This is a genomic window from Ferrovibrio sp. (assembly GCF_036381655.1).
Classification (GTDB): Bacteria; Pseudomonadota; Alphaproteobacteria; order Ferrovibrionales; family Ferrovibrionaceae; genus Ferrovibrio.
This window is the reverse complement of record NZ_DASVCJ010000050.1, coordinates 1-53,561: the sequence shown is the minus strand read 5'-3', so window position 1 is coordinate 53,561 and position 53,561 is coordinate 1. Positions and strand designations below refer to the sequence as shown.

Here is a 53,561-nt window from a genome sequence, read left to right as displayed (position 1 = left end):
TCGCCCTCCGCCGACAGAGCCTCCAGGCTGTGCTCGAAATCCCAGAAACCCGCCTGCCCCTTCATGTCAGCCCCCCTCCATCCGCAAGGACAAGCGAATCATAAATCTGGCAGCCACGCCAGTTTCCGGAGGTGTCCACCTGCACTACCCGCAGATTATTCGTCGTGCCCGACTGCCCGAACGGGATGCCGGCGACGACGACAATCTGGTCCGCCCGCCTGGCGAAGCCCTCGCTGACGACCGCCTCGGCAGCGCGCGCGACCATTTCCTCGTAGGAATGGATGTCTTCCGACAGCACGCTATGGGCGCCCCATAGCAGGCAGAGCCGCCGCGAAACGGCCTCGTCCGGGGTGATCGCCAAAATCGGCACCGCGGGCCGTTTGCGCGCGATGCGCAGGGCGGTGGGTCCGCTCGAGGTGAAGGCGACGATCACCGGCGCATGGATGGCATCGGCAAGGTCGGCCGCCGCCGCGGCGACGGCATGCGGCGCCGTCATGTCCTCGTCCGGCTGCGCGGCGCGGGTGATCGAATCGTAGAGCCGGTGCTGTTCGGTGCTGCGGATGATACGGTCCATCATCTCGACCGCCTGGCGCGGATAACGGCCGGTGGCCGATTCGGCCGACAGCATCACCGCATCGGCGCCGTCATAGATCGCCGTGGCCACATCGGAGGCTTCGGCGCGGGTCGGCGCCGGCGCGGCCACCATGGAGTCGAGCATCTGCGTCGCCACGATCACCGGCTTCACCGATCGCCGGCAGGCCTGGATGATGTCCTTCTGGCGCCAGGGCACATCCTCCTGCGGAATCTCCACGCCGAGATCGCCGCGCGCCACCATGACCGCATCGGACAGCCGGACGATGTCGTCCAGGTGATCCAGCGCCGATGGCTTTTCGATCTTCGCCACCAGCCCGGCGCGGCCGTCGATCAGCCCGCGCGCCTCGATCAGATCCCCCGGTTTCTGCACGAAGGACAATGCGATCCAGTCCACGCCAAGCTGCAGACCGAAGGCAAGGTCGGCGCGGTCCTTCGGCGTCAGCGGCGAGAGATTCAGCATCGCGCCGGGGAGATTGACGCCCTTGCGGTTCGACAGAATCCCGCCGGTGATCACGCGGGCCCCGAATTCCCCGTCCGACAGATCGGTGACGCAGACACGGATGCGGCCATCGTCGATCAGCATTTCCAGCCCCGGCGCCAGCGCGGCAAAGATTTCCGGATGCGGCAAGGGGATGGCGTCCTTGTCCCCGTCGGCGCCAGACAGGACGAAACGGATCGTATCGCCGGCGGCGAGCGGAATCTGGCCGTCCCTGATCGTACCGACACGCAGTTTCGGCCCCTGCAGATCCAGCAGGATGCCGATCGGGCGGCCGCTTTCCTGCTCCAGCGCACGGATCGCGGCATGCACCCTGGCATGATCTTCATGCGTGCCGTGGCTGAAATTCAGCCGGAAGGTATCGACGCCGGCGTCGAACAGCGCCTTGAGCATCTCGGGCGCCGCGCTGGCCGGCCCAACCGTGGCAACGATTTTGGCATATCGATGCCGGCGCATGGCAATCAGCTCCGCAACGGCCTAGACGTTAGAACTCTGGATGGCGTCGATGACCGCATCGGTGACCTCCTTCGTCGTCGCGGTTCCGCCGACATCCGGCGTGAGGATGCCGGCGCCGGTCACCCGCTCGATTGCGCGCATCAGCCGTGCCGCGGCTTCGGCCTCACCAAGATGCTCCAGCAGCTGCACGGCTGTCCAGAAGGAGGCGATCGGATTGGCGATGCCCTTGCCGGTGATGTCGAAAGCCGAACCGTGAATCGGCTCGAACATCGACGGAAAGCGCCGCTCGGGGTCGATATTCGCCGTCGGCGCCACGCCGAGGCTGCCGGCCAGGGCGCCGGCGAGATCGGACAGGATATCGGCATGCAGATTGGTGGCCACGACCGTGTCGATGCTCTGGGGCTTGAGCGTCATGCGCACCGTCATGGCATCGACCAGCATCTTGTCCCAGGTCACGTCGGGAAATTCCGCCGCCACCTCGGCGGCGATCTCGTCCCACATCACCATCCCATAGCGCTGGGCATTCGATTTCGTCACCACGGTCAGCAGCTTGCGCGGACGCGACTGCGCCAGCCGGAAGGCATAGCGCATGATGCGGGTGACGCCGACGCGGGTGAAGATGGCCACTTCGGTGCCGACTTCTTCGGGCAGGCCGCGATGGGCGCGGCCGCCATTGCCGGAATATTCGCCCTCGGAATTCTCGCGCACGATCACCCAGTCGAGATCGCCCGGTCCGGCATTGCGCAGCGGCGATGTGACGCCAGGCAGAATCTTGGTCGGCCGTACATTGGCGTATTGATCGAAGCCCTGGCAGATCGGCAGCCGCAGGCCCCACAGCGTGATGTGGTCCGGCACGTCCGGCGCGCCGACGGCGCCGAAATAGATCGCATCGAAGGAGCGCAGCTGATCCAGCCCGTCGGCCGGCATCATGACGCCATGCTTCTTGTAGTAATCCGAACCCCAATCGAAATTGCGGAAATGGAAGGCCACGTCGCCCATGCGCTTTTGCAGGCTCTGAAGGACGCTGACGCCAGCCGCGATCACCTCGGGGCCGATGCCGTCGGCTGGGATGGTGGCAATCGAATATTCACGCATGGACTTCTCCGTGTAAGGCGATCGGGGACTGCTAGGCTCGTTCCGATGCGAGGGCATGCCGGCGGGCGGTGCCGTGCGGCAATCGGTCGGTTTGCGGCTTTTGCTGCCGGTCTTCGAGATAGGACCAGAACCGCTCGGCCTGCGCATCCTGGCGCGTGCGTGGCCGGAACAGCCGGATTTGCATCGGAATGTCCCAGCTCTCGTCGCCGGCGCGGACCAGCTTGCCGGCGGCCATGTCGTCGCGGGTCAAGCTGTAGGGCGACCAGGTCATGCCGCGGCCGTCGGCAGCAAACATCCGCAAGACATGCGACAGGTGCGAGGCGAAAACCGGCTTCAGCCAGGCCGGACGGCCACCATGGGCGCGGGCCGCGGTGATGATGCGGCCCATGCCCGATTCCTCGCTGAAGGCGAGGTAGGCGGTCGGCTCGTCCGGGCGGCCCGGCAATCTATGGCGCGGCTGGCCCAGGTCGTCCGGCGCGGAAATCGGTACCAGCATATCGTCGCCCAGATGGATCGAAATGTAGTCCTGACTATTCAGCCGGTGGGCGGCGGCGGGGTGATGGTGGCAGAGCAGGAAGTGCGCTTCTCCCTGCAGCATGCGCCGCTCGCAGCCCTGCATGTTGTCGGCCATGAGGCGCACGGTGGTCGAGCCAAGCACCGGCTCGATCTCGCGCAGCCAGTGCGGAAAGAAACTCAGCGACAGCGCATGCGTGGAAATGAAGCGCAGCGACGATGCGGCGCTGCCGGCGTCAAGCGCTTCCTGACGGCCCTGCTGCAGCCGCCGCAGCACTTCTTCGGCCACAAGGCGGAATTTCTCGCCCGCCGGCGTCAGCCGCAGGCGGTGGGTGTCGCGGTCGAAAAGCGGCGTGCCGATCCAGTTTTCCAATGCGCGCACCCGCCGGCTGAAAGCGGGCTGGGTGACATTGCGGATTTCCGCAGCGCGCGAAAAATTCAGGCACTCGACCAGTGCCTTGAAGTCTTCCAGCCAGGAAATCTCCATACTCGCTCCCTATGCCGATCCGGCATAAGCCGCTAAATCCCGCGCAAGCAGGCTGATAGCCCTCAGAGCGCCGGCGCGCGGCAGATTTTGGCCGATGACGGCGTTGTCGATGATCCGGCAGCATCCTGCAGAAGACAAGGGGTAATCACATGAGCGACGCGCGTTATGCGTTCTTTGCATCGAACGATGCGAAAATTGCATTCGCGGATGCCGGATCATGTCGATAGCGTGGACAAGGGCGGCAGCAGCCTGGCGCGGGCGATATGGCGCGCACAATCAATAATTGGAGGAAACGGAATGCTGAAGAAATCCCTCGTTGCGGCGGGCCTTTTCGCCGCCACCATGGCCGTTGCAGGTGCGGCGCAGGCCGCCTATCCGGAAAAGCCGATCACCTACATCATCGCCTTCAATGCCGGCGGCGAATCCGATATCAGCGCGCGTTTCCAGCAGCCCTTCTTCAAACAGCTCACCGGCCAGCAGGCGATCATCAAGTATCAGGCCGGCGCCGGCGGCGCGCAGGCCTGGTCCCAGCTCAACGGGATGGACGGCGACGGTTACACGATCATGGGCACCAACCTGCCCCATATCGTGCTGCAGCCGCTGCAGAAGGATGTCGGATATAAGACCCAGGACATCACCAACGTCTATTTCTTCCACTATACGCCGGACGCGATCTTCGTTCCCAAGGACAGCAAGTTCAAATCCCTCAAGGATCTGGTCGATTTCGCCAAGAAGAACCCCGGCATGCTGACTTTCGGCGGTTCGGGCAGCTTCAGTTCGAATCAACTGGCGCAGCAGCGCTTCAGCGACATGGCCGGCATCAAGACGACCTATGTGCCGTTCTCGGGCTCCGGGCCGGCGATAACGGCCGTGCTCGGCGGTCAGGTTTCGGCGGGCTTCAATTATTCGACCACCTTCCTCAATCAGCCCGATGCCGTGCGTATGCTGGCGGTCGCTTCGGAAAAGCGCCTGCCGACCAACCCCAATACGCCGACCTTCAAGGAACTCGGCTATGATCTCGTCGGCGGCGCCTATCGCGGCATCGGCGTGCCGAAATCCACGCCGGAGGATATCCGCAAGCAGGTTTCCGATCTGATCGGCAAGATCAATCACAATCCCGAATTCATCAAGAAGATGGAAGATGCCGGCTTCGTGCTGACCAACATCCCCTACGAGAAGATGGGTCAATTCATGGCCCAGAAGCAGTCGGAATACACCGCGCTGGCCAAGCAGCTCGGCATCGTCAAGTAAAAGTCCCGGCGGACGGCAGGATACGACTGTCATGGAGATATTGGCCACCTTCGGGCAGGCGTTGACGCCGTTCAATCTGGCTCTCGCGTTGGGCGGGGTCGTGCTGGGCACCATCATCGGTGCCCTGCCCGGCCTCTCCGCCGCGATGGCAATCGCGGTCCTGGTACCGTTCACCTTCACGATGGCGCCGGCTTCGGCATTGATCGCCCTGGGCGCGATCTATACCGGAGCGATCTACGGGGGAGCCTTTTCCGCCATCCTGGTCAATACGCCGGGAACGCCGTCATCGATTGCGACCACCTTCGATGGTTTTCCCATGGCCAAGCGGGGCGACGGCAATCTCGCCGTCACGCTCGCCACCGTGGCCTCCGTGGTCGGCGGCCTGGTCGGCGTATTTACCCTGCTGCTGCTGGCGCCGCCGCTGGCCAAGGTTGCGCTCGCTTTCGGGCCGCCGGAATATTTCTGGCTGGCGATCCTTGGCCTGACGCTCATCTCTGCCCTGTCGACCGGCAACATGCTGAAGGGCCTGATCGGCGGCTGCATCGGCTTGCTTCTGGCCATGGTCGGCGTCGCCGTGGTCGGCGGCGACATCCGCTTCACCATGAATACCCAGGTGCTGCTCGGCGGCATCAGCCTCATTCCGGCGCTGATCGGGCTGTATTGCATTCCGGTCCTGATCGATCTCGTGGCGACGCCCGATCCGCATCTGCGGGTGGAACCGGAGCGCGGCGGTTACCGTCTGGGCGAGGCCGTCCGCCTGATGTGGCGCAGCAAGGTCAACACCCTGCGCAGCTCGGTCATCGGTACGGTGATCGGCATTTTGCCGGGCGCCGGCGGGTCGATCGCCTGCCTGGTGTCCTATGCCGAAGCGCGGCGCAGCTCCAAACATCCGGAACGCTTCGGCCAGGGCGAGCCGGACGGCGTGATCGCCACCGAGACGGCCAATAACGCCACCGTCGGCGGCGGCTTCATCCCGACGCTGGTGCTCGGCATTCCGGGCACGCCGCCGGATGCGATCATCCTCGGCGCGCTGCTGGTGCAGGGCATCCGGGTCGGCCCGAGCCTGTTCGCCCAGCAATCCTCGATCGTCTATACCTTCATCAGCGGGCTGCTGATCGCAACCTTGCTGATGTTGCCGGCCGGGCTGCTGCTCGGCCGCTACGCGTATCAATCCATCGTGGCGACGCCGAAGGCCATTCTGGTTCCGGTCGTCGCCTTCATGACCGTGATCGGCAGCTTCACCATCGCCAACAACCCCGATGACGTGATGGTGATGGCGATACTTGGCGCCATCGGCTGGGTGCTCAACCGGGTCGGCTTCTCACCGTCGCCGATCGTGCTCGGCCTGGTGCTTGGGCAGATTGCCGAGCAGGGCTTCGTGCAGGCCTATCTGATCGGAACGGCGCAATCCAATCTTCTGGGTATGTATTTCGGCCGTCCGATCAGCCTGGCGATTGCCGTTTTTGCCGCTCTGACGCTGTTCTACCCGCTGCTTGCCGCCTGGTGGCGGAATCGGAAGTCGCCGGCCAGCCTGCAGGCGCCGGCGCCGGTGCCGGCGGCAGCACCGAAACCGCGCGACACTATGGGGATCATCGCCGGTATCCTGCTTGTCGCCGTGGGGCTCGGGGTTCTATGGGACTCGCAGAGCCTGTCGGCCCTGGGCGCGGTATTCCCGCGCACGATCGCGGTGCTGATGATCCTGTGCTGCGCCCTGCTGATCGGTCGGAACCTGCTGCGCAAGCCTGGAATGAAGGCCGGCGAAACCGCCAACCCCGAGTCGACGCCGCGGCGCCTCCTGCTGGTCGCCACCATGGTCGGCTGGGCCATTCTGATGCCGAAGCTCGGTCTTTTCGTCTCCAGCCTGCTCGGCTTCGTGGCGCTGTTGTGCATAGCCGAATATGATCGCTGGTCGGTGAAACGCGGCGCCATCTATGGCGCGGTCGCCCTCGGCACGGTCGCCGTATTCTACTTCCTGCTGAGGGACGTTCTGCTGATCTCGCTGCCCAAGGGCCTGCTGTTCTGACCGGCCCCGGTCTTCAACCGCCGTTATATCGAGGAGTTGTCATGTCCAGTCACCGCATTGCCGTCATCCCCGGCGATGGCATCGGCAAGGAGGTCGTTCCGGAGGGAATCCGCGTCCTCGAAGCCGCCGGCCGGCGTTTCGGCATCTCCTTCACCTGGGATCAGTTCGACTGGAGCTGCGACTATTACCTCAAGCATGGCCGGATGATGCCGGAGGACTGGAAGCGGCAGATCGGCGGCCATGATGCGATCTTCTTCGGCGCCGTCGGCTGGCCGGAGAAGGTGCCGGACCATGTTTCGCTTTGGGGCCTGCTTATCCCCTGGCGGCGCGAATTCGACCAATATGTCAACCTCCGTCCGGTGCGGCTGATGCCGGGCATTCCATCGCCGCTGGCCAATCGCAAACCGGGCGACATCGATTTCTATGTCGTGCGGGAAAATACCGAAGGCGAGTATTCCTCGATCGGCGGCAAGATGTTTCCCGGCACCGACCGGGAATTCGTCATCCAGGAAACGGTTCTGACCCGTACCGGCACCGACCGCATCCTCAAATTCGCCTTCGATCTGGCACGCAGCCGGCCGAAAAAGCATCTGACTGCCGCAACCAAATCGAACGGCATCTCGATCACCATGCCGTACTGGGACGACCGCCTGGCCGAAATGGGCAAGGCTTATCCGGATGTGCGGGTCGACAAGTATCACATCGATATCCTGACCGCGCATTTCGTCCAGCATCCGGACTGGTTCGACGTGGTGGTCGGCTCGAACCTGTTCGGCGATATTCTGTCCGATCTCGGCCCGGCCTGCACCGGCACCATCGGCATCGCGCCATCGGCCAATCTCAATCCGGAAGGCAAATTCCCGTCGCTGTTCGAGCCGGTGCACGGCTCGGCCCCCGATATTGCCGGCAAAGGCATTGCCAATCCGATCGGCCAGATCTGGTGCGGCGCCATGATGCTGGAGCATCTTGGACACAAGGCGGCGGCGGATGCAGTGATGGCGGCAATCGAACAGGCGCTGATGGAGCCGCGTGCGCGCACGCGCGACATCGGTGGCTCCGCCAATACTGCAGATTGCGGCAAGTTCATCGCCGATCTTGTCGCCGGGTGAGGCTGCTGGCCAGGTGAGACTGCGGCGAAATCCGGGCTCCTGCGCCTTATTCTCCAGGGGATGGGGTGTAACGGGCAGGGACGCTATTTTCTGCCGTTGTCACCCGCCATCTCCTGCTGGATGGCCCGCGATAAGGCGAACAGCCTTTGCTCGATGAGCCGCGGCTGCTCGCAGATGGCCGGCAGAAGTCTCTGGCGGTCGTCGAAAATCCGGGCGTCCCAATCCAACTGCTGCTGCAGATCGGCGCGTTGCGCCGCCACCGCCGGATCGGTTGAGTTGGCATCCAGATCGCCCAGCCTGTCCCAGCCATCCTGGATGCGCTTTGCCAGGGCCTCTTGCCGGTGATTGAAATTCTTGATCCCGCGAATGATCGATCGGCGCTCGGCGCTCATCGTATCGAACAGGCCGGAGAAGACCTGGGTCATGATCTTGCTGCGCTCGTCATCCCGGTATCCGATGGCGAAACGGTGGATTTCATCGAGCGCCTGGTCCTGCGGCACCCGGCGCGGCGCAACCTGTTCGACAACCTTGGCGACAGCCGGAATCTCGTGCCAGGAATTCTCGAATGCATTTGGGTCCGGGCCGGCCCACATCGAGCCGACCGATATCTCGGCGCGCAGCGGTTGTTCGCATGGCCAGTCGCCCGCTTGCCCGGCCGCGCCCGGAGGCGGATCGCTCTGGCCCGGCAATCCGGCACCCATCGATTTGTCCGCGGCAATGCCGATTGCAAGAATGGCGGCAAGGCCAAGCAGATATCCGTGTCGTTGCATCGCTGATCTCCTCATGCCGCACCGCCGGCGCGGACGCGGGCGATTACGCCGCGCGATGGGTCATAGGCGATGATGGCGCCTGTGATGAAGACGGCAAGAAAGCCGATCACTGCAGCGGCCGAGATCGTGTCGAAGCGGCCATAGAGCAGGAAACGGTTCAATTCGACCGCGTAAGTGAATGGATTGAGGTTGCAGATGTCCCGCAGCAGGGGGCTGGCCTCCTCGACCTTCCAGAGCGGATAGAGCGCGGAGGAGGCGAAGAACATCGGGAAAATGACGAAATTCATCACGCCGGCGAAATTCTCGAGCTGGCGGATCACCGAGGATAGCAGCAGCCCCAGCGACCCCAGCATCAGGCCGGACAGGATCAAGGCCGGCAGCACGGTCAGATAGCCGAGCAGCGGCGGGCTGATCCCGTACAGGCGGGCGATCAGCAGGAAGACATAAACCTGCGCCAGCGACAGCAGCGTGCCAGCCGATAGTTTCGACAGCAGCAGGAACCAGCGGGGCATCGGGCTGGTCAACAGCACCCGCATGCTGCCCATCTCGCGGTCGTATACCATCGACAGCGAGCTTTGCATGCCGTTGAAAAGCTGGATCATGGCGATCAGGCCGGGAACGATATATTCATCATACAGGATATAGGTCTCGTAGGGCGGGATGATGGAAACGCCGAGAACCGAGCGGAAACCGGCGGCGAAGACGAACAGCCAGATCAGCGGCCGCACCAGGGCCGCGATGAAGCGGCTGCGCTGATGGAAAAAGCGCAGGCTTTCTCGCCAGAGGATGCCGTAGAAGCAGCGATACCAAGCCTGCACAGTCATGCGGCTGCCTCGGTGATATGGCGGAATGCCTCGTTCAGGCCGCTGGCTCCGATGCTGGCGACGATATCCTTTGCGCGGCCCTGCCGCAGGATGCGGCCCCGATGCAGGATGATCGTCAGGTCGTCGGGCCGTACTTCGTCGATCAAATGGGTTGCCCATAGCACGGTCAGCCCGCGGTCGCGGACCAGTCCGCGCACATCGGCGAGAATATCGGCCCTCCTGCGGACATCGAGGCCGACGGTCGCTTCGTCGCAAAGCAGCAGGCTCGGCCGGTGGATCAAGGCGCGCACGATTTCGACGCGCCGCGACTCGCCGCCGGAGAAACCGCGTATCTTGCGGTCGGCATCCTTGATCAGGCCTACCCGTGTCAGCTCTTCCTCGATCCGCTGTCGCGCAATTCTCCGCGACAGGCCGTGCAGCGCGGCATGATAAAGCAGGTTCTGGCGCGCCGTCAGGTCGGGATCGACGGCGCGCTGCTGGAAGACTGCGCCGATCCGCGCCAGAGCCTGCGAACTCTCCTTGCGCAGATCGTGGCCGAAGACATGGATGCTGCCCTGCTGGGCGGCGTAAAGGCGCGTGATCAGCGAGAATAAAGTGGTCTTGCCGGCGCCATTCTGCCCGAGCAGGACGGCGAATCCGTGCGCCGGTATCGAAACGGCGATGTCGTCCAAAATCGCCCGCCCGGCGATCCGATGGCTCAACCTCCTGACATCCAGGGCAGACGGTTCCGGCTTCAGCTCGTCTGTTACGGCCTCGCTCGGCATATTCACCGCAACCTGCATGATCAGCGGATCACCAGCCCCCAGGGCAACTCGCCCACGGGGATGGAGCGGATAACTTTGAGACTGGCAACGTCGATGACGGAGACGTCATTCGACTCCCCATTGGCGCTGAGAAGGAGCTTGCCGTCCGGCGTCAGATCGGTGTGCCAGACGCGCTGGCCCACCAGAAGATAGTCCTTGACGTCGAAGGTCGATGCGTCGACCACGGCGATGCGATTGGCCGGCCCGAGCGAAATGAAGGCCAGCTTGCCGTCTGCAGTGATCGAGATGCCGACCGGCTGTATCGTCTCCTTTCTGACGCCCTGAATGGCAAAGCTGATCTTTTTCTCGAGCTTCCGGCTGGCGACGTCGATCACGCTGACAGTGCCGCCCACCTCGGAGGAGACCCAGACATGTTTTCCGTCCGGGGTGAATTCGGCATAGCGGGGCCGTGTGTCGACCAGAACGCTGTCGACCAGTTCATGAGTGCCGGTATCGATGAAGTGGGCCATGCTGGTGGTTTCCGAGGTCGCCACCAGCCACTTGCCATCGGGGCTGACCGCCATGCCTTCGGGTTCCACGCCGACGGGAATTTCGGTGGTGACGACACCCTGCTTGAGATCGAGCACGCTGACCATGTTATTGTCTTCGTTGGCGATGTAGAGCAGCCTGCCGTCGCCGGAGCGCGTGAACAATTCCGGATCCGGTCCGCTCGGCAGTATCTGCACCACCTGTTGCGAATCGGCGTCCATGACCTCGATGTGGTCGGCGTCGCTGGTGCAGATATAGATCAGTTTCCGGTCCTTGCTGATGGTAATGCCGCGCGGTCGCTCGCCGACGGGGACGGTCGCCGTGACCGCCATTTTGTCGGTGTCGATCACGCTGACGGTATTGCTTTTCTCGTTCGAGACGAAAGCCGTGAAGGCATTGGCCTCGGCCAGCGGTGCGGAGGCCATGAGCAGCAGAGCGGCGGCGGTCCATAATCCAGCGTGTCTGACCATCTGGCGTCCCTCCTCGTCAGGCTTATTCATTCAATCGGCATTGCGAATCCGGCTTGTCGTATCCCAGGGTGTCGAGCGGGGTGCGCTCGTGCAGAAAGCCGGCCTGCGGCGAGACCGAAACCAGCATCAGCGGCGAGGTCAGCAGTATCGGCTGGCGGAGCTGCTGATTCCATTTGCGAAACGTCAGCGCCTGGCCCTTGAAGGCGGCCAGCTCGAAATTGTCAGACAACATGTAGGTGCGTATCGCCGCAGAATCACCTGCCTTGGTGCGCGCCACAGCCTCGCCGATGGCGCGCACGGCCTGCCAGCCGGCGTAGTCCCGCTCCAGCATCCAGCGGCCGAACCGACGAATGAAGCGGCGCTGCAATTGCGTGCCGCCCCATTGTTCCAGGCTGCGATGCCAGGCGGCCGGGATCAGGCCCTGGCTGCCGACAACCGGGCGAGGGTCCCAGGTGCGATAGGGCAGGTATTCCCCGAACACTTCGCTTTCGTCGGCAACGACCAGCACGTCGTAATCCACTAGCCGCTGGGTCAGCTTGTTCATCTGCTCTCGAATCTGCTGCTCGCCGGTATCGGTGCGCCGCGAGCCGGCCTTGAACGCATAGACCCGTTCCTCGACGATCTTGGCGCGATAGCGTTTGGCAGAGCGGCGGATGGCATCGGCAAAGGCCTTGTCCGGCGGATTGCTTCCGGAAATCAGAACCCATTTCATCCATTTTTTCGTGACCAGATACTGCGCCAGCGCATCGGCCTTCATGGCGTAGCTGGGTGCGATGTTGAAAATATTGGGGCGGCAATCCCTCTGCCGCAGCGCATCGTCTGCGGCCCGCACGTTCAGGATGACCGCACCCTTCATCTCGGCGAGATCGGCAAGGGCAAGGAGGCGATCGGCGGTCAGGTCGGCGAGGAAGAATTTGACGCCGGACTCGATCAGGTCGCTGGCTGCCCCCCGCAGGTCTCCGCCCTGCGGAACCGTCTTTTCCACGAGAGAAAAGTTTTGATTCAGGAATCGCCCGGTCGTGTTGTTGTCCTCGATCGCCAGTTTCGCCCCTGCCAGGCCTTTGTCCCTGGCGACGACTTCGACCAGGGACAGCGGTGGCGGTTCGGCGATCGCCTCGGAAAAATAGGCGACCGGCACCTCCAGCTTCGCCGCTGCCGCCGCGGCGCCGGCAAGGGCGGAGCCGACCACCGTCATGAGCGCGGCCAAAAGCAGCCGAAGCAACAGCACGTCAGGGCGCGGATCGCTCATCTGCTCCGCCTGAAACGGTTCTCTGTTGGAAAATTCTAAGAATCGGCACCAGGCGCGGCAAGCGCGCCAGGGAAAGTTGAGACCAAAGTACAATATTGACCATACTGCAAAAGGAATATGCCAAATCGTAACGGCGCTCCGCCTCGCTTCGCGGCAGACGCGAATTGCCGTGCGTGTCGTGCGCGCGACAACTCTGTCCCCGGAGGTCTGTTCCCGGCGACAAGCAACACGGGCGGAAACATCGGGAGGATACCGCGTTGTTCCTCTCTCGGATTGTCCAGCCAAATATTCCCTTGGCGCTGACGGCCGGCTTCGTCGCGCTATCGACGATATCTGCGCCGCCTGCCCATGCCGCATCGTCACCCGAAGCGCTGGCGGTCCGGCAGGTCGTGCCGGGTATCTTCGTCCATCGCGGCCTGCACGAGGAAGCGACGCCCGGCAACGTGGGCGGCATCGCCAATATCGGCTTCATCGTCGGCCGTGATTCCGTCGGCGTCATCGATACCGGCGGCAGTTTTCAGGAAGGGCAGGCTCTGCTGGCGGCGATCCGCCGGATTACGGATTTGCCGATCCGTTATGTCATCAACACCCATTTCCACCCGGATCACGTGCTGGGCAACGCCGCTTTCGTCGGACAGGCAACGGAATTCGTGGCGCATGAAAGATTGCCGCGTGCCCTGGCCGCGCGGGGAAACAGCTATCTCAGGCATCTGAATGAGGCGCTGGGCGTGGCGGCGGAAGGCACCCGGATCGTGCAGCCGGAGCATCTGATCGTGAAGCAGCAGACGATCGATCTCGGCGGCCGGCAGTTGCTGCTCACCGCCTATCCGCCTGCGCATACCGACGCGGATCTTACCGTTTTGGATCTTGAAACCAGAACGCTGTTCGCCGGCGACCTTGTCTTCCTGGAGCGTATTCCCGTGGTCGATGGCTCCATCCTCGGTTGGCTGAAGGTCATCGGGCAGTTGAAGGGCATCGAAGCGGATCGGGTGGTGCCAGGTCATGGTCCGCCGGTAGCGGATTGGCCGTCGGCGATTCTGGATGAGGAACGCTATCTCGATCTGATCGTTCACCGGACACGTGAAATCCTCTCTTCCGGCGGCAGTCTGGAGCAGGCCGTGCGGCAGGCCGGTACGGAAGAAAGAGCGCGCTGGCTGCTGTTTGACGATTACAACGCCCGCAATGTCGCAGCGGCCTATACCGAACTGGAATGGGAATGACGGGCGAAAGGAGATGGTGATGCCAAAAGCATTGCGCTTTCTGCTGACGATAGCAGCCATTGCGCTATTTGCCGCTACCGCCAGCGCCGAATACGACGATCCATGGTCCGACTTGCAGGAGGCCATCTTTCCCGGCAAGACCATTGCCGACGGCGCGGCCTTCATGCGGCTTGCGGCACCCGAGCGCGCCTATGACGCCGCCGTGGTGCCGGTCGATGTCGCCTTCGATAAGGCACGCTTGCCGGCAGCGGTGCGGTCGCTGACCCTGATTGTCGATAAGAATCCCGCGCCGGTTGCCGCCGTCTTCCATTTCACGGACCAGGTGGCAAACCCGTCTATCGGCATTCGGCTCAGGATCGATCAATACACCAACCTGCATGCCGTGGCGGAGACAGCCGATGGCCGGCTCTACGGCGTGGCCAAATTCGTCAAGGCAGCCGGCGGTTGTTCGGCGCCGGCAACGAAGTCTCCGGAAGAAGCCCGCGCGCATAAGGGGCAGATGAAGCTTAAGACGCTGCAGCAGGCTTTTGCATCGCGGTTCAACCGGATGGAACTCATGATCAGGCATCCGAATAATTCAGGGCTGCAGATGGATCCATTAACCCGCTATTACGTGCCGGCGGATTTTGTCCAGAAGATTGATATCAGCCTCGCGGGAAAGCCGGTCCTCTCCGTCGAGGGCAACATCTCGATCAGCGAGAACCCGGCCATTCAGTTCTGGCTGAAATCTGGGGCGGCCGGTGATCTGAAGGTGGAGGCGGAGGATTCCAGCGGCCGGAAATTCGATGCGACCTGGCCGCTGCCCCTGGCCAGTTGAGCTTGGGCAAGGGCCTGTGCGGCGGATCAGAAGCAGCGGAAATCCGCTTCGATTTGGGCGAGACGGAGATCGTCGACGATCTTCCTGAGCATCGGCATGCTGCGGAACATCGAGGTATTGTCGCCAGAAACCCCGCTCATCCGAATGATGGTGTCGGCCCGTTCGTATGTCTCGTAAGGGATGATGGAGGCGACGGTGTCGATGCTGCAGGAGCAGCGCCGCAGATTATCCTGGGTTTCGCCATTGGCTGCCATGCAGCCGATCACGTAATCGGCGACCGCCTCGGTGGGATAGTTGTTGGCTCTTGCCTCGCCCTGCCAGGTTGCCACAAGGAGAAGCGCTGAGATCAAAAGGAGGCGTATCGGGAATTGACGCATGTAGCGGCCCTCCAGCAGTCGGAAATGCCCGATCCCGGTCAAGAAATCACGCCGAACGATCATGGTCAATCGGCATTCCGGCCAAGGCGGCCCTGCGCTGGCGACCACAATGGTGCCGGCAGGAGAAGGAAATGGTAGTGATTTCTACCAGGCTGACAGCTTCTCTATTGACGGCCATTGCTGCCTATACCGGCTATGCAATTCCCGGCGAGCCCCCCTCGATCACAGTTTTGCCACATGACGATCTCGCCCGGCAGGTCTGCGGCCAGCCTTGCGCGGTACTGGGCTTCACCAGGGCCGATGGCGAAATCCTGCTGGATCAGGCGCTGGATATTGATCGTGATCCGGTGGCTACCAGTATCCTGGTGCATGAAATGACGCATTTCCTGCAGATCAGAAGTGCGTCCACCCCGGAAATCCTGGATTGTCAATCCTGGCGTAAGCGGGAGCGCGAGGCTTACGACGTACAGGTGCACTGGCTTCGCGACACCGCACCGTCGATGGCGGCCTTTGCCGTGGAAATGCGGCGTCTTGCCTGGAAAAATGTCGTGCCGCCTTGCCCGAAAACGGCTCGGGCACCGGCCGATATCCGCTGATCTTCCGCAATGCGTCCGCTAGCTGTTTGTCTTATGCGCGACATGCCAGTGCTGATTGAAGCGAGTAAAGTTGATCCAAAGAATGAGGCCTTCCCGCGCTGCTGCCCATGTTTTCTTCTGGCATACCGTTCGACTAATTCTAATATAGGAATACGGCTATCGAGCCGGCTTGAGACTTCGTCACGCAACACACCTCCCGGGAGGATGTCATGAAGACTTGGAAGTCCCCGCGTGTCCGTGAAATTTGCGTCGGCATGGAAATCAACAGCTACGCCTGCGCACGGATATAGCCTCTGACCTTCCGCCGCGCGGCGAGCAGGGCAGCCTTACTGCGACGAATCAAGGCAGATTGGTCATGGAAGTGGTGGTTCTCGGCTCTGCCGCCGGTGGAGGTTTTCCGCAATGGAATTGTAACGCCGCTACCAGCGCCGGTATGCGCGAGGGACGCATGCGGGCGAGGGCGCGTACCCAAGTATCTCTTGCCGTCAGCGCGGATGGCGAGCGCTGGCTGCTGCTGAATGCCTCCCCCGACTTCCGGCAGCAGGTCGCGCAAACGCAATGCCTGTGGCCGAAAGCGGCGCCGCGGCATTCTCCGGTCGAGGCCGTTCTTTTGACGGGAGCGGAAATCGATCAGGTGGCAGGGCTTTTGTCGATGCGGGAAAGCCAGCCTTTCACCCTGTGGGCGACCGAACGCGTCCATAGCCTGCTGGCCGAGAATCCGATCTTCTCGGCCTTGAATCCGGCCTATGTCGGGCGGCGCTCCTTCGCTCTCTCTACCCCGTTCGAAATCACCGGCGCCAATGGCACGATGAACCTGATGGCGACGGCCTACGCCGTGCCAGGGAAGGTGCCGCTATTCCTGGAAGGTCGGCATGCCGAGAATCTTGCCGGCGGACCGGAAGATACGATCGGCGTGGAAATTTCGGGCGGCGGCGGGTCGTTCCACTATATTCCCGGCTGCGCCCGGATGACGCAGGCCCTGCGGCAGCGGCTGCGTGACGCAGCGCTGGTCTTCTTCGATGGCACCCTCTGGTCCGACGATGAACTCATCAAGCTCGAGATCAGTTCAAAAACCGGGCAGCGCATGGGCCATATGAGCATCAGTGGCGAAGGCGGCACTATCGCCGCCTTCGCGAATCTCGGCGTGCGACGGAAGATTCTCGTCCACATCAATACGACCAACCCTATCCTTGATGAGGATTCGAAAGAAAGAAGGATTCTCGCATCGCACGGCTGGGAAGTAGGCGAGGACGGCATGAGGATAAGCCTGTGACGGAGGCCATGAGCCCAGAAGGGTTGGAGAAGGCGCTTCGTGCCATCGGAGAGGAGCGTTATCACAACCGGCATCCGTTTCATCGTCTGCTCCACGGCGGCAAGCTCGACCGCGGACAAGTTCAGGCCTGGGCGCTCAACCGCTATTATTATCAATCCATCATCCCGATGAAGGATGCCGCCATCATCTCGCGCTCCGCCGATCCGGAGTTCAGGCGCGCATGGCGGCAGCGGATTATAGACCATGATGGGACTGAGTCGGGCGAGGGCGGGGTCGAGCGATGGCTGCGCCTGACCGATGCCCTGGGCTTTGAGCGGGATTATGTGATGTCAGGGAGCGGCCTGCTGCCGGGAACGCGGTTTGCCGTCGATGCCTATCTGCATTTCGTCCGCGAAAGGAGCCTGCTGGAGGCGGTTGCGTCATCCCTGACCGAGCTTTTTGCTCCCACCATCATCGCCGAGAGGATGGCGGGAATGCTGGCCAATTACGCCTTCATCGATTCGAAGGCGCTGTCGTATTTCGACAAGCGTCTGCATCAGGCGCCGCGCGATGCGAATTTCGCGCTCGATCATGTCAAGCGAGAGGCGCGCACGCCGGAGCAGCAAAAGCTGGTGATGGGTGCCTTGACCTTCAAATGTGATCTGCTCTGGGCGCAGCTCGATGCGCTTTATCATGCTTATGTCGCGCCTGGGCATGTGCCGCCCGGAGCCTTCAAGGCGGATGCGGATGGATAAATCAGGCGCGGCAGCACTGGGCATTCTGGGGCCGACAAGCTGCCCCAGGCTGGCGGCCGGTGTGCGCCTGACCTTCGATCGTACGCGCGAGAACTGGATCCTGCTGGCGCCAGAGCGCGTCTTCATGCTGGACGAGGTGTCGCTGGAGATCGTGCAAAAATGCGATGGCGCCACCAGTCTGGCGATGATTGTCGATGATCTGGCGCGGAATTACAGTGCTGATCGCGATGAAATCGAGCTCGATGTCCGTAAACTGCTGCAGGATTTGCTCGACAAGAAGGTCATGGCGATATGACCGATATGGCCAACCCGGTGCCGCCGCTTGCCATCCTGCTGGAACTGACGCATCGCTGCCCGCTGCAATGCCTGTATTGCTCCAACCCGCTGCAGCTGCGCGGCGCAAGCGCGGAACTGACGACGCAGGATTGGTTCCGCGTGCTAGATCAGGCCGCGGATCTCGGAATATTGCAGGTCCACTTCTCCGGCGGCGAGCCTGCGGCGCGCCGCGATCTTACGATCCTCGTCGCGCATGCCCGGGAGCGCGGCCTCTATTCGAATCTGATTACCTCAGGGATCGCTATCACCCGCGACAGGCTTGCGGAACTGGCGAAAGCGGGGCTCGATCACGTGCAGCTCAGTTTTCAGGACACCGATCCGGAGTCGGCGGAAAGGATCAACAATTATCCCGGTTCGCAGAATAGGAAGCTGGAGTTCGCCCGCTGGGTACGCGACCTTTCGTTGCCGCTCACCGTCAATGCGGTGGTGCACCGCCAGAATATAGCGCGCGTCGAGGCCATGATCGAACTGGCCCTGGAATTGGGCGCTGCACGGGTCGAGGTCGCGCATGTGCAGTATTATGGCTGGGCCCTGCTCAATCGGGACGCATTGATGCCGAGTCTGGATCAGTTGCGGGAGGCGACCCGAAAGGTGGAGGCGGCGCGGCAGCGGCTGCGTGGCCGGATCGTCATCGACTACGTCATCCCCGATTATTACGCGCGTCAGCCGAAGGCCTGCATGGGCGGCTGGGGGCGACAGTTCCTGAATGTCACGCCGGATGGCAAGGTGCTGCCCTGCCACGCGGCGGAAACGATCCCGGATATGGAGTTCGACTCGGTGAAAGATGCGCCGCTCGCCGAGATTTGGCGGAACTCGGACGCGTTCAGGCGCTTCCGAGGGGTCGACTGGATGCCGGAGCCCTGCCGGAGCTGCGACCAACGGGAAGTCGACTGGGGCGGCTGCCGCTGCCAAGCGCTGGCAGTCACCGGTTCCGCGGCGGCTACGGACCCGGCTTGCGCCTTATCGCCATGGAACGGGACGCTTCGTCAGATGGCGTTTGACGCGTCGGCAGTGCCGGTGCCGACATTGCGCTATCGCAGGATAAAACAACCGGCGAGCGCATCCGCATAAGTGCTCCATCCTGTGTTGTCGGGCCACTTCCGTGACGGCGACAATACTCCATCTGCAAACGACAATACTGTTCAGTATTTGATGCAACTCGCGGAGCATTTTTATTGGCTCTGTTGAGTTTGTACCAAAGGACAATGGCCTGCCTGGCATTTGTCGATTACGACAAATACACGCATGTCTCGTTGCTGTCCGCCATCGGCTTCGTTCGCGGATCTGTGAGAGCCGCGGACAGAGCCGGCGTTGATTGAATGGGTACCTGCGGTGCAGGGCTCGATCGACGAAGACAGCGACGGCCAGGTAATCGGATCGGCAAGTAAGAACGCAAACGGGCCCGAGTACCCGATCCCCTTGGGTGAGGAAACGGAGGAAACCATGGCAAGATCAATGCCCAAATCCGGATTTGTCTTGACTGTAGCGAGCGCTGTATCGCTATGGGCCGTCGGAGCCCAGGCGAACGACGACCTGATTAAGATGGAGAAGGATGCCAAGCAATGGGTGATGCCGCTGGGCAACTATGCCGGCAACCGCTACAGCAGCCTCAATCAAATCAACAAGACCAATGTCAATAAACTGCAGGTGGCCTGGACGTTCTCGACCGGCGTTCTGCGCGGCCACGAAGGTGGTCCGCTTGTCATCGGGAACATGATGTACGTGCACGCCCCTTTCCCGAACACCGTCTTTGCCCTCGATCTCAATAAGAACGGCCAGATCGTCTGGAAGTATGAGCCGAGCCAGGATCCCAACGTGATCCCGGTTATGTGCTGCGACACCGTCAATCGCGGGGTGGCCTATGGCGACGGCAAGATCTTTTTGCACCAGGCGGACACCAAGCTGGTCGCACTGGATGCGAAAACCGGCAAAGTGGTCTGGAGCGTCACCGATGGCGACCCCAGCAAGGGAGAGACCGGAACTTCCGCACCGATCGTCATCAAGGATAAGGTGCTGATCGGCAACAGCGGCGGCGAATTCGGCGTGCGCGGCAAGGTGACCGCCTACAACATGAAGGACGGCAAGGTAGCCTGGACCGCCTATTCCATGGGGCCGGATTCCGATGTGCTGGTCGATCCCGAAAAGACGATGTCGATGGGCAAGCCGATCGGCAGCGATTCCAGCCTGAAAACCTGGCAGGGCGATCAGTGGAAGATCGGCGGCGGCGCGACCTGGGGCTGGATGTCCTACGATCCGCAGCTGAACCTGGTCTATTACGGTTCTGGCAATCCCAGCACATGGAACCCGGTGCAGCGCCCGGGCGACAACAAATGGTCGATGACGATCTTCGCGCGTGATGCCGATACCGGCATGGCGAAATGGGTCTACCAGATGACGCCCCATGATGAATGGGACTATGACGGCGTCAACGAAATGCAGCTGGTCGATCAGAAGATCAACGGCCAGGATCGCAAGCTGCTGGTGCATTTCGACCGCAACGGCTTCGGCTATACGCTGGACCGGACGAGCGGCGAATTGCTCGTGGCCGAGAAATTCGATCCTGCCGTCAATTGGGCAACCAAGGTCGACCTGAAGACCGGCCTGCCGCAACGGGTGAAGCAGTACTCGACCGAAGCGGGCGGCGAGGACAAGAACACCAAGGATATCTGCCCGGCGGCCTTGGGGTCGAAGGACCAGCAACCTTCGGCCTTCTCGCCGCAAACCGGCCTGTTCTACGTGCCGACCAATCACGTCTGCATGGATTACGAGCCGTTCAAGGTCGCCTATACGGCCGGTCAGCCTTATGTCGGTGCCACATTGAGCATGTATCCGCCGAAGGGCGACAATCACCTGGGCAATTTCATCGCCTGGGATGCCACGGCCGGCAAGATCAAGTGGTCGATCCCCGAGCCATTCTCGGTCTGGAGCGGCGCCCTGGCGACGGCGGGCGGCGTGGTCTTCTACGGGACGTTGGAGGGGTATCTGAAGGCGGTTGATGCCGAGACGGGCAAGGAGCTTTATCGGTTCAAGACGCCGTCGGGAATTATCGGCAACGTCAACACCTACGAACATAACGGCAAGCAGTATGTGGCCGTGCTTTCCGGAATCGGCGGCTGGGCCGGCATCGGCATGGCGGCCGGTCTGACCGAAGATACCGCGGGCCTTGGTGCGGTCGGCGCCTATAAAGCGCTGTCCCAATACACGGCCCTGGGCGGAACCATGACAGTCTTCTCCCTCCCTGAGTAACTCCGGTATAGCGGGCGAGGAGGCTCTTTGCCTCCTCGCTTCTTTTTAAGGAGAGGAAACGGCTCGAGAAGGAGAGTCTTTGAATGCGTCTTCCTGAAGCCAGAATAATCGCCGTGATATTGACGTTGACCACCGCGGCCATCTGCTCGATGCCAACCGCGGCCGAGACACAAGAAAAAGCCGCGACCACATCCCGACCTGCCGATGGCGGAGACAGGCCATACCGCATTGGCGCGGATGGCAAGGTGGATTGGGCGGTATTCAACGGCTTCAGGCGTTACAACAGCATCTGCAATACCTGTCACGGCCCGGACGGTGCCGGCAGCAGCTTCGCTCCGGCGCTGGTCGATTCCCTGAAACGCCTCAGCTACGACCAGTTTCTGGAAATCGTGGTCAACGGCAAGGAGGAGGTGAATACGGCCGCTGAGAAAAAGATGCCGATGTTCGGCACGAACCCGAATGTGATGTGCTATATCGACGACATATACGCCTATTTGAAGGCGCGCTCCGATGGTGCGTTGGGACGTGGCCGCCCGCCTAAGCACGAGGACAAGCCGGCCGAAGCGGCCGAGGCGGAGAAGTCCTGTATGGGCGGCTAGGATGCTGTCCTCGCGGATACTGCCCGACCTGGCGGCTGCCATACTGCTGATCGCTTGGCCTCTGTCCGCCGCATATGGCGGCGAACGGGCGGAGGCCGTGGACCATTCGGCGCTGCGGGTATGTTCCGACCCTGGCAATATGCCCTTCTCCAATACCAAGGGCGAGGGTTTCGAGAACAAGATCGCCGAGCTGTTTGCGCAGAAGCTCGGGGTGCCGGTGCATTACACCTGGTTTCCGCAGGCAACGGGATTCCTGCGCAATACATTGCGGGCGCGTCGCTGCGACCTTGTCATGGGGATCGTCAGCGGGGCCGAACTGGCCCAGAGCACCAACCCTTATTATCGCTCGTCCTATGTCATGGTCACGCGCACGGAAGACCATATCGACGTCGATCGCATCGAGGATCTGCGCGATACCTCGCACAGGGTCGGACTGATCGCCGGCACGCCGCCCGCCTATATCGTGGCCAATAGCGACCTGATGGCACGGGCCAGGCCGTACGATCTGATGGTCGATACGCGCTTCGATTCGCCCAGCCGGCGGATGATCCAGGACCTGGTCGACAAGAAAATCGATGTGGCTCTGCTATGGGGGCCATTGGGCGGCTATTTCGCCTCCCAGCATGGCGATGCCCTGGCGGTGAAGCCGCTGCTGAAGGAGCCGAAGACGGTTCGGATGGATTACTATATCACCATGGGAGTCCGTCCGGGCGAAACCCGGTGGAAGCAGGAGATCAACAAACTCATCGGCGAGAATCGCGAGGCGATTTCCAAGATCCTCCATGGCTACCATGTCCCGCTGCTCGATGCGCAGGGCCGGCCTATCCCCTGAATGCGCAACGCCGCTGGGGAGCATGGCGGCTATCCTGATCCTTACCTGCCTTTGCGGCCTGCGCGCCCAGGCGGCGGCCCCGGAGCCGGAAGGCTATCGGATGGGAGATTATCGCGGCGAGTTGCCGGCGACGCTACGGGGCGCGACGGTACTCGACGCCCAAGGGCTTTATCACATGATGACGACCGAGCCGGTCATCCTGATCGACGTCTTTCCGCAGCCGCCGCGCCCGGAGGGCCTGCCGCAGGCCACGCTTTGGCATCCGCCGGTTCGCCAGGACATTCCAGGCAGCATTTGGCTGGCCAATACCGGCTATGGCGGCCTGAACGATGAGATGGCGGCGTATTTCAGTACCGCATTGGAGAAGTTGAGCCTGGGAGACCGGGAGCGAAAACTGGTGTTCTACTGCGATGCCAATTGCTGGATGTCATGGAATGCGGCCAAACGTGCTGCGGAACTCGGCTATCGCGGGGTGTACTGGTTTCCCGGCGGCGTCCAGGACTGGATCGATGCCGGCTATCCGGTTCTGCCGAACGCGCCGCTGCCGGTGAAGTGAGGTCGGGTCTTGCGCTTCCTCACGGGATTGCCGGCCCGTTCAGATTGAGGCAGCTTTTGGCCGTCTGACGCAGTTCCGCGACCGCCTTGCGCACCGCCGACTCTGCCCCCAGCCGCTCATTCGGCGGCGGCAATATCCGCTCGGCGATAAGGCGGCCTTCGTGTGGCGAAATCACCACCACCCGGTTCGACAGAAACGCTGCCTCGTTCAGATCATGAGTGACGAGCAATGTCGTCGGCCGGTGCTTCTGCCAATAGGCGTTCAGCAGTTCATGCAGGCGGCCGGCAAGGGGCGCGTCCAGCGACAGGAAAGGCTCGTCCAGCAGCAGAAGGTCGGGCTTCGACAGCAGCGCCCGGGCGAAGGCGACGCGCCGCTGCATGCCGCCGGAAAGCTGTCCGGGAAACGCCTCGGCGCAGGACGCCAGTTCGACGGCGGCAAGCAGATCCAGGGCCGCGGTCTGCGATCCCGGCGGCGCAATCAGGAGCAGATTGTCCAGTACCGTCCGCCAAGGCACCAGCCGCGGCTCCTGGAAGACGAAGCCAAGGCGGCGCGGCGCGCCCTGCGGCCAGTCTATCCGACCAGAATAGTGGATATTGAGGCCGGCAATGATCCGCAGCAGCGTCGTCTTGCCGGCCCCGGAAGGCCCGACGAGGCTGACGAATTCCCCCGGCGCGACATTCAGATCGACCCCGCGCAGAATCTTGTGTCCATCGGGTGCTGCGAAGCCACAGGAAATACCGCGCAAGCGAAAGCCCGTCATAACCGGCGCCAATGGTTCAAGCTGCGGTCGATCGGCTGCAGGATGCAAGCCTCGATGGCGATGACGACCGCAATGAAGGACATGGCATAGGCAAGAATGCTGGCGATATCGAAGTAATTGAAGAAGGTGCGGATCTGAAAGCCGACGCCGTTCGGCCGGCCCAGCAGTTCGACCATCAGGACGATCTTCCAGGTCAGTGCCAGGCTGGCGCGCGCCGAAGCGAGCAGGCTGGGGGCAAGCTGAGGCAGGATGATATGGACGAGCAGGCGTCGCCTTGGCATGCCGAAGGCGCCGGCCATCTCAAGTAACGAGCGATCCAGCGCTCTGGCACCTTCGCGCATGATGGCCACGACGGTTGGAATCTTGTTGATCGTCACCGCAAGGATCGCGGCAGTTTCGCCCAGACCGAACCAGATGTAGCACAATACGATCGTAACCAGCGCCGGCATATTCAGGGCAATCATCTGCCAGCCTTCGAAGAAGGCGTCGAGCCTTGGCGAGCGGCCGAGCATGATGCCGATGGCCGAACCGAAAATCATCGCGAGCAGGAAGGCGACGGTTACGCGCAGCAAGGTGACGGCAATGTTCACGACCAGACTGCCGTCGATGAAATGGACATAACCGGCGCGCAGCGTGTCCAGAGCGGAGGGGAATATAGCGGGGTCGGCCACCAGCATGGCCACGCCCTGCCAGACCACGAACAGCAGAACGAGCGAGAAAAGGCCGCGCCAGTTAAAGCGGCTATGTCCGCTGACCGTGTCCGCATGCGCTGTCATGGCCGGCGATCCTGCCAGAACGTGCCGGCGGGAAGAGCGTCAAGGTCGGCGACGGCCGCTGGAGTGAATTCGCGCATCAGTTCGAACGTCTTCTCCGCCGCGGCGATGTCGGCGCCTTCATCGCCACTGGGGATGCCCTCCTGATAGCCGTGCCTAAGCAGCGCGAATTCATGGTCGGTCGCCGCCGCCATCATGGGGCGCAATGTCTGCCAGACATCATCCCTTGCCTTCATGGCTTGCTTGGCCTCGCGGGAGGCATCCAGAAACCCGCCGGCCAATGCCGCATGTCGTCCCGCCCAATCCTCATCGAAGACCCAGCCAAGCAGGGGCGGCGGCGTCGTCAGGCCAAGGGCCGGCAGGATATCGGCGATCTTCGCGACGGGCTGCATGCCTTGGTCGGCCAGCCTGGCGGCGAATTGCCAGAAGGTCAGGACGGCGTCGAGGCGCCGGCGGAGTAGAAGCTCGTTCAGCAAGGGCGGTGCGGCAAACTGCACATCCGCCGACGCAGCAAGGTCGAAATCGCCGCTCTTGCGCGCGAAAGCCTGCAGGAGAATCCAGCTCTTGTCGGTTGCGCCGCCGGCGATGCCGAGGCGTCGTCCCTTCAGATCGGATACGGAGCGGATGTCGGCGGACGGATGCGCCATCACGGCGCCGACGGCATTGGAGAAAGGGAAGAAGGTGTATCGGCGGCCGCGCTGGCGCTGTTTGGCCACCCAGAGCCAGTCGGTGACGATGACATCCACCTGTCCGGCCAGCAAGGCGACGCTGGCGGCATCCTTGTCCGCCAATTCCGCCGTTTTCAGGCGGAAGCCGTGTCTCTGGTCGATCTCATCGGCAATGACGGCCATTTCCCATCGGGCCGTGCCGAATTTCAGCACGCCGATGCGAATGACGGGCAGGTCGGCGGCAAAGCCCGGCTCAGCCCGAAGCACACCAACGGACAGCCCGGCGGCAAGCCAGATGGAAGAGCGGATGAAATGTCGGCGCCCTGCACCGCATCTTCCGCCGCCGACGCATTGCGGCGGCGATACGGTGCCGGGCGCCGGCCGTTTTCGGGCAGCCATGTCTTACGCTGCAGCAACCCCCGGCAGCGACGGGATGCCGGGCATCGGTATGAAGCCCGGAATCGTCTTCATCCGATCGATCCAGCGCAGGATGTTGGGATACGGCTTGAGGTCGATGCCGCCCTCTCCGGCCATGGCCGTATAGGGGAAGCAGGCGATATCCCCGATCGTCGGATGGCCGAGTTCCAGGAACTCGCGATCCGCGAGATGGGTATCCAGGATTTTGAACGTGTTCCTGGCGCGCGTCTGCAGGGCGTCGAGATTGAGATCGTAATTGAGGATCTTGACCAGGCGGGCGCCGGCCGCGGCCATCACCTCGTTGCCTCCGGTCGAGAGCCACTGCATGATGCGGCCCATGGCTTCCGGCGAATCCGGGAACCAGGTGTTTGATTTGTCGTATTTGCGCGCGATGTACACCATGATCGCCTGCGCGTCGCGCAGCCTCAGGTCGCCATCCTCGAAGACCGGTATTTCGCCGAATGGATTGAGCTTGAGGAACTTGTCTGCCTTGTGTTCCTTGTTGACGAAGTCCACATCGACCTTGTCGTAGGACACTTTGAGGATATTCAGTAGAAGTCGGATCTTGTAGCAGCTTCCGGAAAGCTCGAAATCATAGAGCTTGATCATCGTATCCTCCTGCTATTTTGCCCATCTCGACCGCTGGGGCCAAGTCAGGCATGTGGGCCAGCCTCAGCCCCGAAGCCGGTCGGCATGGTGCCGAATGTGATCCGGGATGAAGGTCTGGATGAAGTAGTAGCCGTGGTCGTAGCCCGCTTGCCGGCGCACGCGCACATCCTGGCCGGAGCGCCGGCAAGCATCCTCGAAGATGTGAGGATGCAACTGCTCGGCCAGGAACTGGTCCTTGAGACCCTGGTCGATCAGGATCTCGGATGGAAAGCGCTGATGGATGACGAGTTCGCTGGCGTCATACTGCCTCCACTTGGCGTGATCGCTGCCGAGATAGCCGCTGAAGGCCTTTCCCCCCCAAGGGGATTGGATCGGCGCCGCGATCGGGGCGAAGGCGCTGACCGATCGGTAGGCGGAGGGATTCCGCAAGGCACATACAAGGGCGCCATGGCCGCCCATCGAATGACCGAAGATGCCCTGGCGCCCGGGATCGACGGGGAAATGATCGGCGATCAGCTTCGGCAATTCGCGCGTCACATAGGAATACATGCGCCAATTCTTCGACCACGGCGCTTGCGTCGCATCGACGTAAAAGCCGGCGCCAAGGCCAAAATCCCAGGCTTCGCCCTGTCCGGGAATATCGGTGCCACGCGGGCTGGTGTCGCAGGTGACCAGCGCCAGCCCGGCCTCGGCTGCCAGCCGTTGTGCCCCGGCCTTGATCATGAAGGTTTCCTCGGTGCAGCTGAGGCCAGCCAGGTAGTAAAGCACCGGGACCTTGCCGCGGTCTGCCGCCGGCGGCAGGTATATCGAGCAGCGCATATCGACGCCGCATTCCCGTGAGGGATGGCTAAGAAAGATCTGCCAGCCTTCGAAACAGCGATGACGGGAAATTTCCTGCATCGTCACGTCAATAGATCACTACGCTGCGGATCGACGAGCCGGCCTTCATCAGGTCGAAACCCTTGTTGATTTCGTCCAGCGGCATCGTGTGGGTGATCAAGTCGTCGATGTTGATCCTGCCGTCCATGTACCAATCGACGATTTTGGGCACGTCCGTGCGCCCCCGCGCGCCGCCGAAAGCCGAGCCTTTCCAGACGCGGCCGGTCACCAGCTGGAATGGCCGCGTGGAAATCTCCTGTCCGGCGCCGGCAACGCCGATGATGACGGAAATGCCCCAGCCCTTGTGGCAGCATTCCAGCGCCTGGCGCATGGTATGGACATTGCCGATGCATTCGAAGCTGTAATCCGCGCCGCCCTTGGTCAGAGCGACCAGGTGGGCGACCAGGTCGCCGTCGACCTCCTTCGGATTGACGAAATGCGTCATGCCGAATTTTTCGGCGAGGACCTTGCGGGATGGATTGATGTCCACCCCGATGATCATATTGGCGCCGACCATGCGGGCGCCCTGGATGACATTGAGGCCGATGCCGCCCAGTCCGAAAACCACTACATTCGCGCCGGGCTCGACTTTGGCGGTATTGACCACGGCTCCCACGCCGGTGGTGACGCCGCAGCCGATATAGCAGACCTTGTCGAAAGGCGCGTCCTCACGGATCTTCGCCACCGCGATCTCGGGCAGAACCGTGAAGTTCGAGAAAGTCGAGGTCCCCATGTAATGGAGGACCTTGTCGCCGCGATAGGAAAAGCGACTGCTGCCGTCGGGCATGACGCCTTGGCCCTGGGTTGTCCGGATCGCCTGGCAGAGATTGGTCCTGCGGCTTAAGCAGTATTCGCATTGGCGGCATTCCGGGGTGTAGAGCGGAATGACATGATCTCCCTTCTTCACTGACGTCACGCCCGCGCCGATATCGACGACGATGCCGGCGCCTTCATGGCCCAGAATGGCGGGGAAGAGGCCTTCCGGATCTTCGCCCGACAAGGTGAACCAGTCGGTGTGGCAAATGCCCGTTGCCTTGATCTCGACCAGAACCTCGCCGGCCTTCGGGCCTTCCAAATCGACCTCTACAATTTCCAGTGGTTTTTTCGCTGCAAAAGCGATGGCGGCCCGTGTTTTCATCTCGATCCTTCCGTCCCTGTCACACAATGCAGGATGCCGGGCTCAGTCTGCATGCGGACGCGGCCCGGCAGGGCGTCGCTTCCTGCCTCGGATGCTAACGAGAAGAGGCGGTTGTCCGAAATTGGACTTTGGATCGAAGCGATATAGATCGATGAAGCGTTACACATGACAGCTCAGGCCGGTCGTGACAGAAAGAGCCTGACGCCACATGAGGAAACGACGGGGAAGGTGCGATGACGGCAACGGAAGACGGTGCCCTGGAATCGGCTGATCGTGTCGGCAGCATCCTTTGGGGTGTGCAAGAGCATGATCCTGCCGCCGCGCCGAGAGACACTGTATTCCAGCTGCTCGATACGATCCTCCAGCCCGAATGCGAACTCGTCATCCTGTTTTGCTCGCCGCAATTCCACATCGAGGACGTTGCCAATGCGGTGGCCGCCTATGGCGTGACGGCTCGCATCATGGGGTGCACGACGGCGGGCGAGTTGACGCCGCTTGGCCATCGTCACGGCACCATTGTCGGGCTCAGCTTTGCCGCGAAGCATTTCGTCGCCTCCATCAAGGTGATCGAGCAATTGGCCGGTTTCGAAATCGCCGAAGGGCTGGCCGTCGCCCGGGGCCTGCTGGCCGAGCACGAGATTGCCGAGCAGCGCCTGTCGATGCCGCGCAGTTTCTCGATCCTGATCAACGACGGCCTGTCCATGCGCGAGGAGGCCATCGCCAGCGCATTCGGCAATGCGCTTGGCCATGTGCCGCTGGTCGGCGGCTCGGTCGGCAGCCGCCCCTCGATGAACGAGCCGAATATGTTCCTGGACGGCCGGGTACTCAATAATGCTGCGCTGCTGTCGCTGATCGCGACCGATCTGGATTTTCGAGTGTTTCATACCCAGCATTTCGAGCCGCGCGATCAGAAACTGGTCATCACCAAGGCGGACGCAGCAAGACGCATGGTCATGGAGATCAATGCCGAGCCCGCGGGGCAGGAATATGCCAGACTCCTGGGTCTCAAGCGCAGCGAACTCACGCCCGCCATCTTCGCCTCCCATCCCTTGGTTCTGCGTGCCGGCGGCCGCTATTACGCACGCGCCATCCAGCAGGTCAACGACGACGACAGCCTGCATTTCTTCTGCGCCATCGATGAAGGCATCGTGCTCAGCATCGCCGAGAGCGGCGATCTGGTGGATGACCTGGAATCGCTGTTCGAGCGCATCCGCCGCGATCTCGGCCCGGTTCAGGCCGTTCTCGGCTTCGACTGCATCCTCCGGTATATCGAGATGGAACAGGGCCAGATGCTGCCAAGCGTCTCCCGTCTGCTGGCCGAGAACAACGTCGTCGGCTTCAACACCTATGGCGAGCAGTTTGGCACGATGCATATGAGCCAGACATTCACCGGCATAGCCTTCGGGAGGGGCCGGGCCGATGGATAGCGTTGCGGATATCCCGGCTGGCGATACAGCCGAGCTGCACCGCGAAATCGCCAAGCTGCGGGAAATCAACCGGGCCCTGATGCAGCGGGTCGAGCACAGCCTCGATCTGCATGGCAATGCGTATCACCTGTTCCAGGCGGCCATCCTGCTCGACCGCATGGTGCGCGATCGCACCCGCGAGCTGGAGCAGGCATTGGAGGCGGTTGCCACCTCCAACCGCGAATTGAACGATGCCGCAGTGGTCAGCCTGACGGTCCAGAACCGCCTGCAGGATGCCATCGAAAGCATCTCCGAAGGGTTTGCGATTTTCGATCCCGACGATCGCCTGATTCTGTTCAATCGACGGTTCCTGGATTTCTGGCCGAATATGACGACGGCGATCCGGACCGGCATCTCCTTCGAACACCTGCTTGATCTCGCGCTCAGGAACGGAAGCATCCTGCAGCCGGGCGATGCCTCGCCGGAACGCTGGATCGCCGACAGAATGGACCAGCGCCTCATTACCCGAAAGCATGGCTCCGGCCGCTGGCTCTATGCCCAATCGAGCGGACGCTGGGTCCAGGTCAACGACCGCCGCTCCATTGAAGGCGGCATCGCGTCGATTTACACCGACATCACCGATGTCAAGGACGCCGAACGGCGCGAGCGCGAACGCGCCCTGGCCGAGCGCTCGGTACATCTGCAGGCGACCCTCGAAAGCATGTCGATCGGCGTCGCCGTCTTCGATCGGGAGAAGCGGCTGGTGACGGCGAACCGACGCTACGGCGAATTGCTGGACCTGCCGGCGACTCTGCTGACGCCCGGCGCGACGCTCGGCAGCTTTCAGCATTTCAATGATATGCGCAATGTGCCCGAGCTTGGCGCGGCATCGGCCGTGATCGGGGAGGATGCCCGCACGCCGGCCGAAGTCTCCGTGAACGGACGCTGGTTCGCCATCAAGCGCGATCCCATGCCGGATGGGGGATTCGTCATCTCATTCGCCGAGATCACCGAGCGGCGGCAGGCTGAAGAAGCCTTGCATGACAGCGAGGAGCGCATCAAGCTGTTCGCCAATGCCATGCCGACGATGATGTGCTACGTCGACGGGCAGCAGCGGTATCGTTTCGTCAACCGCGCATATCGGACGACATTCGGGCGGAACCGGCGGCCGATTCTCGGGCAGTCGATTGCGGCCGTTCTGGGCGAGGAAGAATACAGGCGGCGCCAGCCATTCATAGAGCGCACGCTGAACGGGTTGACCAGCATCTTCGACCTGCAACTGCCGTCTGCCGACGGCACGCCCCGGTTCGGCCTTGCCACCTATGTGCCGCATCGCAACGCAGCCGGCCGGGTGGTCGGTTTCTTCACCTTGATCCAGGACATCACCGAGCGGCGGCGGATCCAGCGTATGCTGGAAAGCGCCAATGAAGAACTCGAGGCCAGAGTCTACGAACGGACGGCGACTTTGCAGGGGTTGAACCGTACCCTGCAACAGGAGGTCGACAAGCGGCGCCGCATCGCTCGTGAATTACGGGCAGCGAAGATCGAGGCCGATCAGGCCAATCTGAGCAAGACGCAATTCCTTGCCGATGCCAGCCACGATCTGCTGCAGCCTCTGAATGCCGCGCGGCTGTTTGTCGCAGCCATCCAGGAACGGCCGCTGCCTGACGATATCCTGCCGCATTTGCGCAAGATCGACCGCGCTTTGACCAATGTCGAAGATATCCTGAACATTCTGCTGGATATATCCAAACTGGATTCGGGCCGTATTGCCGCGGATATCCGCCCGGCGCGGTTGGCGCCGATGATGAAATCGCTGCGCGATGAGATCGGCCCGCTGGCCGAGCGCAACGGATTGACGCTGAGGGTCGTGCCGAGTTCGCTCTGCGTGAAAACCGATGCGCGGCTGCTGCGACGGCTGTTGCAGAATTTCCTCAGCAACGCCTGCCGTTATACCCCGTCGGGGCGGGTTCTCTTCGGCGCCCGGCGCCGCAAGAACATGGTCGAAATTACAGTCGCCGATACCGGCATTGGCATTCCGAAAGGGCAGCTTGATGCCATCTTCGAGGAATTCCGCCGTCTGGCGGCCGGCGGCGGCGAGAAGGGCTACGGACTCGGATTGTCTATCGTGCGCCGAATCAGCCGCCTGTTGGATCACCCGATCAAAGTCCGTTCGAAGGTGGGACGGGGATCCGTCTTCTCGGTCCTTGTTCCCGTTACCGAAGATGCCGCGGAAACGGTGCGTGTTCAGAAAGCCCCCTCCATGCGCGTGGGCTCGGTGGAAGACGTCCATGTCCTGGTGATCGACAATGAAAGCGCCGTTCTCGAAGGCATGAACACGCTGCTGGCGGCCTGGCATTGTCAGGTGGTGGCGGCGCTCAATGAGGCAGCCGCCCTGCGGGAGGTCGATCGGCACAGGCGACGTCCCGACATCATCCTGGTCGATTATCATCTCAATGGTGGGCGGCTCGGCCTCGATGTGATCCGCAGTCTGCGGCAGCATTTTTCCGCTGCCATTCCGGCGGCGATCATCACGGCGGACCGGAATCCCGAAATCCGCCGCATTGCCGGTCAGATGGATGGCGTCAGTCTGCTGACCAAGCCGGTGAAGCCGGCCCGGCTGCGCGCGCTAATTGCTGCGGCCCGCGGCTGAGAGCTGGCGGCAGTATTTCTGATACAGGATGACAGCCTGCGTCCGGCTGGAAACGCCCAGCTTCTGCAGAAGGCTGGAGACATGCGCTTTCACCGTCGTGAGCTGCACGTTGATTTCATAAGCGATCTGCTTATTCAGCAGGCGATGGGCCATCAGATCGAGCACCTTGCGCTGCTGGTTGGTCAGCAGCTCGAAGCGGCAAAGCATGGCCTCGTCCAGGGATTCGCTTTCCTCCGGAATCGGCGGGTTGGCGCTGGGGTGAAGCTCGATCGGTGTATAGCTGCCGCCGTCCAGGATGGTCTGGATCGCGTCGGCGATGCTGGCGCTGGGCAGGGATTTCGGAATGTAGCCGATCGCCCCGGCATCGAAACATTCGCGCATGACCAGGTTGTCATCCAGGGCCGAGATCACGGCGATGGGGATATCCGGGCGGCGCAGGCGTAGCGTGCGCACGCCCTTCACGCCGCTCATGCCCGGCATCCGCAGATCCAGCAAGATGAGATCGATATCGGTGCCGCCGCTGACCTGACTGAAGGTGTCGTTCATCGAGCCGGCCTCAAGAACGCCGACATGATCAAGCATGCCTCGCAGGGCGGCGGCGATTGCTTCGCGAAAGAGCGGGTGATCGTCGGCGACCAGAACCGTCGTCATGGGCCGATCCTCCCTAATGCTTCATTTTAACAGTTCAATACCAGCCGCGCGCCCTGTCAACAAAATCGGATTCCTAGGCGGGCAGGCAGGTCGGGTGCTGGCGGGAATAATTGGCGTAGGTATTCGCCTTGAGTCTCTCGGTTATGCGGGCGTGGCCGCCGCCACGATAATGGCGGTACACATACGGTCGGCCGCGAAAGGCAAAGTTCAGGCCTTGTAGCAGACGCGCAGCCCGCCCCAGAGGCGGCCGGCGACGCGAATGGGCGCCGATGCATCCTTCATCAGCACGAAGACGCCGCCACCCATATCCCGGCGGTAGGTCTGCAAGAGGAATGGCGCCGTGCTGCGCGCGATGGCTTGCGCGGTCTTGTCCAGATATTGTCGCCGGTTTCGGCAATGGGCGGCATTCCAGATCGGATCGCCGCTGAGCGGCTGGCGGAACTGCGGGTTATGGGTCGGAATGAGCAGGTTGTGATCGGTCGGTGCACAGAAGACCATCCGCTCGTCCATTTCCATGACCGGATCGTGCAGCGGCGGCAACGTCTTGTCCAGGAAGGGGATGTAGCGCGTCATATATTGCTGCGGATCGCTGCCCTGGATCGGCACGAGATTCTTGTCGAATAAATCGTCGACAGTGATCTCTCCGTGGGCAATTGCCTTTTCGAAGCATTGCTCGATCTGCCCAGCCACCTCGATGGCTTTCTCGATGAATTTCGTGTCGACCGTCTCAAAACCCGATACGGCCGTCAGCATCATGATCGATTCCGCCCGGGAAAGCGTGCGGTCGATACGCCCCGATGCGGTTTTCAAGGCTGCATTGGATTGGTCTACCCCGTGGTCGAGATCCGCAACCGTACCGGCAAAGCTTTCGCAGCGGCTGCCGATCGCTTCCGTCATGCCGGCAATCGCATCGGCATTGTCGTCGATCCGCTCGACCGCCTCTCCCACGGTCTGCATGGCGGTACTGATGGCCGCCGCGCTTTCACGAACCCGCTCCGTGCTTTGCGTGCTTGCAGCCATCCGCCCGCTCAACTGTCGCATCTGCTCGGTGAGTACCGCCATGGTCTTGGCGATCTCATCGGTGGCGGCGCTGGTCTGCTTCGCCAGCGCCTTGACCTCCTGGGCGACGACGGCAAACCCGCGCCCTTTTTCGCCGGCGCGCGCTGCCTCGATAGCCGCGTTCAGCGACAGGATGTTTGTATGGCGCGCGATCTGGCCGATTTCGGCCGAGGCCTTCGTCACGCTCTGCAGGGCCGCCTCGAAGGCTTCGAGCTGCTGGCTCGCGGCACCAACCGCATCGACAAGTCCGCCGATCTCGGCCAGGGACTTTTGCAATTCCGACAAAGAAGTCGCGACGTCGCTGCGGCCCTGCTTGGCCACCTTGCTGGTTTCTGCCGCGATACCGGCGATTTCCCGGTTGCTGGCAACGATTTCCTGGGTCGCCATGGCGATGGTATGCGACTGCTTGGCCTGGGAGTCGACCAGCCGGCTGATCTGCTGCACATCGCCGACAACATCGGCTATTTCCACACTGAGTTGCCCGATCTCATCGGAGATGCGAAAGGCAAGGCTGGCTGCATCAGACGACGGCGCCAGCCGCGCGTCCGGGCTTTGCGCATCCATGCGAGCTGTCCTCCCTGCGGACTTTTTTTCTTCAAATATCTTAGCCTATTCGCAGGCGTTGCAACAGGGGGCTTGTGATTCCATCCTTCCTGGTCGCCGGAACGTGCTTGCGGCAGTGCGGAATCGCGCCGACAATTAACGATACGCGAAGCAGAAAAATCGCTATGAGGGGGCATGATAGATAAACTGGAATTTCTGCTGGTTCTGGCGCGCGAACAGAATTTCAGCAAGGCAGCGGAGCAATGTGGCGTCAGTCAGCCGACGCTATCCGCCGGCATCAAGCAGCTTGAAGACATTCTGGGCGTCATGCTGGTGCAGCGCAGTTCACGCTTCCTCGGCCTGACGGCGGAGGGGGAGCGCGTCCTCGATTGGGCAAGACGGATCGTCGGCGATTCCCGCGCCATGCGCCAGGAGGTTCAGGCCTTGAAGCGCGGCCTGGCCGGGCACTTGAAAATTGCTGCCATTCCAACGGCTTTGGCGATGGTTTCGGCACTGACGACGCCCTATCGCGCCAAGCATCCGAATGTCCGATTCACCATCCTGTCGCGCACCTCGATCGAGGTCCTCTCGATGCTGGAGAATCTCGAAGTCGACGCCGGCTTGAGTTACATCGACAACGAGCCGCTGGGCAAGATGCGCTCTGTTCCGATCTATACGGAGCAATATCGGTTGCTGACCTCCACCGACAGTCCGCTGGGAGACCGCGAGGAGGTGACCTGGAACGAGGTGAGCCAGATTCCTCTTTGCCTTCTGACACCCGACATGCAGAACCGGCGCATCATCAATCGCCTGCTGCGTGCCACCGGTTCCGAGCCAGCGCCGACATTGGAATCCAATTCGATGATCGTCCTGTTCTCGCATGTGCGAACGGGCCGCTGGGCCAGCGTGATGCCGGAAAAACTCGCCGAAACCTTGGGGTTGACGGAGCAATTGCGGTCTATCCCCATCGTCGATCCCGATGCGGCGCATACTATCGGCCTCATTGTGCCGAATCGTGAGCCGATGACTCCGCTGACCGCCGCCTTGGTTGCCGAGGCGAAACTACTTGCCGATCAGACAGCGGCCCAGTCGACATTGCAATCCGCACAGACCAGAGCCTGACGATATTGGTCCAATTGGTCCGTCGCGACGCAGAATCGAGCGGCGCAGGCGGCCTGAATTTTGATCCGAAACGAGAGGCGCTTTTAATAGAAATGTTCTATTGCAGCATCCAATAGCTTTATTGATATAGGCCGCGCAGATGCTGATGATTCGACCTGAAGACATCTGGCGGAGCAGGTCATGAGAGGACCCTGTTCCAGGACAGTCTTGTCTGATCTTTGATGCGGCTGAATACAGGCGCATTCGAGCCGGGCGGCGACGTCACAGAGTCAATCTCGGGAGGGGACATATCAGATGACCGCACAGCAGGGCAGCACCTCGTCGGTGCTTGGTTTCCTTGATAAAAAGCACACAATAGCCGGCCCAGGTTTCAGCCGATGGATGGTTCCGCCTGCAGCGCTGGCGATCCATATGTGCATCGGCCAGGCCTATGCCTTCAGCGTGTTCAATCTGCCGATGACCAAGCTGATCGGCATCACGCAATCGACCCCGGAAGACTGGAAGCTGACGGAGCTCGGCTGGATATTCTCCATCGCCATCGTCTTCCTCGGTCTGTCGGCTGCCTTCATGGGCCGCTGGGTCGAGGAGCACGGCCCGCGCAAGGCGATGTTCCTCGCGGCCTGCTGCTTCGGCGGCGGCTTCATCGTGTCCTATTTCGGCGTCAAAATGCACAGCCTGCCGATCGTCTACCTCGGCTATGGCGTGCTTGGCGGCATCGGACTCGGCGTCGGCTACATCTCGCCGGTTTCAACCCTGATCAAATGGTTCCCTGACCGCCCCGGCATGGCGACAGGCATGGCAATCATGGGTTTCGGCGGCGGCGCCATGGTCGGCTCGCCGCTCGCGGTCAATCTGATGGCCTATTTCAAGACGCCCACCGATATGGGGGTCGCCAACACCTTCCTGCTGATGGGCATCATCTACTTCTGCATCATGATGGTTGGTGTCGTGATCGTCCGTATTCCTGCTCCGGGCTGGAAGCCGGAAGGCTGGACGGCACCGGCAGCCGGCGCCAAGAAGCTGGTGACCACGGAGAATGTCACGGTCGGCCAGGCCATGAAGACGCCTCAGTTCTACCTGCTGTGGGCGGTGCTCTGCTTGAACGTGACCGCCGGCATCGGCGTGCTGGGCCAGGCCTCGGCCATGATCCAGGAGATGTTCCCCGGGCGCGTCACGCCGATCACGGCCGCCGGATTCGTCGGCCTGCTCAGCCTGTTCAACATGGCCGGCCGCTTCCTTTGGTCGTCGGCTTCCGACTATCTGGGCCGGCGCAACACCTACGCGGTCTACTTCCTGCTCGGCATCGCGCTCTATGCGACTGTGCCGACCACGGGCCATATGGGATCGGTTGCGCTGTTCGTGATCTGCTACCTCATCATCATCAGCATGTATGGCGGCGGCTTCTCGACCGTTCCCGCCTACCTGAAGGATGTCTTTGGCACGATGCATGTCGGCGCCATCCATGGCCGTCTGCTGACGGCTTGGTCGGCGGCCGGCATTTTCGGTCCGGTGCTGGTGAACTACATCCGCGAGTACCAGATCAACAACGGCGTGCCGAAGGCAGAAGCCTACACCGTCACCATGTACATCATGGCTGGCCTTCTGGTGGTCGGTTTCATCTGCAACTTTGTGATGCGCGAGGTCGATGCCCGCCATCATCATCGCGAAGCCCTGGAAGCGGCGTAAGGAGACGGAATTATGAACGAGAAAACCTCGCCGATCGGCCTCTTCATCGCTTGGGCTATCGTTGGCATCCCCCTGCTCTGGGGTGTGACGCTGACCCTGGGCAACGCCGCCAAGCTGTTCCAGTAAACAGCAAGGCATAGCACCTTCAGCCAAGGGCCCGTCGCAAGACGGGCCCTTTCGCTTTTGCCGGGCCCGTCACAGGACGGGCCTCTCCGCTTTCCAGACCTGCCGCTATGCCAGGCGCCGGCAGTCTCCGCCCGGCGGCCTGGCCGCGCATTGGGCCATCTGTTAAGCCGATGCAGTGTTTTGATGATGTTTGTGCCAAATCTCGCGCGGCAGCGCTCTCGTCAGCTTGATCCTCTTGGAGGCGCTGGCTAGCGTTGCTGCGGTTGCCAAGGCGATGGCAGGCATCGGCGCAGCGTCGTCGCTCCTTTGCCCAGCCGTATCGGCCCGTTCCATCGCACCGGCTTGGCTCGTCCGGCCATGCGGTCCCGGCGATTACGTGATGCGGCGATTACGTGATGCGGCGATCACGCGACACGGAGACCCGTCCAGCCAGTCCACCGGCTAGCGCCGCTGGACGGGAGAGGTGCTGCGCGCCCCGAGCCGGCCTTGCCGAGGCCACCAGTTGCCGCAACCGGTTCGGCGGGAGGAGACGATGTTCCAGAAGTCGGATGGCAGCTGGGTCTGGCTCAAGGCGGCGGGGCGGCTGCCCTATCTGGCGCTGCGCGGCGTCATCGACGACCCGCAGAGTTATGCCGTCATCCGGCGGCGCCTCTACGCCGCCTATGAGCCGCTATTCGATCTGGCCAGCGGCGATGCCTTCTGGTTGGGCGACCTGCCGGAAGGCGGCACACTGCTGTTCTGCGCCGACGCAAGCAAGGCCTGCGCGCTTCTGCTCCTGGGCCGCTATGTCGACCGCGATGCAGCCCGTCACGGCGGCATCGTCCAAAGCTATTGCCGACTGGTCGACAGCCGGCTCGCCCGGCTTTGCCAAGCGGCGGCGATCTCCGTCCGCCTCGAGGCCATCCAGGCGGAATCGGCCTTGGCCGGGCATTGACCCATGGCGCAGCATCTTTTGATCCTTGACGCCAACCTGCCGGGGATTGAGACCATCACGGCCGCCAAGCGCCGCGGCCTGCAGGTCTCCTTCATCCGGTCCGGCTACCGCAAATATCCGGAAACCGAGGCCGTCCGCGCCATGGTCTACGACGTGGATGCCCTTGTCTCGATCGTCGACTCCACCGATGCCGACGCGCTCCATGCGGCCGCGCGCCTGCTGCATCAGTTCTGCCGGGTCGATGCGGCGGTCTGTCTGCTCGAGCCCTGCATCGACACCGCTGCCGCCGTCTGCGCCCGCCTCGCCATTCCGTTCACCGATGCAGCCGCCGTCGCGGCAGCCCGCGACAAGGCGCGCACCCGGGCCATCCTGCACGCTGCCGGCTTGCGCTCGCCCCGCTGCCGCCGGGTCGCCAGCGTCGAAGAGGCCCGCGCCGCCGCCGCTGCGATCGGCGGCATGGTCGTGGTCAAGCCGCAGACCGGCTATGACAGCCTGCTGGCATCGGTTGCGATCACGCCGGAGGCCGCCGCCGCGGCGGCGCAACGGCTGCTTGACCGGATCGGCGATCTGCCGCCGCCTTTGCATGCGCAGCTGCGCAAAGGCATCATGGTCGAAAGCCATCTGGACGGGCCGCTGATCTCAGCCGAGCTCGGCCGCCGCGGCGGGCGCAGCCACCGCTTCATGCTCTCCGCCCATATCCGCGCCCGCGATGACGAATGCGTCGAGATCGGCTTCGTCATGCCGGCCGGCCTTGCGCCGGCCCAGGCCGAGGCCTGCTTCGCCTATGCCGAGGCGGTGGTAGAGGCGCTCGGCCTCGATCTGGGCATTTTCCATATCGAAATGATCCTCACGCCGGCCGGACCGGTGCTGGTCGAGGCCAATGCTCGATTGATGGGCGGCGGCATGCCGGCGCTCTATCGGATGCTGACGGGGGAGGACATCCAGGACCGCCTGCTCGATATTCATCTGGGCCTGCCCTTGCCCGCGCGGCGCCCGCCAATTCGCGGCTTCGTCGCCAGCCGCACCATCATGGCGCGGCAGGACTGCCGCCTGCCATCCAACTTCGATCTGGACTGGCTGCGGGATTATGCCGGCGCCGGCCTCGTGCTGTCGCCCTATCGGTTGCAGCCCCATGCGGCGGTGCGACGGCTGGAGAACATCGCCGAAATCCGGTTGCGCGGCGAAAGCTTCGCCAAAGTCGATCATGTGGCGGATGCGGTTCTGGCGCGGTTCGAGCGCTGCCTGGGCATTCCGCTGTTGCGATGACGTCAACTTTTGATGGCCTCCGGCGCCATGCTTGATCCGGGAGAAGGCTGATGATCCGGCTGGAAACGCAGCATCTCATCCTGCGCGCGATGCGGGCGGACCATCTGGCGGAGCTTCACGCCTTGCACAATGATCCCCTGGTCCAGGCGAGCATCTATGGCAACCGGCCGCAGAGCCACGCCGATGTGCAGGCGCAACTGGCGCTGTTCCTGGCGCAATGGCGGCAGAACGGCTTCGGCTTCTGGATGGTCTATGAGAAGGCATCTCCGTCCTGGTGCATCGGACGCGCCGGCCTGCGCAACGACCGCGACAGCAATGACCTTGAATTCGGCTATGTCTTCTCGAGCCGGGGCGCGGGCCGCGGCCTCGGCCTCGAAGCGGCCAGGGCGACGATCAGGCATGCCTTGCGCGTCTCCACCAAGGAGAAGGTGGTGGGACGGATTGCGCCGGAAAACGACCGCGCCCTGCGCGCCGCCGCCAAGCTCGGCTTTCACTATCTCGAGGACCGCTGGCAGGATGGCCGGCTTTGGCGCTGTTTCGTGCTGACGCGCGATGACGTCTTCCGGCCGCAACCGGGACCGTCTGCGCCGAGGCCCGGTCCCGGGCACCGCTGAAGCCGGCCGGCCGATGCCTGCAGCGATCGGCATGGCTGCCGGAGGCCGGCGCCGCCCCCTCCCCGATCGGGGGGCCGCGCCGGCGGACCGGCTTTGCTATCGTGCCCGTCCTGGGACATGTCCGCCTTCGCCCGCCGGAGCGGGCGCGCCGTCGATCCGCCGCCGGCTCGCCGCGGTGCGGGGGCCTTGAGCTCGGGCTTGCCGATCGATGCCGGATCCAGCCAGCAGCTTTTCGCGTGCCGCATCGCCGAGGCTCCTCTATATCGGGGCCGCGGACGAACGCGCGGCGCTGCGGCGCTATATTCTCGAGATGGCGGGCTTTGGCGTGATCACGATGACGGCCGCGCAACTGCGGCCGGATCGCCTGCGCAGCGATCGCCAGCTTGCGGAGGCGGTCGATATCGTGCTGCTCGACGGCCCGGCTGCAATGGTGATGCAGCGCGACCGGCTGCAGGCGCTCCTGGCGCTGCAGCAGCCGGTCGTCGTCCTGACCGATGCCGCCTGGCCCGCCGAGGACAGGCGCATTCTGCAGGCCAGGGGCTTTGTCCTCCTGCCCCGGATGACGCCACCGGCCGACCTGATCGCTGCCCTGCGCACCAATCTGCCCGGCCGCGATCGTGCCGGCGAGCGGCTGGGCTTTGCCGATATCGAACTCGACCTGGTCAGCTGCCGCGTCTTCCGCGCCGGCGACGAAATCCACCTCGGGCCGATCGAATTCCGCCTGCTGAGCCTCTTCCTGCACGATCCCCATCGGGTCTTTTCCCGTCAGCAACTGGCGGCTGCCGGCTGGCCGGGCAACATCTATGTCCGGCCCCGCACCGTCGATGCCCATGTCGCCCATCTGCGCCGCCGGCTCAATGCCGGCCGGCCGGCGCCTTTGATTCGCACCGTGCGCGGCATCGGCTATGCCTTCAGCTAGGCCCGCGCCCGGTTAGCGCTGCAAAACTTGCAATCCGCGAAGCCTGCGCCGGCCTGGTGCCGTCCTGATTCGGGGTTGATCTTGCTCAGCCGGCCTTATAGCGTTTTGCAAAAGCCGACGGATCGTCGGTTATCTCTGCCAGCCCGGCTGCAATGGCGGTCGTGGTCGCCGTATCGCCGTCGGCCCTGGCAGGGTGGGACGATAGCTGTCTGTCATGAGCCTTCTGCGTTTCGCCGAGCGGGCCGACCGCGCAGCATCACCTCAGGCCTTGTTCGAATTGCTGGCGGAAGAGGCCGGCCGCTACGCTTTCGAGTATATCGCCTATGGCCAGCTGGGCCAGCGCAGCGGCGTGGATCCGGCCCTGCCTTATCCGGCCGTGATGCTGAATTATCCGCCTGATTGGCAATCCTATTATGCCGCCCGGCGCTATCAGCATGTCGACCCCGTCGTCACCTTCGCGCCGCTGACCGCCAAGCCGTTCGCATGGGCCGATCTGCTCGCCACCCGCCAGCTCGATCCGCATCAGCGGCGCGTCTTTGCCGATGCCGAGGCATTCGGCCTGCGCGACGGCGTCAGCGTCCCCTTGCATGGCCCGGGCGGGCGCGTGGGCATGCTCTCCTTTGCGGCGAGCAAGCCGGCGCCGCCGCGGCCGCAGGGCGTGCTGCACATGCTGGCGGTCATCTTCGATCTGGCCTTCCAGACCGGCCTGAGCAAACGCTCGCGCCAGGCGGCCGCGTTGCGGCTGACCAGCCGCGAGCGCGAATGCCTGAACTGGACCGCACATGGCAAATCCTCATGGGATATCGCGATGATCCTGGGGATCGGTCAGGAGACCGTCCGCTTCCATCTGAAGAATGCCATGCGCAAGCTGCAGGTGCGCAGCCGGACGGTGGCCGTCGTCAAGGCGCTGCGCCTGGGGTTGATCGATCCCTTTGAGACCGGCTGACCCACCCGATCGGGGAGGTTGTCACCGATCCGCCGCCCGCCTTAGATGCCGGCAGGGGGGGGAGGATGGCCATCATCGCGCTGAATTGGCAGACGGTGCACCGGCATGGCGAGGCCTGGATCACGCATCATCGCCTGCGGCACCGGATCTTCGTGCAGCGCCAGTCCTGGCAGGTGCCGAGCTACCAGGGACTGGAATACGATCGGTTCGATACGCCGGCCGCGGTCTATCTGCTCTGGCGCGACGATGCAGGCCAGGCGCGCGGCGTGCTGCGGCTGATCCCGACGACGCAGCCTTACATGGTGCAGAGCCTGTGGCCGGGCCTGCTCGACCATCCCTGTCCGCAAAGTCCGCGGGTCTGGGAGGCGAGCCGCTTCGGCTGCGACCGCGATCTGCCCGCCGCCACCCGCCGGCGCGTTCTCGGCGAGCTCATCTGCGCCGCATTGGAATTTGCGCTGCAAAACGGCATCCGCCGCTATCTGGCGGTCATGCCGCTTTGGATGTTTTCGCAGCTGCTGGCCCGCCGCGGCTGTTCGATCCGATATGCCAGCCGCACGCGGCCGCCCGCGCGCGGCGCGCTCGCGGCTGCCTATATCGCGGTCGCGCCGGCCATATTGCTCCGCGTGCGCAGCTTGTGCGAAATCGCCGGCCCCGTGCTGCAACCGGCCGATCTCGGGGTGGCACTGCCGGATCGTCCGCGGCGCCGACCGGAAGACGAGGCGGCGATCTGCGCGCCTGCCGCGGCAGCGCCGGCCACACCGCCGGCGGCGCCGGGTTGAACGGCGGCGCCCGCTGCCATCGGGCCGGCATTCGGCCTATGCCCCGGCGCGCCGGCGGCCGGCCCGCGCGATTTCGGCGCAGAAGCGTTCCAGGCGCTGCAGCGCTTCGGCCAGATCGGCCGGTGCCGTGGCATAGGAGAGCCGGAAATACCCCGGCATGCCGAAGGCGGAGCCGGGCACCGCCGCAACGCCCTGCTGCGCCAGAAGCTGCTCGCAGAACCACACGTCATCTGCGATGCCGCTATCCGGCCCGGCCCTGTCCGCCTGGGCGGCCAGCAGATCGGCGCAACCCACGAAGGCGTAGAACGCGCCCTGCGGTTTTGGGCAGCGCAGGCCGGGAATTTGCGCCAGGGCACGCAAGGTGAGGTCGCGGCGCTGTTGCAGGCTGGCGCGCATGGCCGCCACCGTGTCTTGCGGCCCGGTCAGCGCCGCTGTCGCCGCGGCCTGGCTGATCGAGCAGGCGCAGGAGGTCGATTGGCTCTGCACCACCGCCATCATCGCGATGAGCGCCGCGGCGCCGGCGGCATAGCCGATCCGCCAGCCGGTCATGGCATAGGCTTTCGAGACGCCGTTGACGGTCAGGATCCGGGGCCGCAGCTCCGGCATCAGCGCCGCCGGCGGCACGGCGGTCCTGCCGTCGAAGACCATCGGCGCGTAGATCTCGTCGGAGAGGATCCATACCCGGTGATGCTGCCGCAGCACGGCGAGCAGCGCCCGGCATTCCGCCTCGTCATGGACGGCACCGGTCGGATTGGCGGGCGAGTTGAGAATGACCCAGCGCGTGCGTTCGCCGATCGCCGCGGCCAGCGCCGCCGCCGTCAGCTTGAACCCGTTGGCCTCCTCGCCGGGCAGGACAACCGGAACGCCGCCGCACAGGCGCACGATGTCGATATAGGAGGTCCAGTAGGGCGCCGCCAGGATGACCTCGTCGCCCGGATCGAGCGTCGCCATCAGCGCATTGAAGATGCATTGCTTGGCGCCGGCCGAGACGATGATCTCGTCGAGCCGGTAGTCGCAATCATGGCTGCGGCGCAGCGTCTCGGCGATCGCCCGCCGAAGCTCCGGCGTCCCGGTCAGCGGGGTATACCGGGTGGCGCCGGCGCGCAGCGCGTCCATGGCGGCCGCCTTGATATGGTCGGGTGTGTCGCCATCCGGCTCGCCGGCGCTCAGCGATATCACCCTGCGGCCCTGCTCGCGCTGACCGGCCGCCTTGGCGGCCATCTGCAGGATGGGCGAGACGCCGAGGCCGGCCAGCCTCCGGCTGCGCGGCGGCATAGCGGCCGCCCTGCCGGCATCCGCTTCAAAAGTCAAAGCGCACCCCCTGGGCCAGCGGCAGCGCGCGGCCGTAATTGATGGTGTTGGTCGCCCGGCGCATATAGGCCTTCCAGGCGTCGGAGCCCGCCTCGCGGCCGCCGCCGCTGTCCTTCTCGCCGCCGAAAGCGCCGCCGATCTCCGCCCCGGACGGCCCGATATTGACATTGACGATGCCGCAATCCGATCCGGCGGCGGACAGGAAACGCTCCGCCTCGCGCAGATCGAGGGTGAAGATCGCCGAAGCGAGGCCGGCATCGACCTGGTTGTGCCAGGCGATCGCCGCATCCAGATCGGCATAGCGCATCACATAGAGGATCGGTGCGAAAGTCTCCTCCAGCATCGGGCCGCTCTGCTGCGGCATCTCCACGAGCGCCGGCCTGACATAGAAGGCGGCGGCGCCGAGATCGGGCCGGCAGCGCTCGCCGCCCCGCACCAGGCCGCCATGGGCCCGCGCCTGGGCCAGGGCCTGCTGCATGCGCTCATAGGCCGGCTGGTCGATCAATGGGCCGACCAGGGTCTGCGGGTCGAGCGGATTGCCGATCCGCAAGCTGTCATAGGCGGCGCGCAAGCGGGCCAGGCAGGTGTCGTAAATCGTCTCATGCAGGAAGAGGCGCCGCAGGCTGGTGCAGCGTTGCCCGGCCGTGCCGGCCGCCGCGAAGGTGATCGCCCGCAGGCTGAGATCGAGATCGGCGCTGGGGGCGACGATCGCGCCGTTATTGCCGCCGAGCTCCAGGATCATGCGGGCGAAGCGGGCCGCCAGCCGCGGCGCCAGCGCGCGCCCCATCGCGGTCGATCCGGTCGCCGACACCAGGGCGACGCGCCGGTCCGCGGCCAGCATCTCCCCGATGGCGGCGGGGCCGATCAGCAGCTGCGACAGGCCGGCCGGCACATGCGCATCCTCCGCCATGCAGGCCTGCAGCAGCGCCTGCGCCGCGAGCGCGGTCAGCGGCGTCTTTTCCGACGGCTTCCAGACCAGCGTATTGCCCGCGACCAAGGCAATGGCGGCATTCCAGGCCCAGACCGCGAGCGGGAAATTGAAGGCCGTGATCACGCCGCAGACACCGAGCGGATGCCAGGTCTCCATCATGCGATGCGCGGCCCGCTCGCTGGCCATCGTTGCGCCATGCAGCTGGCGCGACAGGCCGACGGCGAAGTCGCAGATATCGATCGCCTCCTGCACCTCGCCGGCCGCTTCGGACAGGATCTTGCCGGTTTCGATCGTCACCAGGAGCGCGAGCTCCTGCTTGTGGCGGCGCAGGGCCGCGCCGAAGCGGCGGACCAGGTCGCCGCGTATGGGCGCCGGCACCAGGCGCCAGGTTGCGAAGGCATCGGCCGCCTGCGCGATCGCCGCGCCGACATCGAGCGCCGTGCTCTCCTGCGCCAGGGCGACGATGCCGCCGTTGATCGGCGAACTGACCGGCAGGCCGCCCTCCCGCCAGGCGGCCTCGGCCACACCCAGGGCCGCCAGCAGGCTGCTGCAGGCCCGGCCAAGCTCGTTGGCATCGGCTGCCGGTATCGCCGTGATCGCCGGTATCGCCGTGGTTGTCTCTGTCGCAGCGGCCGGAAGACGTCCCGCGGTGTGGTTCATGCTCATTGCTGTCCTGTATTTGCTCGTTGGAGGGCGGTGATCGCTTGGCGATGCGGCAATCTGCGATCGGGCGCCGCCAGACGATAGCGCCCAGCCCTCCGGCTTCTCCGGCTTTTCCGGCGTTTCGACGGGACGGCCCGGCGCTTTTGCCGGCGAACAGCCTCAGCCCGGCGGTATTGTCGCTTCCTTCAGTCGGCCGGAGACGGATTATAGCGCGCGCCGGCATGTCGCCGGGGCAGCGAGGATGGCATGACTGCACAGATCCTGATCATCGGCGCCGGCAAGATCGGCCGGACCATCGCGAATATGCTGGCGCAGAGCGGCGATTACCGCGTCACGCTGGCCGATTGCGTCCTGCCGCAGCTGACGCCGGGCGAGGCGGCCGCGCGGATCGAGGCCTGCCAGCTGGATGCCTGCGATGGCGCCGCGCTTGACCGGCTGCTAAACGGCCGCTTCGCCGTCGTCAGCGCGGTGCCGTTCCATGTCACGGCAGGGATTGCCGCCGCGGCCGCCGACCGGGGCGTGCATTACCTCGACCTGACCGAGGATGTCGCCGCCACGCAACTGGTCAAGCAGCTCGCGCCGCGCGCGCGCCGGGCGCTGATCCCGCAATGCGGCCTGGCGCCGGGCTTCATCTCCATCGTCGGCCATCATCTGGCGCAGCGCTTCGACCGGCTCGACAGCCTGCGCCTGCGCACCGGCGCGCTGCCGCAATTCCCGGCCAATGGCTTGAACTACAACCTGACCTGGAGCACGGAGGGGGTGATCAACGAATATTGCCAGCCTTGCGAGGCAATCGTCGATGGTCGCCTGGTCACCGTCCCGGCACTGGAGGAGCGCGAGGAATTCTCGCTCGATGGCATCCGCTACGAGGCCTTCAACACCTCGGGCGGACTCGGCACCCTGTGCGAGACCTTAAGCGGCAAGCTGCGCCATCTCAATTATCGCAGCATCCGCTATCCGGGCCATGCCGCCGCCATGAAGCTGCTGCTGCAGGACCTGCGCTTCAGCGAGCGCCGCACGCAGCTCAAGGAGATCCTGGAGCAGGCGCTGCCGGCAACGCTGCAGGACGTGGTCGTCATCTTCGCGACCGCCACCGGCTACCGCCATGGCCGGCTGGTGCAGGAAAGCTATGCCAGGAAGATCTACAGCCGCGAGATCGCCGGGCAGACGCTGAGCGCCATCCAGCTGACCACGGCAGCAGCCCTATGCGCAGTGCTCGACCTGCTGCGCGAAGGCCGCGTCGCCCAGCAGGGCTTCGTGCGCCAGGAGGAGATCGGCCTGGACGTCTTCCTCGCCAACCGCTTCGGCTCCCTCTACGGCGACCAGGCGGATCTGCCCAGCCTGGCCAAGGTCGCCTGAGCGGAGTCTTGCATGCTGTCCAGCCGTCTTCGCAAGACGCCGGCCGCGATGTGCCAGGAGCGTATGCCGGTGGCGCAGGAGCCCATGCCTTCGGCGCCGGTCCGGTATCGTCCGGCGCCGGCGCAGCCCGGCGATGAGACACTCTGGGTCGAGCAGGTGGCGCTGCCCTCGCTGGCGGAGGCCGTGGCGACACCCTTCTACTGCTATTCCAGCGCGGCGCTGCGCCAGGCCTATGACAGCCTGAGCCGGGCCTTGGCGCCGGTCGATGCGCAGATCTGCTTTGCCGTGAAGGCGAACAGCAACCTGTCGGTGCTGCGCATGCTGGCCCAATGCGGCGCCGGTGCCGATGTGGTCTCCGGCGGCGAGCTGTCGCGGGCGCTGCGCGCCGGCATCGCCGCGGAGAGGATCGTCTTCTCCGGCGTCGGCAAGACAAGAGACGAATTGGCCCAGGCGATCTCCTGCGGGATCGCCCATATCAATGTGGAATCGCCAGCCGAGCTGGAGACGATCAGCCGCCTGAGCACCGCCCTGGGGCGGCCGGCCCGCATCCTGCTGCGGGTCAATCCCGGCATCGATGCGCAAACGCATGCCAAGATCACCACCGGGACGGCCGAGAGCAAATTCGGCATCCCGGAGGCCATGATCCCGGCGCTTTATGCCCGGGCACAAAGCCTGCCGGGCATCAGGCTGCAGGGACTGGCCATGCATATCGGCTCCCAGATCCTGGCTGCGGCGCCGTTCCGGCAGGCCTTCGGCCGCCTGGCGCAGCTGGTGCGCGCCCTGCGAATGGATGGCCTGGCGGTATCGCGGCTCGATCTCGGCGGCGGGCTTGGGATGGATTACGGCAGCGACACGCCGCCGGATGTCGCCGGCTATGCCGCCGCCATCGCCGATTGTCTGACCGGGCTGGATTGCCGGTTGACCGTCGAGCCGGGCCGTGTCCTGGTGGCGCGGGCCGGCCTGCTGCTGACCCGTGTCGTGGCGCTGAAGCCGGCGCCGCAGGGATGCTTCGTCATCGTGGATGCTGCGATGAACGACTTCATGCGGGTCGCCCTCTATGATGCCGAGCACCGTATCCTGCCGGTGCGGCGCCGTCCTGGCGCGGCGGTGGCGCCGTGCCATATCGCAGGGCCGGTCTGCGAAAGCAGCGATGTCTTCGCCCGCAACCGGCCGTTGCCGCCGTTGCAGCCGGGCGACCTGCTGGCGATCTGTGATGTGGGCGCCTATGGCGCCGTACTGGCCTCGACCTACAACGCGCGCCCGCTGGTGCCGGAGCTGCTGGTTGACGGCGGCCGCTATGCCGTCGTGCGACAGCGCCAATCGCTGGAACAGGCGCTCAGTTACGAGCCGCTGGCGCCATGGCTGTGATGCGCCGCCGAAAGCGATCGGATATGGTCCGTCCGGCCGGTTGTGCCGCACTCTGTGGCGCATTCTGTGGCGCCTCTGCGGCCCGGCGGCGGTTGCCGTCCCTCTTCCGCATCCATTCCATCTGAGCGGACGGGCATGCGCCGTATCCCCGGAATCCGCGACGATCTGGACCGGCAATTGATCGCGCTTTTGCAGACCGATGCACGGCAATCGACCATGACGCTGGCCAAGCGTCTCGGCCTGGCCCGCAGCACGGTCCATGAGCGGATCCGGCGGCTGGAGCGCGATGGCGTGATCCGCGGCTATATCGTGCGCCTGGGACGGGACCCCTTCGCGGATTATACCCAGGCGATCGCCTTGCTGGCGCTCGCCCAGCGTCAGCAGCGCAGCGTCGTCGACCGGCTGGTCAAGCTGCCCGAGGTGCGCCTGTGCTATACCATCAGCGGCGACTGCGATCTGTTCATTCTGCTCGAGGCGCCCCGGCTGGAGGATCTGGATGCAGTCATCGATGAGATCGTCGCCCTGCCCGGCGTCGAACGCTGCCGCTCCTTCATCGTATTGGCGAAGAAGATCGAGCGCCATGGCAACTTCGCGGACAGCGCGTAAACCTCGTATCAGGCCCCCGATGCCGGGCAGGCGGCGGATGCGTCCGCGCGGCTGGATAAGGTCGTGCTGACCGTCCGCCCGCCTGATCGGCCGCCAGATCGCACGGGAACACTTCGAGGCATTGCAGGCCGCCAACGATAACGTGCCACCGACGCGAGATGAACCGGGCGGAAAGGGCACATGATGCTGCAAACAGTTTGTCTTGACAATGTCGGGCGTTCTGATAGGGTGCGCTCAGGAGATATAGGGTGCGCTCAGGAGATAATGCCATGACCACACGCATCACTCGCACCGAAAAGCTCGACCTTCGCCTGACGGCGGAGGCCAAGCATACCCTTGCCGCCGCCGCACAGGCGCAACGCCGTTCCTTGAGCGAGTTCGTGCTTGAAAGCGCGCTTGGCCGGGCCGAGGAAGCCCTTGCCGACCGTCGCGTTTTCCAGCTTCCGCCCGAGAAGTGGGAAGCCTTCGTTGCCGCGCTGGACGCCCCGCCGCGCGATCTGCCGCGCCTGCGGAAGCTGCTGAACGAGCCGAGCGTCTTTTCGGACGATAATCGTTCGTGACGGGCCTTCGCATCGAGAAGCTGCATCGCCGTCATGCCGTCGAGAACTTCGACTGCGGCGAGGACGCGCTGAATCGCTTTCTGGTCCGCTTTGCTCTGCCGAGCCAGATGGCGAACGCCTCGCAGACTTATGTGGGTGTTGCGGATGACGATGCCATCGTGGGTTTTTACACGCTCGTTGTCGGCGAGGTCCGCTATGAGGAAGCCCCCGAGCGGCTGACCAAGGGACTGGCCCGGCATCCCGTGCCGGTCATGCTGCTGGCCCGGCTCGGTGTCAGCGAGGCGTGGCAGGGCAAGAGGATCGGCGCGGGGTTGTTGCGTGATGCCGTTCTGCGGACGCTGCAAGTGGCCGACATCGCCGGTGTCCGCGCGCTTATGGTTCACGCCAAGAACGATGCGGCACGAGCGTTCTATGAGCGGTTCGACTTCCAGCCGTCTCCGACCGATCCGTTGCATCTGTTCGCGCTCATCAAGGGTTTGAGGAACCTTTAGACAGGAAGGACGTGGCCATGACCTGCGCAGCCCTTTACGCCCGCTACTCCGATGACAAGCAGAGCGAGGCGTCCATTGAGGACCAGTTCCGGCTTTGCCGGGAACATGCGGCGCGGGAGCGGTGGCAGATCGTCGGTCCTACGAGGATGCGGCCATTTCGGGGCCAGCACGATCCTGCGACCCGGTATCCAGCGGCTGATGCGCGAAGCGCAGCATGGCGAGTTCAACATCCTCTTGGCCGAGGCGCTGGACCGGATCAGCCGCGATCAGGCAGACGTGGCGACCCTCTGCAAGCATCTGAAATTCGCAGGCGTCACCATCGTCACTCTGGCCGAGGGGGAGATTTCCGAGCTTCATGTCGGGCTCAAGGGCACCATGAACGCCCTGTTCCTGAAAGACCTTGCCGGCTCGAAAAAATTTCTGTTCACGTTCGCTGCTTTCCGGCTGTCCTGATCGCGTCGGCAACGACGCCGAGCGGAAGGATGAGCTTGAGCGGGTCGTCCAACAGAGGCAGAGCACCGAAGCGCTCATACCAGCGCGCCGCTTTGTCGTCCTTCGCGTCGATGGCGAGCGCGACGCCGCCGACTTGTGATGCGACCGCAAGCGCCCGCTCCCCGCTGGCGAGCAGCAAATCACCGCCCAGCCCTTGGCCCTGCATGGACCGATCGACGGCCAAGCGCCCCAGCCGAAAGGCCGGCGCGTCGTAACGGCCGAGCTTTCCGGTCAGGTTCGCCGGTACGCGAGCGAACTCGATGCGACCTTGCCAGCGGGCGCTTCGCCGTGATTGAGAAGGGCCGGGAATTTACCCTGGCGCCATGGCGGCCGGTGCTGGAATGCAGCCTCGGCAAGCAGGTCTCCGGCATCGCGCGTGGCGAAACGATCTCCTGGACCCTCGGGCGGCAACGCAGCGGGCCGTCGATTTCATAGGGTATCAAGTCCGTTTCTGTTACCGCAAAGGGGGAGTTGTAATCTTCAATCACACAGATAGCGGCAACGTTAGCTTCAGGGATTGTTTCGCATAAGCAGTCCGAATCCCTCCCGCCTCCGCGATCAAGCTGTAGCGTCGTCCAGCGTAGCATTGGGGGCTCTGGCGTAGCATCGGCGTTCTCTGCGTCACCTACTGATCACCTGCTGATCTCGAACCTCACGTACGCCCTGAAAGGCGTTCCGCCATGTAGCGCCCCGGCGAAGTACCGAATACCTTGCGGAACATAGTCACAAAGCTCGGCACGCTCTCGTAGGCGAGATTGGCCGCGACCTGCTGGATCGATGCGCCCCGGCCAGCCACTTCACGGCGAGGATTACGCTGAGTTGCTGGCGCCAGCGTCCGAAGCTCATGCCTGTCTCCCGGCTAATGATCCGGCCCAACGTCCGCGCGCTCAGCCCTGCTTACTCTGCCCAAACATCGAGCGTCCCTCGATCCGCCGGCGAGGCCATCATCAGGTCGATGATCCGGCGCAGGCGTGGGTCGGCCGGCATCGGCAGGATAGGCTTGCCACGGCCCAATATTCTGGTTAAAATTACCAACCAGTTTAAGTTCTGGACCGAGGTAACGATGATCACCGTAGGCGCTTTTGAGGCCAAGACGCATCTCTCGACGCTGCTCGATCGGGTGGCGGCGGGCGAGGAAGTGGTCATCACCAAGCATGGCAGGCCCGTGGCCCGGCTCGTAGGGGCGCAGTACATCGACCGCGTGCGCGTCAACGACGCCTTCGAGAAGCTGAGGGCGCTGCGCAAGGGGACGACGCTTGCCGGTCTCTCCTGGAAAGAGCTTCGTGATGAGGGACGTCCGTGAGTGGCGTCGTCATCGACTCTTCCATCGCTTTGACTTGGTGCTTCGAAGATGAGGCGTCGCCCGAAACCGATGCCCTGTTCGAGCGTGTCCGCGACTATGGTGCGGTCGTGCCGGGGTTATGGCATCTGGAGTTGGGCAATGTTCTCCTCCAGGCCGAAAAGCGTGGCCGGATCACCGCGAGCGATGTTGCGGTGCGGTTGGACCTCATCGCGGAGCTGCCGATATCGGTCGATCAGGAGACGACGGCTCGGGCATGGCGCGAGGTTCTGACGATGGCGCGGACGGAAGGTTTGACGACCTACGACGCCACATATCTCGAACTCGCCGTGCGTCGAGGGTTGCCGCTTCTGACCAAGGATAACGAGTTGGCCGAAGCAGCGAAGCGGCTGGACATTGTCGTGCTTCCGTCTCTAGGCAAGAAAGAATTGCCATCCACACCAAAAAGGCGGCGTCGTGAAACTTGATCGGGTCAATCGTCGCCACCGTGGCTGATTAGGAATCAATCGTTGATTTCAACTCCCGACATCGCTCTTAGCTTTCTTGCAGTAAAGGATGCTGACCTCACATTCGTTGTCCATCGTAAGAAGCTCGATCCTGAGCAGGTGTCAGTGCCCGGAACACGATACCTGCCAGAAGACTGCACGAGTCAGCACGCCATTGCCGAGGAACGTGAGCGATACGAGGTTTCACTTCAGCCAAAAGCCGGCTTTGAGGAGGCGCGCGTCTCGGCCTGGATCAATCAGGGCCTAACGGATGAGGTGTTGCATCAGGCGCTTGTCACTCGAACTCGACAAACTGATTTGGTGGGAGATGCCGAGCTACCCGATCGGAGTTTCATTCGGTAAGTTTCTTTCGTGCTGGCGCGCCACGGCGATGTCCGAGCTAATGGGGCTCCGGGCTTACGGCCTCCAGCTCGTGGGAAGATTCGGCTTCCTCTGTCAGTTCGCTCTCCGGGTGCCACGAAACTCGACGATGCCGGACCGCCGTCGTCTCGAACTGAGCTTTACCCACAAAAATCGACGGACCAACGAGGATTTCTACCTCGATCAGCACCAGAAGATCGAGATCTTCGTCAGGCGCTTTTTCGGACAGATCGCCAAGCTCACCTTGCATGATGGTTCTGTCGTCGAGTTGGAGTCAAAGCTCTCTGTCGTTCCATCCTTCACACTTGCTCGTCGAACCTATGTGTTTGGCGGCAGTAATGAAGGGCAGACTCAATTTTTTTGATCTGCGCGACCGCGGTCCCATCGACGAGGCGGGCATGGTCGGCACGCGGCGTTTGGAGCGCGTGTTGTCCCATGCCGCCGAGGTTGG

Annotated in this window: 57 protein-coding genes; 36 read left to right on the top strand and 21 right to left on the bottom strand. The window is 63.4% G+C overall.

Features of this window, described 5'->3' with window-relative positions:
• Window positions 1–61: 61 nt before the first annotated feature.
• From pyk to VF194_RS10175, 3 genes are read right to left on the bottom strand one after another with little or no spacing between them, the layout of a single operon-like run.
• Entirely contained in the window at window positions 62–1,546 is a 1,485-nt protein-coding gene (pyk, locus tag VF194_RS10185; RefSeq protein ID WP_330890605.1) for a pyruvate kinase, read from the bottom strand.
• A gap of 21 nt (window positions 1,547–1,567) precedes the next feature.
• Window positions 1,568–2,641 (bottom strand): tartrate dehydrogenase, encoded by a 1,074-nt coding sequence (locus VF194_RS10180; protein ID WP_330890603.1) that lies wholly within the window; start codon window positions 2,639–2,641, stop codon window positions 1,568–1,570.
• A gap of 31 nt (window positions 2,642–2,672) precedes the next feature.
• Window positions 2,673–3,641 (bottom strand): LysR family transcriptional regulator, encoded by a 969-nt coding sequence (locus tag VF194_RS10175; protein ID WP_330890601.1) that lies wholly within the window; start codon window positions 3,639–3,641, stop codon window positions 2,673–2,675.
• Between the two features lie 297 nt (window positions 3,642–3,938).
• Here VF194_RS10175 and VF194_RS10170 point away from each other — a divergent pair, with 297 nt between their 5' ends.
• The 3 genes from VF194_RS10170 to VF194_RS10160 are packed head-to-tail and all read left to right on the top strand — an operon-like array spanning window position 3,939 to window position 8,024.
• The gene (locus tag VF194_RS10170; RefSeq protein WP_330890599.1) at window positions 3,939–4,892 is read left to right on the top strand and encodes a tripartite tricarboxylate transporter substrate binding protein; all 954 of its coding nucleotides are present in this window, start codon (window positions 3,939–3,941) and stop codon (window positions 4,890–4,892) included.
• A gap of 31 nt (window positions 4,893–4,923) precedes the next feature.
• Window positions 4,924–6,915: a tripartite tricarboxylate transporter permease gene (locus VF194_RS10165; protein ID WP_330890597.1), complete on the top strand. Its 1,992-nt coding sequence runs from the start codon at window positions 4,924–4,926 to the stop codon at window positions 6,913–6,915.
• A gap of 41 nt (window positions 6,916–6,956) precedes the next feature.
• Window positions 6,957–8,024 carry a tartrate dehydrogenase gene (locus VF194_RS10160; protein WP_330890595.1) on the top strand — a complete coding sequence of 356 codons (1,068 nt, stop codon included), beginning with the start codon at window positions 6,957–6,959 and terminating at the stop codon, window positions 8,022–8,024.
• 83 nt (window positions 8,025–8,107) lie between these two features.
• On the opposite strand, the gene VF194_RS10155 is transcribed toward VF194_RS10160, so the two are convergent.
• From VF194_RS10155 to VF194_RS10135, 5 genes are read right to left on the bottom strand one after another with little or no spacing between them, the layout of a single operon-like run.
• The gene (locus VF194_RS10155) at window positions 8,108–8,794 is read right to left on the bottom strand and encodes a hypothetical protein (RefSeq protein ID WP_330890593.1); all 687 of its coding nucleotides are present in this window, start codon (window positions 8,792–8,794) and stop codon (window positions 8,108–8,110) included.
• Between the two features lie 11 nt (window positions 8,795–8,805).
• Window positions 8,806–9,618, bottom strand: a complete 813-nt coding sequence (locus tag VF194_RS10150; protein ID WP_330890591.1) for an ABC transporter permease — start codon at window positions 9,616–9,618, stop codon at window positions 8,806–8,808.
• A complete protein-coding gene (locus tag VF194_RS10145) occupies window positions 9,615–10,400 on the bottom strand; it encodes an ATP-binding cassette domain-containing protein (protein ID WP_330890589.1) in 786 nt (261 codons plus the stop codon). Before VF194_RS10145 ends, VF194_RS10150 begins: the two co-directional genes overlap by 4 nt.
• A 2-nt stretch (window positions 10,401–10,402) precedes the next feature.
• Entirely contained in the window at window positions 10,403–11,380 is a 978-nt protein-coding gene (locus VF194_RS10140; protein ID WP_330890587.1) for a PQQ-dependent catabolism-associated beta-propeller protein, read from the bottom strand.
• Window positions 11,381–11,402: 22 nt separating this feature from the next.
• Window positions 11,403–12,914: an ABC transporter substrate-binding protein gene (locus VF194_RS10135; RefSeq protein ID WP_330890585.1), complete on the bottom strand. Its 1,512-nt coding sequence runs from the start codon at window positions 12,912–12,914 to the stop codon at window positions 11,403–11,405.
• A gap of 8 nt (window positions 12,915–12,922) precedes the next feature.
• Between VF194_RS10135 and VF194_RS10130 the strand changes: the two genes are divergently transcribed.
• Both VF194_RS10130 and VF194_RS10125 read left to right on the top strand, forming a co-directional pair.
• Window positions 12,923–13,849 (top strand): quinoprotein relay system zinc metallohydrolase 2, encoded by a 927-nt coding sequence (locus VF194_RS10130; protein ID WP_330890583.1) that lies wholly within the window; start codon window positions 12,923–12,925, stop codon window positions 13,847–13,849.
• 19 nt (window positions 13,850–13,868) lie between these two features.
• On the top strand, window positions 13,869–14,666 hold the full coding sequence (locus VF194_RS10125) for a quinoprotein dehydrogenase-associated SoxYZ-like carrier (protein WP_330890581.1): 798 nt from the start codon (window positions 13,869–13,871) through the stop codon (window positions 14,664–14,666).
• A 26-nt stretch (window positions 14,667–14,692) separates the two neighbouring features.
• On the opposite strand, the gene VF194_RS10120 is transcribed toward VF194_RS10125, so the two are convergent.
• The gene (locus tag VF194_RS10120; protein WP_330890579.1) at window positions 14,693–14,995 is read right to left on the bottom strand and encodes a hypothetical protein; all 303 of its coding nucleotides are present in this window, start codon (window positions 14,993–14,995) and stop codon (window positions 14,693–14,695) included.
• A 179-nt stretch (window positions 14,996–15,174) separates the two neighbouring features.
• Here VF194_RS10120 and VF194_RS10115 point away from each other — a divergent pair, with 179 nt between their 5' ends.
• From VF194_RS10115 to VF194_RS10075, 10 genes are all read left to right on the top strand, one after another.
• A complete protein-coding gene (locus tag VF194_RS10115) occupies window positions 15,175–15,639 on the top strand; it encodes a hypothetical protein (protein WP_330890577.1) in 465 nt (154 codons plus the stop codon).
• 209 nt (window positions 15,640–15,848) lie between these two features.
• A complete protein-coding gene (gene pqqA, locus VF194_RS19805; RefSeq protein WP_414656094.1) occupies window positions 15,849–15,929 on the top strand; it encodes a pyrroloquinoline quinone precursor peptide PqqA in 81 nt (26 codons plus the stop codon).
• Between the two features lie 65 nt (window positions 15,930–15,994).
• Window positions 15,995–16,912 carry a pyrroloquinoline quinone biosynthesis protein PqqB gene (gene pqqB / locus VF194_RS10110; protein WP_330890613.1) on the top strand — a complete coding sequence of 306 codons (918 nt, stop codon included), beginning with the start codon at window positions 15,995–15,997 and terminating at the stop codon, window positions 16,910–16,912.
• Window positions 16,909–17,646 carry a pyrroloquinoline-quinone synthase PqqC gene (pqqC, locus tag VF194_RS10105; protein ID WP_330890575.1) on the top strand — a complete coding sequence of 246 codons (738 nt, stop codon included), beginning with the start codon at window positions 16,909–16,911 and terminating at the stop codon, window positions 17,644–17,646. The genes pqqB and pqqC overlap by 4 nt, the downstream gene beginning before the upstream one ends.
• The gene (gene pqqD / locus VF194_RS10100) at window positions 17,633–17,941 is read left to right on the top strand and encodes a pyrroloquinoline quinone biosynthesis peptide chaperone PqqD (protein WP_330890573.1); all 309 of its coding nucleotides are present in this window, start codon (window positions 17,633–17,635) and stop codon (window positions 17,939–17,941) included. The genes pqqC and pqqD overlap by 14 nt, the downstream gene beginning before the upstream one ends.
• Window positions 17,938–19,053 (top strand): pyrroloquinoline quinone biosynthesis protein PqqE, encoded by a 1,116-nt coding sequence (pqqE, locus tag VF194_RS10095; protein ID WP_414656093.1) that lies wholly within the window; start codon window positions 17,938–17,940, stop codon window positions 19,051–19,053. The genes pqqD and pqqE overlap by 4 nt, the downstream gene beginning before the upstream one ends.
• A 405-nt stretch (window positions 19,054–19,458) precedes the next feature.
• On the top strand, window positions 19,459–21,228 hold the full coding sequence (gene xoxF5 / locus VF194_RS10090; RefSeq protein WP_330890571.1) for a lanthanide-dependent methanol dehydrogenase XoxF5: 1,770 nt from the start codon (window positions 19,459–19,461) through the stop codon (window positions 21,226–21,228).
• An 83-nt stretch (window positions 21,229–21,311) separates the two neighbouring features.
• Window positions 21,312–21,827 (top strand): c-type cytochrome, methanol metabolism-related, encoded by a 516-nt coding sequence (locus VF194_RS10085; protein WP_330890569.1) that lies wholly within the window; start codon window positions 21,312–21,314, stop codon window positions 21,825–21,827.
• A 1-nt stretch (window position 21,828) separates the two neighbouring features.
• Window positions 21,829–22,659, top strand: a complete 831-nt coding sequence (locus tag VF194_RS10080; protein ID WP_330890567.1) for a substrate-binding domain-containing protein — start codon at window positions 21,829–21,831, stop codon at window positions 22,657–22,659.
• 22 nt (window positions 22,660–22,681) lie between these two features.
• Entirely contained in the window at window positions 22,682–23,215 is a 534-nt protein-coding gene (locus VF194_RS10075) for a PQQ-dependent catabolism-associated CXXCW motif protein (protein ID WP_330890565.1), read from the top strand.
• 19 nt (window positions 23,216–23,234) lie between these two features.
• Here the strand turns inward: VF194_RS10075 and VF194_RS10070 are convergent, their stop codons facing one another.
• The 6 genes from VF194_RS10070 to VF194_RS10045 form a co-directional block, all read right to left on the bottom strand.
• Window positions 23,235–23,975, bottom strand: coding sequence for an ABC transporter ATP-binding protein (locus VF194_RS10070; RefSeq protein WP_330890563.1), 741 nt, complete (start codon window positions 23,973–23,975; stop codon window positions 23,235–23,237).
• Window positions 23,972–24,751: an ABC transporter permease gene (locus VF194_RS10065; RefSeq protein ID WP_330890561.1), complete on the bottom strand. Its 780-nt coding sequence runs from the start codon at window positions 24,749–24,751 to the stop codon at window positions 23,972–23,974. The genes VF194_RS10070 and VF194_RS10065 overlap by 4 nt, the downstream gene beginning before the upstream one ends.
• Window positions 24,748–25,683, bottom strand: coding sequence for an ABC transporter substrate-binding protein (locus VF194_RS10060; RefSeq protein ID WP_330890559.1), 936 nt, complete (start codon window positions 25,681–25,683; stop codon window positions 24,748–24,750). Before VF194_RS10060 ends, VF194_RS10065 begins: the two co-directional genes overlap by 4 nt.
• Window positions 25,684–25,818: 135 nt before the next feature.
• Complete coding sequence (locus VF194_RS10055; protein WP_330890557.1) at window positions 25,819–26,442, bottom strand: glutathione S-transferase; 624 nt, start codon at window positions 26,440–26,442, stop codon at window positions 25,819–25,821.
• 63 nt (window positions 26,443–26,505) lie between these two features.
• Window positions 26,506–27,342, bottom strand: coding sequence for an S-formylglutathione hydrolase (fghA, locus tag VF194_RS10050; protein ID WP_330890609.1), 837 nt, complete (start codon window positions 27,340–27,342; stop codon window positions 26,506–26,508).
• A 7-nt stretch (window positions 27,343–27,349) separates the two neighbouring features.
• Entirely contained in the window at window positions 27,350–28,459 is a 1,110-nt protein-coding gene (locus VF194_RS10045; RefSeq protein ID WP_330890555.1) for an S-(hydroxymethyl)glutathione dehydrogenase/class III alcohol dehydrogenase, read from the bottom strand.
• 233 nt (window positions 28,460–28,692) lie between these two features.
• Here VF194_RS10045 and VF194_RS10040 point away from each other — a divergent pair, with 233 nt between their 5' ends.
• Window positions 28,693–29,886: an FIST N-terminal domain-containing protein gene (locus VF194_RS10040; protein ID WP_330890553.1), complete on the top strand. Its 1,194-nt coding sequence runs from the start codon at window positions 28,693–28,695 to the stop codon at window positions 29,884–29,886.
• Window positions 29,879–32,518: a NahK/ErcS family hybrid sensor histidine kinase/response regulator gene (locus VF194_RS10035; protein WP_330890551.1), complete on the top strand. Its 2,640-nt coding sequence runs from the start codon at window positions 29,879–29,881 to the stop codon at window positions 32,516–32,518. Before VF194_RS10040 ends, VF194_RS10035 begins: the two co-directional genes overlap by 8 nt.
• Here the strand turns inward: VF194_RS10035 and VF194_RS10030 are convergent.
• Window positions 32,495–33,169, bottom strand: a complete 675-nt coding sequence (locus VF194_RS10030) for a response regulator transcription factor (RefSeq protein WP_330890549.1) — start codon at window positions 33,167–33,169, stop codon at window positions 32,495–32,497. The two genes, VF194_RS10035 and VF194_RS10030, sit on opposite strands and share 24 nt — an antisense overlap.
• 207 nt (window positions 33,170–33,376) lie before the next feature.
• Window positions 33,377–34,792 (bottom strand): methyl-accepting chemotaxis protein, encoded by a 1,416-nt coding sequence (locus tag VF194_RS10025; protein ID WP_330890547.1) that lies wholly within the window; start codon window positions 34,790–34,792, stop codon window positions 33,377–33,379.
• Window positions 34,793–34,966: 174 nt separating this feature from the next.
• Between VF194_RS10025 and VF194_RS10020 the strand changes: the two genes are divergently transcribed.
• From VF194_RS10020 to VF194_RS09985, 9 genes are all read left to right on the top strand, one after another.
• Window positions 34,967–35,893 carry a LysR family transcriptional regulator gene (locus VF194_RS10020; protein WP_330890545.1) on the top strand — a complete coding sequence of 309 codons (927 nt, stop codon included), beginning with the start codon at window positions 34,967–34,969 and terminating at the stop codon, window positions 35,891–35,893.
• Window positions 35,894–36,274: 381 nt separating this feature from the next.
• A complete protein-coding gene (locus tag VF194_RS10015) occupies window positions 36,275–37,579 on the top strand; it encodes an L-lactate MFS transporter (RefSeq protein ID WP_330890543.1) in 1,305 nt (434 codons plus the stop codon).
• Window positions 37,580–37,591: 12 nt separating this feature from the next.
• Window positions 37,592–37,705 carry an MFS transporter small subunit gene (locus VF194_RS19800; RefSeq protein ID WP_414656092.1) on the top strand — a complete coding sequence of 38 codons (114 nt, stop codon included), beginning with the start codon at window positions 37,592–37,594 and terminating at the stop codon, window positions 37,703–37,705.
• Window positions 37,706–38,237: 532 nt separating this feature from the next.
• On the top strand, window positions 38,238–38,639 hold the full coding sequence (locus VF194_RS10010; RefSeq protein WP_330890541.1) for a hypothetical protein: 402 nt from the start codon (window positions 38,238–38,240) through the stop codon (window positions 38,637–38,639).
• Between the two features lie 3 nt (window positions 38,640–38,642).
• The gene (locus VF194_RS10005; protein WP_330890539.1) at window positions 38,643–39,905 is read left to right on the top strand and encodes an ATP-grasp domain-containing protein; all 1,263 of its coding nucleotides are present in this window, start codon (window positions 38,643–38,645) and stop codon (window positions 39,903–39,905) included.
• A gap of 50 nt (window positions 39,906–39,955) precedes the next feature.
• Window positions 39,956–40,519 (top strand): GNAT family N-acetyltransferase, encoded by a 564-nt coding sequence (locus VF194_RS10000; RefSeq protein WP_330890537.1) that lies wholly within the window; start codon window positions 39,956–39,958, stop codon window positions 40,517–40,519.
• A gap of 208 nt (window positions 40,520–40,727) precedes the next feature.
• Window positions 40,728–41,438, top strand: coding sequence for a response regulator transcription factor (locus tag VF194_RS09995; RefSeq protein WP_330890535.1), 711 nt, complete (start codon window positions 40,728–40,730; stop codon window positions 41,436–41,438).
• A gap of 214 nt (window positions 41,439–41,652) precedes the next feature.
• Window positions 41,653–42,384, top strand: coding sequence for a LuxR family transcriptional regulator (locus VF194_RS09990; protein ID WP_330890533.1), 732 nt, complete (start codon window positions 41,653–41,655; stop codon window positions 42,382–42,384).
• Between the two features lie 65 nt (window positions 42,385–42,449).
• A complete protein-coding gene (locus VF194_RS09985; RefSeq protein ID WP_330890531.1) occupies window positions 42,450–43,163 on the top strand; it encodes an acyl-homoserine-lactone synthase in 714 nt (237 codons plus the stop codon).
• Window positions 43,164–43,199: 36 nt separating this feature from the next.
• On the opposite strand, the gene VF194_RS09980 is transcribed toward VF194_RS09985, so the two are convergent.
• Entirely contained in the window at window positions 43,200–44,438 is a 1,239-nt protein-coding gene (locus VF194_RS09980; protein WP_330890530.1) for a pyridoxal phosphate-dependent aminotransferase, read from the bottom strand.
• A 25-nt stretch (window positions 44,439–44,463) separates the two neighbouring features.
• Window positions 44,464–46,065 (bottom strand): aldehyde dehydrogenase family protein, encoded by a 1,602-nt coding sequence (locus tag VF194_RS09975; protein WP_330890528.1) that lies wholly within the window; start codon window positions 46,063–46,065, stop codon window positions 44,464–44,466.
• Window positions 46,066–46,314: 249 nt separating this feature from the next.
• Between VF194_RS09975 and VF194_RS09970 the strand changes: the two genes are divergently transcribed.
• The 6 genes from VF194_RS09970 (at window position 46,315) to VF194_RS19795 (ending at window position 50,905) form a co-directional block, all read left to right on the top strand.
• On the top strand, window positions 46,315–47,427 hold the full coding sequence (locus tag VF194_RS09970) for a saccharopine dehydrogenase family protein (protein ID WP_330890526.1): 1,113 nt from the start codon (window positions 46,315–46,317) through the stop codon (window positions 47,425–47,427).
• Between the two features lie 12 nt (window positions 47,428–47,439).
• On the top strand, window positions 47,440–48,795 hold the full coding sequence (lysA, locus tag VF194_RS09965; protein WP_330890525.1) for a diaminopimelate decarboxylase: 1,356 nt from the start codon (window positions 47,440–47,442) through the stop codon (window positions 48,793–48,795).
• A gap of 135 nt (window positions 48,796–48,930) precedes the next feature.
• On the top strand, window positions 48,931–49,401 hold the full coding sequence (locus tag VF194_RS09960) for an Lrp/AsnC family transcriptional regulator (RefSeq protein ID WP_330890523.1): 471 nt from the start codon (window positions 48,931–48,933) through the stop codon (window positions 49,399–49,401).
• A gap of 269 nt (window positions 49,402–49,670) precedes the next feature.
• Window positions 49,671–49,961, top strand: a complete 291-nt coding sequence (locus tag VF194_RS09955) for a DUF1778 domain-containing protein (RefSeq protein ID WP_330890521.1) — start codon at window positions 49,671–49,673, stop codon at window positions 49,959–49,961.
• Window positions 49,958–50,452, top strand: coding sequence for a GNAT family N-acetyltransferase (locus VF194_RS09950; protein ID WP_330890519.1), 495 nt, complete (start codon window positions 49,958–49,960; stop codon window positions 50,450–50,452). Before VF194_RS09955 ends, VF194_RS09950 begins: the two co-directional genes overlap by 4 nt.
• A 198-nt stretch (window positions 50,453–50,650) precedes the next feature.
• Window positions 50,651–50,905 carry a recombinase family protein gene (locus VF194_RS19795; RefSeq protein WP_414656091.1) on the top strand — a complete coding sequence of 85 codons (255 nt, stop codon included), beginning with the start codon at window positions 50,651–50,653 and terminating at the stop codon, window positions 50,903–50,905.
• On the opposite strand, the gene VF194_RS09940 is transcribed toward VF194_RS19795, so the two are convergent.
• Window positions 50,877–51,137, bottom strand: coding sequence for a GNAT family N-acetyltransferase (locus VF194_RS09940; RefSeq protein ID WP_330890607.1), 261 nt, complete (start codon window positions 51,135–51,137; stop codon window positions 50,877–50,879). The genes VF194_RS19795 and VF194_RS09940 overlap by 29 nt on opposite strands.
• On the opposite strand from VF194_RS09940, the gene VF194_RS09935 reads away from it, so the two are divergent.
• Complete coding sequence (locus VF194_RS09935; RefSeq protein WP_330890517.1) at window positions 51,044–51,379, top strand: DUF3363 domain-containing protein; 336 nt, start codon at window positions 51,044–51,046, stop codon at window positions 51,377–51,379. The two genes, VF194_RS09940 and VF194_RS09935, sit on opposite strands and share 94 nt — an antisense overlap.
• Before the next feature lie 217 nt (window positions 51,380–51,596).
• Here the strand turns inward: VF194_RS09935 and VF194_RS09930 are convergent, their stop codons facing one another.
• A complete protein-coding gene (locus tag VF194_RS09930; protein ID WP_330890515.1) occupies window positions 51,597–51,740 on the bottom strand; it encodes a helix-turn-helix domain-containing protein in 144 nt (47 codons plus the stop codon).
• Between the two features lie 159 nt (window positions 51,741–51,899).
• Between VF194_RS09930 and VF194_RS09925 the strand changes: the two genes are divergently transcribed.
• The 3 genes from VF194_RS09925 to VF194_RS09915 all read left to right on the top strand — a co-directional run bounded on the left by VF194_RS09925 (window position 51,900) and on the right by VF194_RS09915 (window position 53,474).
• Complete coding sequence (locus VF194_RS09925; RefSeq protein WP_330890513.1) at window positions 51,900–52,247, top strand: type II toxin-antitoxin system Phd/YefM family antitoxin; 348 nt, start codon at window positions 51,900–51,902, stop codon at window positions 52,245–52,247.
• Window positions 52,244–52,711, top strand: coding sequence for a type II toxin-antitoxin system VapC family toxin (locus tag VF194_RS09920; protein ID WP_330890511.1), 468 nt, complete (start codon window positions 52,244–52,246; stop codon window positions 52,709–52,711). The genes VF194_RS09925 and VF194_RS09920 overlap by 4 nt, the downstream gene beginning before the upstream one ends.
• 310 nt (window positions 52,712–53,021) lie before the next feature.
• Window positions 53,022–53,474 carry a hypothetical protein gene (locus tag VF194_RS09915; RefSeq protein WP_330890509.1) on the top strand — a complete coding sequence of 151 codons (453 nt, stop codon included), beginning with the start codon at window positions 53,022–53,024 and terminating at the stop codon, window positions 53,472–53,474.
• The last annotated feature ends 87 nt before the right edge of the window (window positions 53,475–53,561 follow it).

What these genes read in the sequence shown, in the direction of transcription:
- VF194_RS10025 (WP_330890547.1), bottom strand. Translation starts at nt 34,792, where the DNA reads ATGGATGCGCAAAGCCCGGACGCGCGGCTGGCGCCGTCGTCTGATGCA.
- VF194_RS10150 (WP_330890591.1), bottom strand. Translation starts at nt 9,618, where the DNA reads ATGACTGTGCAGGCTTGGTATCGCTGCTTCTACGGCATCCTCTGGCGA.
- VF194_RS10160 (WP_330890595.1), top strand. Translation starts at nt 6,957, where the DNA reads ATGTCCAGTCACCGCATTGCCGTCATCCCCGGCGATGGCATCGGCAAG.
- VF194_RS10030 (WP_330890549.1), bottom strand. Translation starts at nt 33,169, where the DNA reads ATGACGACGGTTCTGGTCGCCGACGATCACCCGCTCTTTCGCGAAGCA.
- VF194_RS10075 (WP_330890565.1), top strand. Translation starts at nt 22,682, where the DNA reads ATGGCGGCTATCCTGATCCTTACCTGCCTTTGCGGCCTGCGCGCCCAG.
- VF194_RS10070 (WP_330890563.1), bottom strand. Translation starts at nt 23,975, where the DNA reads ATGACGGGCTTTCGCTTGCGCGGTATTTCCTGTGGCTTCGCAGCACCC.
- VF194_RS10175 (WP_330890601.1), bottom strand. Translation starts at nt 3,641, where the DNA reads ATGGAGATTTCCTGGCTGGAAGACTTCAAGGCACTGGTCGAGTGCCTG.
- VF194_RS10010 (WP_330890541.1), top strand. Translation starts at nt 38,238, where the DNA reads ATGTTCCAGAAGTCGGATGGCAGCTGGGTCTGGCTCAAGGCGGCGGGG.
- VF194_RS10145 (WP_330890589.1), bottom strand. Translation starts at nt 10,400, where the DNA reads ATGCAGGTTGCGGTGAATATGCCGAGCGAGGCCGTAACAGACGAGCTG.
- VF194_RS09995 (WP_330890535.1), top strand. Translation starts at nt 40,728, where the DNA reads ATGCCGGATCCAGCCAGCAGCTTTTCGCGTGCCGCATCGCCGAGGCTC.
- VF194_RS10155 (WP_330890593.1), bottom strand. Translation starts at nt 8,794, where the DNA reads ATGCAACGACACGGATATCTGCTTGGCCTTGCCGCCATTCTTGCAATC.
- VF194_RS10015 (WP_330890543.1), top strand. Translation starts at nt 36,275, where the DNA reads ATGGTTCCGCCTGCAGCGCTGGCGATCCATATGTGCATCGGCCAGGCC.
- fghA (WP_330890609.1), bottom strand. Translation starts at nt 27,342, where the DNA reads ATGCAGGAAATTTCCCGTCATCGCTGTTTCGAAGGCTGGCAGATCTTT.
- VF194_RS09925 (WP_330890513.1), top strand. Translation starts at nt 51,900, where the DNA reads ATGATCCGGCGCAGGCGTGGGTCGGCCGGCATCGGCAGGATAGGCTTG.
- VF194_RS10035 (WP_330890551.1), top strand. Translation starts at nt 29,879, where the DNA reads ATGGATAGCGTTGCGGATATCCCGGCTGGCGATACAGCCGAGCTGCAC.
- VF194_RS10000 (WP_330890537.1), top strand. Translation starts at nt 39,956, where the DNA reads ATGATCCGGCTGGAAACGCAGCATCTCATCCTGCGCGCGATGCGGGCG.
- VF194_RS09985 (WP_330890531.1), top strand. Translation starts at nt 42,450, where the DNA reads ATGGCCATCATCGCGCTGAATTGGCAGACGGTGCACCGGCATGGCGAG.
- VF194_RS10045 (WP_330890555.1), bottom strand. Translation starts at nt 28,459, where the DNA reads ATGAAAACACGGGCCGCCATCGCTTTTGCAGCGAAAAAACCACTGGAA.
- VF194_RS09970 (WP_330890526.1), top strand. Translation starts at nt 46,315, where the DNA reads ATGACTGCACAGATCCTGATCATCGGCGCCGGCAAGATCGGCCGGACC.
- VF194_RS10080 (WP_330890567.1), top strand. Translation starts at nt 21,829, where the DNA reads ATGCTGTCCTCGCGGATACTGCCCGACCTGGCGGCTGCCATACTGCTG.
- pyk (WP_330890605.1), bottom strand. Translation starts at nt 1,546, where the DNA reads ATGCGCCGGCATCGATATGCCAAAATCGTTGCCACGGTTGGGCCGGCC.
- VF194_RS10140 (WP_330890587.1), bottom strand. Translation starts at nt 11,380, where the DNA reads ATGGTCAGACACGCTGGATTATGGACCGCCGCCGCTCTGCTGCTCATG.
- VF194_RS10170 (WP_330890599.1), top strand. Translation starts at nt 3,939, where the DNA reads ATGCTGAAGAAATCCCTCGTTGCGGCGGGCCTTTTCGCCGCCACCATG.
- pqqB (WP_330890613.1), top strand. Translation starts at nt 15,995, where the DNA reads ATGGAAGTGGTGGTTCTCGGCTCTGCCGCCGGTGGAGGTTTTCCGCAA.
- VF194_RS09935 (WP_330890517.1), top strand. Translation starts at nt 51,044, where the DNA reads ATGCGACCGCAAGCGCCCGCTCCCCGCTGGCGAGCAGCAAATCACCGC.
- VF194_RS10115 (WP_330890577.1), top strand. Translation starts at nt 15,175, where the DNA reads ATGGTAGTGATTTCTACCAGGCTGACAGCTTCTCTATTGACGGCCATT.
- VF194_RS10125 (WP_330890581.1), top strand. Translation starts at nt 13,869, where the DNA reads ATGCCAAAAGCATTGCGCTTTCTGCTGACGATAGCAGCCATTGCGCTA.
- lysA (WP_330890525.1), top strand. Translation starts at nt 47,440, where the DNA reads ATGCTGTCCAGCCGTCTTCGCAAGACGCCGGCCGCGATGTGCCAGGAG.
- pqqA (WP_414656094.1), top strand. Translation starts at nt 15,849, where the DNA reads ATGAAGACTTGGAAGTCCCCGCGTGTCCGTGAAATTTGCGTCGGCATG.
- VF194_RS10005 (WP_330890539.1), top strand. Translation starts at nt 38,643, where the DNA reads ATGGCGCAGCATCTTTTGATCCTTGACGCCAACCTGCCGGGGATTGAG.
- VF194_RS10040 (WP_330890553.1), top strand. Translation starts at nt 28,693, where the DNA reads ATGACGGCAACGGAAGACGGTGCCCTGGAATCGGCTGATCGTGTCGGC.
- VF194_RS19795 (WP_414656091.1), top strand. Translation starts at nt 50,651, where the DNA reads ATGCGCGAAGCGCAGCATGGCGAGTTCAACATCCTCTTGGCCGAGGCG.
- pqqE (WP_414656093.1), top strand. Translation starts at nt 17,938, where the DNA reads ATGACCGATATGGCCAACCCGGTGCCGCCGCTTGCCATCCTGCTGGAA.
- VF194_RS10165 (WP_330890597.1), top strand. Translation starts at nt 4,924, where the DNA reads ATGGAGATATTGGCCACCTTCGGGCAGGCGTTGACGCCGTTCAATCTG.
- VF194_RS09975 (WP_330890528.1), bottom strand. Translation starts at nt 46,065, where the DNA reads ATGAACCACACCGCGGGACGTCTTCCGGCCGCTGCGACAGAGACAACC.
- VF194_RS10180 (WP_330890603.1), bottom strand. Translation starts at nt 2,641, where the DNA reads ATGCGTGAATATTCGATTGCCACCATCCCAGCCGACGGCATCGGCCCC.
- VF194_RS09960 (WP_330890523.1), top strand. Translation starts at nt 48,931, where the DNA reads ATGCGCCGTATCCCCGGAATCCGCGACGATCTGGACCGGCAATTGATC.
- VF194_RS09990 (WP_330890533.1), top strand. Translation starts at nt 41,653, where the DNA reads ATGAGCCTTCTGCGTTTCGCCGAGCGGGCCGACCGCGCAGCATCACCT.
- VF194_RS10065 (WP_330890561.1), bottom strand. Translation starts at nt 24,751, where the DNA reads ATGACAGCGCATGCGGACACGGTCAGCGGACATAGCCGCTTTAACTGG.
- VF194_RS10055 (WP_330890557.1), bottom strand. Translation starts at nt 26,442, where the DNA reads ATGATCAAGCTCTATGATTTCGAGCTTTCCGGAAGCTGCTACAAGATC.
- VF194_RS10085 (WP_330890569.1), top strand. Translation starts at nt 21,312, where the DNA reads ATGCGTCTTCCTGAAGCCAGAATAATCGCCGTGATATTGACGTTGACC.
- VF194_RS09980 (WP_330890530.1), bottom strand. Translation starts at nt 44,438, where the DNA reads ATGCCGCCGCGCAGCCGGAGGCTGGCCGGCCTCGGCGTCTCGCCCATC.
- VF194_RS19800 (WP_414656092.1), top strand. Translation starts at nt 37,592, where the DNA reads ATGAACGAGAAAACCTCGCCGATCGGCCTCTTCATCGCTTGGGCTATC.
- VF194_RS10020 (WP_330890545.1), top strand. Translation starts at nt 34,967, where the DNA reads ATGATAGATAAACTGGAATTTCTGCTGGTTCTGGCGCGCGAACAGAAT.
- VF194_RS09955 (WP_330890521.1), top strand. Translation starts at nt 49,671, where the DNA reads ATGACCACACGCATCACTCGCACCGAAAAGCTCGACCTTCGCCTGACG.
- pqqD (WP_330890573.1), top strand. Translation starts at nt 17,633, where the DNA reads ATGCGGATGGATAAATCAGGCGCGGCAGCACTGGGCATTCTGGGGCCG.